This is a genomic window from Azohydromonas caseinilytica (assembly GCF_012927045.1).
GTDB classification, from domain to species: domain Bacteria; phylum Pseudomonadota; class Gammaproteobacteria; order Burkholderiales; family Burkholderiaceae_C; genus Azohydromonas; species Azohydromonas caseinilytica.
Genome location: NZ_JABBFW010000034.1, coordinates 1 through 54,777, shown reverse-complemented (window position 1 = coordinate 54,777; position 54,777 = coordinate 1). Strand labels below are relative to the sequence as shown.

Genomic DNA, 54,777 nt, shown 5'->3' with positions numbered 1-54,777 from the left:
TGGATGCTGGAGGAGCTGGGCCTGGCCTACGAGCTGCGGATGCAGCCGTTCCCGCCGCGCGTCAAGGCCCGGGAGTACCTGGAAGTCAACCCGCTGGGCACCGTGCCGGCGCTGTTCGACGGCGCGGTGCGGATGACGGAATCGGCCGCGATCTGCCAGTACCTGGCGGCCAGGCACTCGCCCGGCAACCTGGACGTCGGCGTCAACGAACCGGACTTCGGCGCCTACCTGAACTTCCTGCACTTCGGCGAGGCGACGCTGACCTTCCCGCAGACGCTGGTGCTGCGCTACAGCCACTTCGAGCCGCCGGAGCGGCGCCAGCCGCAGGTGGTGGAGGACTACGCGCGCTGGTTCCTGGCGCGGCTGCGCACGCTGGAGCCCCGGCTGGCGGCTCAGCCTTACCTGTGCGCGCAGCGCTTCACGGCCGCCGACGTCTCGGTGGGCTACGCGCTGCTGCTGGCGCAGCACCTGGGCCTGAGCGGGTCCTTCACGCCCGCGGTGCAGGCGTATTGGCAAGCGCTGCAGCGCCGGGACGCCTACGCCCGCGCCTTGCGGGCCCAGCACGCCGCGGCCGAGGCGCAGGGCGTGCCGACCCTGCCGGCGCCCGATACCCGCTGAGGCCGGCCGTGGGCCGCTGCCTCGGCAACCAAGGATTCCAAGGAGACAAGCAATGAAGCTGCTGGTGCCCGTGAAAAGGGTGGTGGACTACAACGTGAAGGTGCGGGTGAAGTCCGACGGCTCGGGCATGGACCTCGCCGGCGTGAAGATGAGCATGAATCCCTTCGACGAGATCGCCGTCGAAGAGGCGGTCCGGCTCAAGGAAAAGGGCGTCGCCACGGAGATCATCGCCGTGTCCTGCGGCGTCACGCAGTGCCAGGAGACGCTGCGCACGGCGCTGGCTATCGGCGCGGACCGCGCCATCCTGGTCGAGACCGATGCCGAGCTGCAGCCGCTGGCCGTGGCCAAGCTCCTCAAGGCCCTGGTGGACAAGGAACAGCCGGGCCTGGTGATCCTGGGCAAGCAGGCCATCGATGACGACTGCAACCAGACCGGCCAGATGCTCGCCGCGCTGGCGGACCTGCCGCAGGCCACCTTCGCCTCCAAGGTCGAAGTGGCGGACGGCAAGGCCCAGGTCACGCGTGAAGTGGACGGTGGTCTCGAAACGGTCTCCGTGACGCTGCCGGCGGTGGTGACCACCGACCTGCGCCTGAACGAGCCGCGCTACGTGACGCTGCCCAACATCATGAAGGCCAAGAAGAAGCTGCTGGAGACCGTCAAGCCGGCCGACCTGGGCGTGGACGTGAGCCCGCGCATCAAGACCGTCAAGGTCAGCGAGCCGCCCAAGCGCGGCGCCGGCGTGAAGGTGCCCGACGTGGCCACCCTCGTGGACAAGCTCAAGAACGAAGCCAAGGTGATCTGACATGGCCGCCCTCGTCATTGCCGAACACGACAACGCGACCCTCAAGGCCGCGACCCTCAACACCGTCACCGCCGCGCTGGCTTGCGGCGGCGAAGTGCATGTGCTGGTGGCCGGCGAGAACGCCGCCGCCGTGGCGCAGGCCGCCGCGCAGGTCCAGGGCGTGAGCAAGGTGCTGCACGCCGACTCGCCGGCGCTCGCCACGCAACTGGCCGAGAACGTCGCGGCGCAGGTGCTGGCCGTGGCACCGGCCTACAGCCACATCCTGTTCCCCAGCACCGCCAACGGCCGCAACGCCGCCCCGCGCGTGGCTGCGAAGCTGGACGTGGCGCAACTGAGCGACATCACCAAGGTGGACAGCCCGGACACCTTCGAGCGCCCGATCTACGCCGGCAACGCCATCGCCACGGTGCAGAGCGGCGACGCGGTGAAGGTCATCACCGTGCGCACCACCGGCTTCGACGCCGCGCCGGCCACGGGTGGCAGCGCCGCGGTGGAAACCCTGGCGCCGGTGGCCGACAGCGGCAAGAGCGCCTTCGTCGGCCGCGAGCTGACCAAGTCGGATCGCCCCGAGCTGACGGCGGCCAAGATCATCGTCTCGGGTGGCCGGGCCCTGGGCTCGGCCGAGAAGTTCACGGAAGTGCTCACGCCGCTGGCCGACAAGCTCGGCGCCGCGCTGGGTGCCTCGCGTGCCGCGGTGGATGCCGGCTACGCCCCCAACGACTGGCAGGTGGGCCAGACCGGCAAGATCGTGGCCCCGACGCTCTACATCGCCTGCGGCATCTCGGGTGCGATCCAGCACCTGGCCGGGATGAAGGACTCCAAGGTGATCGTGGCGATCAACAAGGACCCGGAGGCGCCGATCTTCTCGGTGGCCGACTACGGCCTGGAGGCGGATGTCTTCGAGGCCGTGCCGGCGCTGACGGCGGCGCTGGGCTGAACGCGCGGGCGCGGCGCACGGGCCTACCGTCCCTGCGCCGCGCTTTCTCCCTCCGGTGAGGCGTGACGGGTTCAGGCCATCAGCCGCGCCGGTGGCGGCGTCATGGCCAGCGCCTGGCCGAAGTAGCCCTCGGTGTGGATCAGCGGCCCCTGCGCACCCAGCCGCTTGGCTGCCTCCACGCAGTCGGCGACGAAGCCCGGCGCGCCGGCCACGAACACCGAGAAGCCCGACAGGTCCTTGAACAGGTCCGGCAGCAGCTGCGGAATGCGCCCGTGCAGGCCCGGACCGCTGTCCTGCGTCAGCGTCGGCCTGAAGGTGAAACTGCGGTGCTTGGCCTGCCAATACTCCAGCAGCCCGGCGGCGTACAGGTCCTCGCGCGTGCGGGCCGAGAACAGCAGCGTCACCGGCCGCTTGAAGCCGCGGCGCAGGGCCGCTTCGGCCAGCGACAGGATCGGCGCCAGCCCCGAGCCCGCGGCCATGCACAGCACCGGCGTGTCCACCGACGGGTCGCCGATGAAGGTGCCGTAGGGGCCGGCCAGCTTGACGCGGCTGCCCGGCTGCAGTTGCTCGTGCACCCAGCGGCTGGTGGTGCCGGCGTCCACGCGCGTGACCTGCAGCGTGATCTCGCCGTCGGGCCGCGGCGCGTTGGCGATGGAGTAGGGCCGCGGCGGCGCCCCGGCGCGCGCGTCGCCCAGCATCACGTACTGGCCCGGCCAGTAGCGCATGGGCTGGCCCACCGGGCGCAGCCGCAGCTCCACGATGCGCGGCGTGCGCTGCAGGCGGTCGGCCACCACGTAGAGCTGGTGCTCGCGCGGCGGAAACAGCCGCGGCTGCGCGTCCGCCGTGCCCCACTCGATGACGAGCTCCTCGGACAGCGGCTTGGCCATGCACATCAGGCCGAAGCCCTGGGCGCGCTCCTCGGGGGAGAGCGCCATGTCCAGCACCATGCCCTGGTCGAAGCGGCCTTCCCGCACCTTGACCTTGCACTCGCCGCAGGCGCCGGCGCGGCAGTTGTTGGGCAGGGCGTAGCCCGATTTCTCCAGCGCGGCCAGCACGGTGTCGCCGGCCGCGCACTCCACTTCCTTGCCCGAGGGGAACAGGCGGATGCGCGCAGCCATGCTCAGAACACCGGGATGATGCTGGCCATGTCGATGTCGGTCACTTCCTGGCCGCTGATGCCGACTTCGGGAATGGCCGGGAAGGGGATGTCGTAGCGGTCGAGCACGCCCTTGAGGTTGAGCATCGCCTTCTTCCAGTTCTCCTTCTTGGCCTCGTAGTCGGGGATGTGGAAGCCGGCGGCGCGCGCCACTTCCTCGCCCGCGCGCTGGTTGGCGATGAAGTCGTTGGGCAGGTCCCAGAAGTCGGGCGGCGGCTCGAACAGCACGGCCGACAGGAACAGGTAGCCCGCGCGCACCTGCTTGGTGATCAGCGGCTTGTCGGCCAGGTCCATCTTCGGGTAGTCGCGCTCCATCAGCGCCATGCAGATGGCCATGTGGCGGCCCTCGTCGCGCCCGATGTTGCGGAAGGCCTCCTTGAACACCTCCTCGCGGCAGCCCTCGGCCATCTGGTGGAAGATGGTTGCGGCGGCAATCTCGCCCATCAGGAAGGAGCTGAACAGCACCGCCAGGCTGTACTTTGGCACGGCCGACTTGTAGCCGCTCCAGTAGCGCCCGCCGTTGTAGTAGAGCCACTTGGCGTTCTTCTGCAGCTTCTTGCCCAGCTCGGTCTTGGGCTCGTAGCTCAGCGGGTCCGGGTGCTCCAGCAGCCGGGTGATGGCCAGGCCGCACATCTGCTCGTGGTTCTGCTCGTCGCGCGTCACCGAGAAGAAGCAGCGCCGGACCGCGTCTTCCTCATGCGCCTCGTAGGTCTTGATGAAGGCCGAGGCGAACACCGGCGGCGCCGAGGCGTCGAACACCGACAGCAGCGTCCACCAGTAGGCGATGGCCTCGCGCTCCTCCCACGAGTAGGACTCCACGTCGAAGGTGTCCCAGCACAGGTGCTTGGGGTCCCAGTTCTCGCGCTGGGCGGCGTCCCACACCTCTTCGAGCTTGTCGGTCTGGCGCCGCCACGACAGCGGATAGACGTTGGGCTGCGGCGTCTCGGGCGGGAACTCCATCGTTTCCGCAAGGCGTTCGTTGTGCATCGGGTCTCCTGTGAGCTTGTTGAGTCGTGCGCCAGACGCTGTTGGGCGCAGCTCGAAGTTAAGAGCCCGCCCGCCGCGCAATGTTGATGCGCATCAAAAACCGACCGAACGGTCGGTAGGGAATACGCCGATGGCTGGCGCCGGGGTGGTGCCGCACAGGCCGCGGAATGGCACCGACGCCGGCGGCTCGGCGGGTCCAGCAGCGTCAGTGCGGCTTGACGGCTCGCGGCCGGGCCCGGCTTGGCTTGGCTTGGCTTGGCTTGGCTCAGGTCCGCCAGCGCAGCAGCATCGGGCTGCCCCATACCGTCACTGGCCCCGACGTTGAACACCGATACCGCCTGCGCCAGCCGCTGCGCCTGCTGGCGCAAGGACTGGGCCGCGGCGGCGGATTCCTCCACCAGCGCCGCGTTCTGCTGCGTCATGGTGTCGAGGTGGCTCCCCGCGGTGTTGATCCATGATTTCGTCGGCGCAGACCTGGTACTTGAGGACCGGGATAGCCAGGTGCGCTACAGCGACGAGATGCGGCTGTGGGCATGGCCGGAGAAGGCGGGGCGCAGCGACAACCTGCTGTGCGTGGCGCTGGTGCTGGAAGACGCCGTGGTGGTCAAGACCGTGATGCACCACTGGGAGGTGACGCCCAACAGCCATGAAAACGACGACACGCTTGCGATCCGCCTCTCGGACAAGCCCATTCGGAAAACAGGTGACACCACCCCCGGCTGTCCCCGTTTTCGACACGAAGGCGCACGGAAGCCGTTCCAGTCCGGGTCGCAGGCTCTTGCGGGCGAGCGTCCATGGCCGATGACGTGCTGATCAACAAGGCGGCCACCATCGAGCGCTGCGTGGCCCGTGCGCGCGAGGAGTACGCCGCCAATCCGGCCGGGTTCGCCACCGACCCAAGTTGCCACGGTACTGTGACAGATCGACCTGTGGTCAGTGACTGCAGGTTCGGAAGCCTGCGAAGACGTCCTGCCGTCCAGATTCGAAGAAATTCCGGTAGCGCGGGTGGTGCAGACGACCTGCGGTGGCGAACGAGGCGCCGCGCAGCACCGCACGCTGGCCGAACCAAGGCGCCGAATAGTCGCGGTACGGATGTGGCGCGAAACCGGGGTAGGGCTTGAAGGCGCTGGCCGTCCATTCCCAGACACTGCCCCATTCGAAATCACAAGGCCACTCCAAGGCCGCCGCTTCCCACTCCGCCTCGGTGGGCAGGCGCCGCCCCGCCCAGGCACACCAGGCCTGGGCCTCATGGCGGTTGAGGTGGCAGGCGGGCAGTCGAAGATCGAGGGGCTGCCAGCGCCCCCACCGCCACTGCTGCCAACTCCGGCCCTCACGCCGCAGGAAGCGCGGGCCGGCCGGCCGTGTGCTGCGCAGCCAGCGGCGTCCCGGCTCATCCCACCAGCGCTCTTCGCCATAGCCTCCTTCCTCGACGAAGGGCAGGTACTCGTCCCAGCACAGCACGCGGCTGTCGATGTCGCAGGCGGCCAGCGCCACCTCGTGTGCGCCCAGCTCGTTGTCGAACGAGAAGCCGCCCCCGGCCTGTCCCAGGCGCCATGGCCCTGCTTGCAGCAGCAGTGCATGGCGTGACGATGCCAGCGGCGCTGGTTGCCAACGGGGTTCGTCGATGGGCAGCCCCAACGACTGGGCCATGCACAGCGTGGCCTCGTGGTGCATGTCCTCGTGCAGCAGCGCCAGACGGAAGAAGTAAAGGCCCCGGTCGTCCGGCTCGGCCGCGTGCAGCCACTCCAGCGTCGCGGCCAGCTGCGCCTGCAGGTCGCTGCGTGTGGCGTCGGCATCCGGCAGTCGCATGGTCCACCGCGCGTCGTGGGCAACCCGGCTGGAGTCGTACAACGCGTCGGCATTGCTGTGCAGCGGGCGCTGGCGGCGCACTTGCGGGTCGGCCGCCGCACCGAGGTGGCGTTGCGGGTTGCGGCCAACCCAGTATTCCTGGAACCAGCCTACGTGGCCGAGCTCCCACAGCGGCGGGTTCAGATCAGCGGGTGCCCGCACCGTGGGCAACGCCTGCCCCAGCCAGTGCTCCCAGCACTGGAAGGTGGCCAGCGTGTCGCGGCGACTGGCCTGCAGCGCCTGCGCCAGCGTGTCGGGCCCGGCATGGCGGATGTCCTGGCCGGGGTGTCGAAGCATGGCGTTGCGCTGCGGCCCGCCTGCAGCGCAGCAAGGTTGCGGCTCAACGGGAAGCGGCTGCTGCATTCGCCGGTCCGGTTTGCGGTGTAGCGGGGGGCGCCATGGGCCGCGGCTGGCCGGGCATGCCCAGCGCGCACTCCAGGCTGCGGTCCCAGCCTGCCAGCACCGCAGCCGCGGCGTAAGTGCTTTGCAGAAATCCCAGCAGCGCGGCATCGGGGTCGGCCGCCAGGCTCACGGCCTCGTAGGGCAGCAGGAACTCGCCCATGGGCGCATGCCAGAAGGCTTGCGCGGGCTCGACCGCCGCCTGGGCGAAGCCCGGCGGCGTCGGGTAGGCGTAGGCATAGAACGCCGGATGCGGCCAGGCATCACTGCCGGCCCAGAAGCCGGCGCTGCAGACCTCGTGCGAGTAGGCCTCGCGCGTGACAGCGTCCGGCAGCCCCGGGATGCCGCCGGGGTGTGGCGGCGCCAGTCGTCCGGAGAAGCGCGTGACGGCCAGGTCGAAACTGCCCCAGAAGAAGTGCACCGGGCTGGCCTTGCCCACGAAGCCCGTGCGAAAGAGCCGCAGCACCCGGTCCGCCTGCACCAGCGCGCGCCAGAAGCGGTGCACGGCCTGTGCGTCGTAGGACGCATGCACCTCATCATCGGGGAAGGGGATCGGCGCGGGCACCTCGTTGGGCTGGGTGGAAATCTCCACCCTCACGCCCAGCGTCGCGAGCTCGGCCATCAGCCGCCGGTAGAAAGCCGCCACCGACATCGGCACGAGCTCGAAACTGCGCGGCGGCGCCTCGGAACTGCGCAGCACCAGGCGGTGCTCGACGAGATCGAAGTCGATTTCCAGCAAGCCGCCGCCTGCGTGCATGGCCGACGTGCCCAGGCCGCGCGCGTTGACGTACAGCGGCACCTGCCAGCCGTGGTTGAGCCACGGCGAGAGCGCCAGGCGCACCTTGCCCACGACCTGCGTCCACAACTGCAGCGTCGCAGCCGTGTCGCGCCAGGCAAGGTAGTCCAGCGCTGGCCAAGCGCGGCCGGTAGGCGGGGTGGAGGCAGACTGCGCGGGCATGGGGCGTATCGTCGTTTGTGCCAGGGCGGTGTCAAGCCGAAGTCCTGCGTCCGGCGCAACGGCCGGCCCTGCTATTGCCAGTCCAGCCGCCCGCCGTCCACGCGCGCCGTCGCGGGCGGCTTGGCAGGCTCCAGCATCGCGGCCAGCGAGTGCCTGCAGTCGCTGACTGGCGTCGCTATCACCCTTGGAGTAATAGAGCTTATCCATCACTGATAAAGCCGCCGGAAGAGCGCTGACGGGCGTGCACGTTCTGGCTGCCGTCCTCGGGGTGGCGCATACGCTCGGCAGAGCCGCCGCTCCCGCTCCTGGGCAAGCGCTCCATGGGAAGGGCCCCGCGGATGCGTGAGCTCATGCGGGCAACAGCCTTGCTCGCTCGTCGGCACATCCCGGACATCGCTTGGCACGTGGACCTGAAGCACGCCGCTGACAACGCCGCCCACTGGCCCTTTGCCCGTGGCGAGATGGCGCAGCGTGTGCGCGAACACGACTGGGCCCATAGCCCGCTGGGTGCCGTGCAGCACTGGCCGGCTGTCCTGCGCACGACCGTTCAACTTGCGCTGACACACCCCCGCGCCAGCGTCGTGCTGTGGGGACCCCGCCTCGTCCAGATCTACAACGACGCCTACCGCGACCTGATCGGTGCGCGGCACCCGGCGGCGCTGGGCCAGCCCACGCACGAGTGCTGGCCGGAGTTCGAGCACATCAGTGGCCCCATCTACGAGCGGGTCTGGCACGGCGAGTCGCTGGTGTTCGAGGATGCGCTGTACCCGCTGACGCGCTCGGGTGTGCAGCAAGATGCCTGGTTTTCGCTGACCTACAACCCGGTGCACGACGACGCGGGCCGCGTGGCCGGCGTGTTCATCACCATTACCGAGACGACGCCGCGGCGCCGTGCCGAAGCCGCGTTGCGCGAGAGCGAGGCGCAGATGCGCGCCATCGCCAACCTGGTGCCCGATCTGCTCTGGAGCAACCGGCCCGACGGCCATGTCGACTGGTACAACAAGCGCTGGCACGAGTACACCGGGCTGGAACGGTCCGACAGCACGGGCCAGGGTTGGGCGGGCACCATCCACCCCGACGACCTGCCTGCGACACAGGCCCTCTGGGAGCAAGCGTTGGCCGAGCCCGGGTTGGTCATGCACGAGCACCGCATCCGCCGGCACGATGGTCAATACCGTTGGCACCTGCTGCGGGTTGAACCGGTTTTCGATGCACAAGGGCGGGTCGTGCGCTGGTTCGGCTCGGCCACCGACATCCATGAGCAGCGCACCGCGCGCGACGTGCTGGAGCAGCAGGTGCGCCAGCGCACGGCGCAACTGCGGGCCCTGCTCGACAGCGCCGGCAGTGCCATCGTCGCCACCGACCTCGATGGCCGCATCACGCTGTTCAACCCGGCCGCCGAAGCGATGTTTCGCCTGCCCGCGGCACAGGCGCTGGGGCGGCCGGTGACGGACCTGCACGATCCGCAGGAGCTGCGTGCCAAGGCGCACCTCCTTCCAACCGTCATGCGGGAACACGGTCAGCGACTGCCCGACGTGGTGGAGCAGGCGATCCGCGACAGTGCGGCGCCCCAGCTGGCGCAGCCCGAGCAATCTACCGAGTGGAGCTACGTGCGAGCCGACGGCACGCGCTTCCCCGGGCTGTTGAACATGAGCCTGCTGCGCCAGGCATTGGATGCGCCGATAGGCTTCATGGGCGTCATCACTGACCTCACCGAGCGCAGGGCGTTGGAGGAGTCGCTGCGCCAGCGCACGGCCGAGCTTGAGGCCTTGACCGAGCGCGAGAAAGCCATCGTCGCCAGCGCCCGCATCGCCGTCATCTCCACGGACCTGGAAGGCCGCATCACCTCCTTCAACCCGGCCGCCGAGGCCATGTTCCGCTGCCCGGCGCCGCAGGTGCTGGGCCGCCTGGTGACGGACTTCTGCGAGCCCGAGGAGCTGACCTACAAGGCGCAGTTCTTCCCGCCGGACGTGCAGGCCGAGGGCGCGCGCATGCCCGCGGCGCTGATTGCCGGCCTGTTGCCCGAGCGCGCCCGCCCGGGCGAAGGCCCGCGCAACGAGTGGACGTACCTGCGCGATGACGGCACGTCGTTCCCCGGGCTGCTGCACCTGAGCGTGCTGCGCGACGCGCAGGGGCAGGCACTGGGCTTCCTGGTCCTGCTCACCGACCTCACCGAGCGCAAGGCGCTCGAAGAGCAGCTGCGCGAGCGCACGCGCCAGGCCGAGGTGGCCAGCGCGGCCAAGAGCGCATTCCTGGCCAACACGAGCCACGAGATCCGCACGCCGATGAATGCCATCCTCGGGCTCACCCACCTGCTGCTGCGCGACACCCGCGAGCCGTTGCAGCAGCAGCGCCTGGGCCAGGTCCAGGACGCGGCCAGGCACCTGTTGCAGGTTCTCAACGACATCCTGGACCTCTCCAAGATCGAGGCCGGCAAGATGGTGCTGGAGGACAGCGAGTTTGCGATCGACGACGTGCTGGGCCGATCGCTGGCCATCGTCCGGGGCCTGGCGGCAGACAAGGGGCTCGGCCTGGCGCTGGATACCGACCATCTGCCCAAGCGGCTGCGCGGCGACCCCACGCGCCTGTCCCAGGTGCTGCTCAACCTGCTGTCCAACGCGGTGAAGTTCACCGCCAGCGGCTCGGTGTCGCTGCGCGGCGAGCTGCTGCGCGAGGAGGGGCAGCGGCTGCTGGTGCGCTTCGAGGTACAGGACGCCGGGCCGGGCATTCCGCCGGAGCGCCAGCAGGCGGTGTTCGAGGCATTCGAGCAGGCTGACGGCTCGACCACTCGGCGCCATGGCGGCACCGGCCTGGGCCTGGCGCTGGTGCGCCACCTGGCCGCTCTCATGGGAGGTGAAGCCGGGCTGCACAGCGTGCCGGGCAAGGGCAGCACCTTCTGGTTCACTGCCTGGCTGGGCCGGGCGCGGCAAGTCGGTGAACAGTCCGTGCCGGTAACGCTCAAGGGCCGGCGCGCACTGCTCATCAGCGACGCGGCCGAGGCCCTGGGCGAGCTCAGCGAACTGCTCTCCATGCTGGGGCTGGAGCCCGACGCACGGTTGGGCAGCCATCAGGCGCTCACGCGGCTGCAAGCCGGAATGACCACCGCCCAGCCCTACGACGTGGCGCTGATCGATTCGCGCACGCCGGCGGGCGGGGCTGAAATCCTGGGCGAGTTGCGTCGGCTGTGTGGCGCTGCCATGCCGCCGGCGGTACTGGTGACGCCTGTCGCCGACGCAAACCTGCTGCAGCTTGCGCGGCAAGAGGAGGGCAACGCCGTGCTGGTGAAGCCCATCACGGATTCGGTGCTGCGCGACACGCTGGTGCAAGTGCTGCATCGCCGCCGCGGCTTCGAGATCGAGCCGCCCTCCAAGGAAGAGGCCGAGGCCTTGCTGCGCGCGCGCCACAAGGGCCAGCGGGTGCTGCTGGTCGAGGACCACTTCGTCAACCAGGCGGTGGCGGCTGCCGTGCTGCGAGCCGTGTCGCTGGAGGTCGAGACTGCCGACAATGGCCGCACGGCGCTGGAGATGGTGTCGGCCAAGCCCTATGACCTCGTGCTGATGGACATCCAGATGCCCGTGATGGACGGCCTGGAGGCCACGAGGCAGATCCGCCAGCGCGTCGGCACGGGACTACCGATCATCGCCATGACGGCCAATGCTTTTGGGGAGGACCGGCAGGCTTGCCTGGACGCCGGCATGGACGACCATGTCGCCAAGCCCGTGGAGCCCGGGCGGTTGTATGCGACGTTGTTGCGATGGTTGCCGCCGCCCAAGGTTTCTTGAGTTGTCGCCACGCCGGCCAATCTTGTCTGGTTGCCGTCCTGCTTGGGCCTCAAAGGCATGACTTGTTGCCGCGCCCTCGGAGCGCGGCCGAACCGGTAACAGACCGGGCCCGTCGGTGTCGTCGTCACGGCTACGCTACCCGCGTGGACATCACTGGATATGACAACGAAGCCACGGCGTGGCCATTTCACAAGGGCCAGATGGCACAGCGCATCCGCGCTCACGATTGGGCGGCGACGCCGCTGGGGCCGATTGAGCGCTGGCCGCCAAGCCTGCGCGCTCTGGTCGACTTGATGCTGCAAAGCCCGCGCATGATGGCGCTGTCCTGGGGCGAGCAGGCGCTGCTGCTCTACAACGACGCCTACAGCCGCCTGATCGGGCCGCGCAGCGCCATCGCGCTGGGGCGCTCGGCCCATGAGACCTTCGCCGATGTCAGCGCCGTCTTCGAACCCCATCTCAGGCAGGTACTGGCCGGGCAGACGGTCCAGTTGCGTGACCAGTACTATCCGTTCATCCGCACCACCGAGCTGGAAGATGCCTGGTTCGACGAGGTCCACCACCCGGTGCACTCGGACGATGGAACGGTGGTCGGCGTGTTCAGCATCCTGGAGGAAACCACGCCGCGAGTGCTGGGCGAGCGTCAGCGCCTGCAGGCACAAGAGCAGTTGCGCCAGAGCGCGGCACGCGAGGCCTATCTGCTGCGGCTCAGCGACACGTTGCGCGCGTTGAGCGATCCGGGTGCCGTCATGGCCGAGGCCTCGCGCATGCTGGGCCAGCACCTGGAAGCCAGCCACGTGATGTACGGGGAAGTGTCGGCCGACGGGGCGGAACTGCGCATCGAGCGCAGCCATGTGGCCGCAGGCTCGCCTGAGCTGACCGGGCGCTACCGCATCGCTGGGTTCGGACGCTCGTTGCGGGACGCGTTGGTGGCCGGACGCACGGTCATGGTGTCCGACGTTGCCGCGGCGCCCGAGCTGTCCGATGGCGAGCGGGCTGCCTTGGCGGCGCTGGGCATCGCGGCGCTGGTGAGCGTGCCGCTCGTCCAGGACGGGCGTTTCGTCGCGAACCTCAATGTCTGCCAGTCAGCCCCGCGCTTCTGGACACCGGGCGAGGTGTCGCTGGTCAACGCCACCGCGGAGCGAACCTGGGCCGCGATCAAGCAGGCACGCGCGGAGAGCGCACTGCGCGAGAGCGAGGCCAAAGCCAGGCGCGCCGCCGATCTGCTGGAACAGCTCATCGAAAGCGCGGCTGATCCCATCTGGACCAGCGACAGCGAAGGACGCATGGTCGTGCTGAACTCCGCCACCGCCGCTGTGCTGGGCCGCCCACGCGGGGAGCTGATGGGCATGCGCAACAGCGAGGTGCTGCCAGCGGAGGTTGCCGCCCAGGCGCAAAGTGAGGACCGGCGCGTCTTGCAGGAGGGCTGCACCATTCGGGTCGAGCAGACGGTGTTCGATGCCAGACATGGGGAGCCTCGCGTGTTCTTCACCATCAAGGTGCCGTTGCGCTCCCCTGACGGGCAGGTCACGGGCATCGTGGGTATCGCCCGCGACATCACCGAGCACAAGGCGGCCGAGGCACGGCTCGCCGAGCTCAACGCCACGCTCGAGCAGCAGGTGCGCCAGCAAACGGCCAGGCTGCGCGCAGTGCTCGACAGCGCCGGCAGCGCCATCGTCGCCACGGACCTTGCCGGACACATCACGCTTTTCAACCCGGCTGCCGAACAGATGTTCCGTCTCCCGGCCGTACAGGCGGCAGGCAGGCCGATGTTGGACTTCCACGATCCTGAGGAAGTGCAGGCCAAGGCGGACATGATCCCGAAGATCATGCGTGACCATGGCCACGGGCAGCCGGCCTTGCTGGAGCGGGCGATCCGCAACAGCTCGCTATCGGCCTCGGCGCAGCCTGGAATGCAGACGGAGTGGACCTACGTGCGCGCCGACGGCACGCGCTTCCCCGGGCTGCTGAGCATGAGCGTGCTGCGCCAGGAAGCAGACACGCCCGTGGGCTTCATGGGCGTCATTACCGATCTCACCGAGCGCAAGGCGATGGAAGAGGCACTGCGCCAGCGCACGGCCGAGCTCGAAGCAATCACGGCACGTGAGAAAGCCCTTTTCGCCAGCGCCGCCAGCGGCTTCATCATCACGGACTTGGCCAACAACATCAGCGCCCTCAATCCAGCCGCTGAAAGGATGCTTGGCCTGTCGCAGGCGCAGGCACGGGGGCGTCCAGTGCTGAGCTTCCATGACCCTGAGGAGGTGCGCCGGCAGTTGCACCTGCTCCCGCTGGAAGTGCGCACGATGGCCACCGGGCTGTCCGGCGCCTTGTCGGCCGACCAGCAGCAGGCCCAGCCGCAAGACCCGGGGGCCGGCCAGCAAACGGAGTGGACCTACGTGCGCGCCGACGGCACACGTTTTCCCGCGCTGCTCAACATCAGCGTATTGCGTGATGCGCAGGGCGCACCGCTGGGTTTTCTGGGCATCGTGACGGACCTCACCGAGCGCAAGGCGCTGGAAGAGCAACTGCGCCAGCGTACTCGCCAAGCCGAGGCTGCCACCGCGGCCAAGAGTGCCTTCCTGGCCAACATGAGCCACGAGATCCGCACGCCGATGAACGCCATCCTGGGCCTGGCCCACCTGCTCGGGCAGGAAGACGTCACGCCGCAGCAGGCCGAGCGGCTGGGCAAGATCGAAGGCGCGGCGCAGCACTTGCTGTCCATCCTCAACGACATCCTGGACCTCTCCAAGATCGAGGCCGGCAAGCTGCAGTTGGAGGAACACGACTTCGAGCTGCGAGCGCTGCTGCAGCAGGTGGGCTCGCTCGTGGGCGACAGCGCCTCGTCCAAGGGGCTGACCGTGGCCGTCGATGCCGGCTCGGTGCCCGACATGCTGCGCGGCGACGAGACTCGGCTGCGCCAGGCACTGCTGAACTACGCCAGCAACGCCGTGAAGTTCACCGAACGGGGCCACATCGCGCTGCGCGCGCGAGGGCTGCAGGAGCAAGGGCCGCGGCTGCTGGTGCGCTTCGAGGTCGAGGACACCGGCATGGGCATCGCGCCGCAGCAGGTGGCACGGCTCTTCGAGGCCTTCGAGCAGGCCGATGTCTCCACCACCCGCGAGCACGGCGGCACGGGACTGGGACTGGCCATCACGCGCCGCTTGGCCGAGCTCATGGGCGGCAGCGCTGGTGCGCAGCCCAGGCCGGGTGGCGGCAGCGTCTTCTGGATCACGGCCTGGCTCGGGCGTGGGACCGCCATCGCTGCGGCCCTTGCCACGCCGCCCCAGGGCGCCGGCGTCGAGCTGCGCCGGCGCCACGCCGGCGCGCGGGTGCTGGTGGCCGAGGACAACGCCGTCAACCGCGAGGTGGCATTGGCGCTGCTGCGTGGCGTGGGGCTGGAGGTGGACTTTGCCGAGGATGGCCGCATCGCGGTCGAGAAAGCGCAGCAGGCGGCCTACGACCTGGTGCTGATGGACATGCAGATGCCCGTGATGGACGGGCTGCAGGCCACGCGGGCGCTGCGCGCGCTCCCGGGGCTGCGGTCGCTGCCCATCCTGGCCATGACGGCCAATGCCTTCGACGAGGACCGCGCGGCGTGCCTGGCTGCGGGCATGAACGACTTCGTGGGCAAACCGGTGGAGCCCAAGGCGCTGTACGCGGCGCTTCTGAAGTGGCTGGACCGCAAGGCCGGCGCACCTGCCACCGCAGCTGCACCGCCTGGATCGGTCCCAGGTGCCGGTTCGGCCTGACTACAGGGGAGGGCGCTGCATGATGACCAATGGTCCACGCACCCGGTCGGCGTCCCGGTATGGACGCTGCGGGGGCTGCTGGCTTGCTCACCGAGATGCGTGGTGCCGTTGGTGCAACGCAGGTCGCTGGCACAGTTGCTGGACGCATGTGCCGAAACAGTGAGCTTGCGCACCCACTCCGACCTTGGCTGAACTGGCCTCCCGGAAATCGAACAGCCCGACATGCCCGCCGGCAACGACGCATTTGCTTGCACTGCATTACCGACGCGCCACGGCAGACCATCGCACCGGGATCTAAGCTACTTCTGCATTGGCCGACAGGAGGCCCCGCATGCAGACGCAGTTTCGCCTCATGGTGACGTTGGCGGCCTTGGTGGCGGCTGCGGCGCAGGCCGAGGTACCGCTGTATCGTGTCCACGACCTGGGGGTGCTGCCTGGGGGCGTAGACAGCGGCGCCAGGGCCATCAATGACCGGGGTGACGTGGCCGGCGACATGAGGTACGAAAACGGCACGTGGCAAGCCTTCTTGTACCGCAACGGCCAGATGCAGGGACTGGGCACCCTGGGGTGGCGTTCCTCTTTCGCCGCGGACATCAACAACCGCGGCGACGTGGTGGGCCGCATCGATGGTGGCGATCCCGGCTCGCCGGTGCACCGGCCCTTCCTCTACCGTGACGGACGCATGATCGATCTGCAGCCCGTGCTGGATGTCAGCCAGGGTTTTGCCTGGGGCATCAACAATTCAGGCCACATCGTGGGCGTGTCCGACAAGGGCGCGTTCTTCTATGACGGCAGCCGTGCCCGCTTCCTGGAGATCCCCGGCGGCTCGGGCTGGGCCAACGAGATCAACGACCAGGATGCGGTGGTTGGGCGCGCGTACCTGGAAGACTGCAGTTGCGCCAAGAGCTTCGTCTGGCGCGACGGCGTGACCACTGTGCTGCCCGATCCGCCCGGACACTTGCCGGGCTACGATGAGTACGAAGCCAGGGACATCAACAACGCGGGCCAGATCCTGGTTCACAAGGACTTCAGTTACGTGTCGCTCAATAGAGAATTCATCTACAGCGACGGCGTGTACACGGCCATCAACTTTGTCAACGGGAGCGCGCTCGACATCAATGAGCGGGGCTGGGTGGTCGGCTACGACTACTACGAGAGAGCTATGCTGTACCGGGATGGGGAAAGCTACAGACTCAACGATCTCCTCGTGCCCGAGGATGCCGTCCACTGGGACTTGGCCTATGCCAGCGGTATCAACGACAGGGGCGTGATCGCGGGCATCGGGCACCTCGACAACCAATGGCGCGCGTTCATTGCCACGCCCGTACCCGAGCCGGGCACGGCAGCGACGTTGCTGGCCGGGCTTGGGATGGTGGGTTGGGCAGCACGCAGGCGTGCGGCGCGGTCGCACGCGTCTGGTTGCGCCGGCACCACTTGATACTTGTGGGGAAGCAGCGGCGCCGGTCCAGCCAAATCCATAAGCGGTACCGCCCCAAGCCACCGGCCGTTGCCCGATGTCATACCGATTCCACTTTGGTCGTGAAATGACCCGTTCGTACTGAGGTATCGAAGTACGAACCCGACAGGCTGCGATGGCGGCACCGCGGCAGGGGCCGTTCATCCTTCGATACCTCAGGACGAACGGGATTACTTCACTCAGAAGCCAGAAGTGGAATCAGACCAACCACTTCGAGGTTGGGCGGTGGCTCAACGCTTGGCTGGCCGGGGACCAGAACAGGACTCCATCCTGCGTTGGGCTCAACAGTGTCCGGGCCAGCTGTCCTATCGGAAGCGGAAAAGTGCCGTGTGCTCGATGCCATCAGCGAAACGCAAGACCAGTTGGCGGCACTGGCCGCTCCAGGCAGGGTTGGTCTTCCAGACGTACATGTAGCGGTCTGTCGCGTCGACGTAGCGCAGGATGCTCGCGTCCACCGGCATGGTCTGCTCGATCTCGTCGGTGGCGGCATCCGCGGGGCACCACCAAGCCTTGCTGGAGACAGGGAAGCCCTTGGCAAAGATGTCCAAGCCCTTGTTGCCGCCCAGACTGAACCTCACCGGTACGGCCGCACCCGCCTGGAGCGTGTTGACGACGGGCCGCGCGTTCACCGGCCAGAGAAAGCCACCAAAGTGGTAGTCGCTCTTGAGCACCACCGTGTGGAAGGCTCCAGCAGCGATGGCCATGATGCTGCTCAGCCCGGTGGGTATATTCAACTGGCCCTGGTCGTTGCCGCCCCAGCCCTGCACCGTGCCGTCGCGCTTGAGGACAATCGTGTCGAAGAACCCGGCAGAGACGGCACGGACACCGCCGAGTTGGGCAGGCAGGCTCATCTGACCGTGACTGTTCAATCCCCAGGTGACCACCGTGCCATCACGCTTGAGCGCTGCCGTGTGCCAGCCGCCCGCGGCAATGGCACGTACGCCCTGCAACCCGGCGGGGACGTCGTTTTGGCCGACATGATTGTCGCCCCAGGCCACCACCGTCCCATCGCTCTTGACGGCCAGCGTGTTGTTGCCGCCGCTGTCGATGGCAACGACACCGCGCAGCCCGGCTGGAATGGTCGTCTGGCCGGAGGAATTGTCTCCCCAGGCCACCACCGTGCCGTCGCGCTTGAGCGCCACCGTATGGACGATGCCGGCGGCGATGGCAACGACATCGCGCAGCCCGGCGGGAACATTTGTCTGGCCGTCGGCGTTGTAACCCCAGGCGACCACCGTGCCATCGCTCTTGAGCGCTACCGAGTGGTACACCCCGGCGGCCACGGCACGGACTCCAGTGAGCCCGGCCGGTACGTCCGTCTGCCCGAGAGTATTGAGACCCCAGGCCACGACCGTGCCATCGCTCTTGAGCGCCAGCGTGTGATGGTTTTTGGTGGAGATCGCAACAACGCCGCTCAGCCCGGCGGGTACATTCACCTGGCTGTAGGCGTTGTCGCCCCAAGCGAGCACCGTGCCGCCCACGGCGGCATGGGTGGCGTCCGGCATCGCGCCCAGCAACGGGGTGGCCAGCCATGCCGTGGCCAGCGTCAAGGCACGCAGAGAACCCAGCCAAGAGGCAGCTAAGGTGCTCATGAGGCAGCTCCTTGCCTGATATTGCACTCTCACTGTGTTCCTCTCAGGTCGCCCCGCTTTGACCAGCCTCAAGCGACCGATTCGTTTCGGGGTAGTAGTTGGCCGCATCGGGCGGCGCGACCGAGGGCCCGTGGCTGCCTGCAACCGCTATGGCCGACCGCACTCCAGCATGCCCCGGCCCCGGCGATGAACTGTCCATCGTCGTCGAAGATCTTGGCGCCGCCTGCAGTGGCGGCCAGGGCTTTGGCCGCCCCATGGGTCACCCTCCCGCGTCAAGGCACAACGCCTTCACACCCGCGCCGCTCAATTGCGCTGGTACTGAAGCTTCACAGTCGCGCGGCCGCCTCCTGTGAGCGTGCCAACGTTGTATTGCATGGACCCGCCGTAATTTCCCCGCACCTCGCCGTTGACGGCGATGTTCTGTGGATTGCAGCTCGTGTCCACGGGGTTGGACGTGATCTTCGGCATGTAGATCATCGACGAGGGCTCGGCGCGAAGATGGCGAACCAGGATGGCACTTCCCACGCCGGGAGTGTCAAAGGGCGCGTTCCATGCCGTCAAGGAGTCAAGCTCCGAGGTGGCGAAACGGTTGATGACTGTGCCGCCCAGGGTGCGGGCATCGACGTCAAGATCGACCTGGCGGCGAAGGACGACGGGCGAGATGGCATACCCGGCCTGGTTGATGACCGTCATCTCGATGCTGAGCGCGCGGTCTTCCGAACGGCTCTTGATGATGACTTGTCGCAGCCGCATCACGCGATCGCTGGTTATGCGGGTCACGATGCAGGTGTTGCCCCAGCAATTGGCCGTGGTGGGCGGTTCAAAACCAGCTTCGGAGTACGCGAGGTCGTATGCGACCGTGTAGCCGTAGCACAGGACGTAGCCCTCGCTGGCTACGTGCGTGGCGCCCGTGGCACTCACAAAACCCACGATGTTGCCGTGATTCGAGATGGTGACCTGCGGCGCACCCGGGAACTTGTAGAAAGGTGCTGGGGAGGCAACACCGATACCGCCCGGCCCTGCCTTCTGGGCCTGAACATTCAACAGCGCCATGCAGGCAACAGCGGTGCATAGGGTTCTGGAAAACATGCTCTCTCCTCCCGAGTCGGGTTGAGTCCAGCGTTCCCTGTGACTTTCTGCTGTGGAGCCAATACACCCTTGCGCTGTCTATGGCCATGTGCGCGATGGTCGATGGCGACGTGCACAGCGCGGTGCCTGAGGCTGTCCAATCCTGCACCGCACCGGCCGTCAAGCTGCTACTACTTGTGACTGCATGCCTGTGCTGCGACAGGGATGCTGGCGTGTGAGGTGCAGGCATGGCCGCGAGCGTGTTCGAGCGCGCAGCAGGCGAGGTCGATGCCGGCGAGCCTGCGCCAAGAATGAGGCATAAGCTCCTGCCACGGCCCACCACCACGGGGCGTGGGGCTTTGCAGCCTTTCAACGGGAGTGCGCTTATCTGGACTGATTGATCGCAGACGGGGCAGCAAGCCGGCGCGCAGCGCCGCCTACGACGTCCAAGCCGGCCAGCATCAGCACTACCGTGCCCGGTTCGGGTACGGGCGTGACCAGGAAGGAACGCTGGACGCGGCCGTTGTAGGTCCCAAAGCCCACGATATGACCCGCGTCGCTCAGACCAGCGCTCACCGTGGGCGTAGCCGGTGGCCATGCCCGCGTCGTTCACGTCCTGCGCCACTGCCCCGGTCTGCCCTGGCGTTTCGGGGCCAAGCAGCGAAACAGGCCTGTTGTCCCGGTACAGCACGGGCCTGGCGAACGAACTGCCCGCCACCACACCCGACTCGTTGCTGGCGGTTCGTGTTGCAGGGATTGGGGAGTCGTGAACGTCATGACCGTCTCCTCGGGATTTCAGTGAGCGTTGCGGATGCGCTCGAAGCCGGGGTGGTCGAAATGGCTGCCGTACTGGTTGAGGCTTTCAGCCACTTTGACCAGGCCCAGTGCCGGGCGGGTCTTGGCGTCCTTGCCGGCCATCGCGTCGGTGCCCGCGCCGATATCGGCGATCACCAGGTGCAGCATCGCGTCGGCCTTCGGTTCGAGCTTGCAGTTGGCGACGATGCCGCCGACCTCGGTTTCCACCTGCGTTGCCAGCTTGCGGTATTGCGCCGGCGTGAGCTTGCCGGCATGGGCGGCGCCGAGTTGCGGTTCGACCAGGCCGCGGATGCGCTCCATGCCGGCGCGCAAGGGTTCGTCAGTGGCCCACTTGCGGCCCTGGTTCAGCGTGAGCTTGTGCAGTGCGGCAGCACTGTGATCGTGCGTGGCGGTCTGTGCCAGCACCGGGGCGCTGAGCGCTGCGGCCATCGCAGCGGTCGCGACGGCGGTGGTCAACACGGTCCAGTTCGGCGTCTTCACGTGCATCTCCTTCGGATCTGCGGTTGGCGTCCATCGCCTTCCTGCTGGTTCAGATGGGGATGAAAGGCCCGGCGTTCGGCCGATGTTTCAATTCCTTGGGAAATATCAAGACGCGGCCAAGGGCGCATGCACTCACCACTCCATCGGCACGAAGTCGGCCTTGCCGACGTTGCACTCGGGGCAGCGCCAGCTCTCGGGCACATCGGCCCAGGGCGTGCCGGCGGGGATGCCGTGCTCGGGCAGGCCAGCGGTTTCGTCATACACCAGCCCGCAAGCCGGACACACGTAAGTTTTCATGGTGACTCCTTTCGATGACGGCCGAGGTCCATGAGTCAGTCGCCGCCGTCGTGCGACTGTTCGGCATGGCTCACTGAGCCGGGCAGCAGCCCGTTGGGTGAGAGCTGCCACTGCCAGGCACCAAAGCCCAGCACGCCCAGCAGCAGCAGCGCGGCCAGCCAGCGGCGGTTCTTGTGCACCAGGTCGGGCCCCGTGCCGGGAATGCGGCCGGTGAGCATGGGCAACGCCTGGTTCTGGCGCCGCAACACGCTGGAGAGCGCCATCAGCGCCAGGTGCGCGGTCACGGCGGCCAGGAAGGCGTTGGCGAAGAATTCGTGCACCTCCTCCAGCCACTCGCCGCCCCAGTCGCTGTAGGTGGCATAGCCACTGAGGGCCAGCGGCACGACCGTGAGCAGCAACAGGACCACGGCAGCGGCCATCAGCAGGTTGTGCCCCTGGCGCCAGTTGACGCGCGTGGCCGTGCCGCCGCCCCTCAGCGAGCGCAGCCAGGCCGGTGCGCCGACGAGCTTGCGCCACAGCAGCGACAGCCGCGCGTGGCGCGGGCCGATGAGCCCGTACACGATGCGAAAACCCAGCAGTCCGGCCATCGTGTAGCCCAGCGTCACGTGCAGCGCACGCCAGTGCTCGGAATCTCCGGTCAGCCAGCCGCCGGCAAAGCTCAGTGCGAAGAGCCAGTGGAACATGCGGGTCGGCGCATCCGTGACGCGCCGACTGCCAGGCGCCCGGGCAGTCACGGGACGGCCGGCGGCCGTCATCGTCTCGGCTTGGATCATGGTGTCTCCTTGGGGGAATTCAGTCCTGCCACGCACGGCGGTAGCGCTCGTCGAGCCCGGCAGGAAAGCGCAGGCCGTGCTCACTGAAATTGCCGCGCTCGGCCCCGCTGTGGCAGGCGGCGCAGTTGGCGGCGCTCCTGACGCTGGCGTGCTTCCATACCGCGGCATCGATCTCGCGGTGCTCGCGCTTGAACCAGTTGGCTTGCGTGATGCGGTCCTGGGGCGGCTGTTCGGCAACGCGCTTGTAGGTGCCGGCGTGGGCTTGCAGCCAAGTCGCCAGCTGCTGGACCGTCTTCTCGTCCAGCGACGCGTCCGTGCCGTAGTGCTTGTCGAGTCCCGACATCACGCGCTGCCACGAGGGCGCCGGCAGCATGCCGGGCGGGTAGGCCGTGTGGCAGGAAGCGCACTCCTGCGTGTAGGCCTTGGGCGTGTTCGCCGGCAGCAGCTGGCGTTCGTCGGCCTGGGCCGGGAGCGCGGCTGCCAGGGCCAGCAGCAGTGAGGCGGCCCAGGGCAGGGAGCGAGGTGGGGGCAGGGCGTGGAATGGTGCGTTCATCGACGTTCTCCTCGGTGAAGGGTTGAGCCTCAGCGCATGAGGTTGAGCAGGTAGGCCAGCACGTCGGCTTTTTCGGTGGCCGTGCATTCGCGCTGCACGACGTCCTTGCAGTTGCGGCGGAACCACTTGTCGACCTTCGTGGTGTCCGTGAAAGCCTGTGGATTGATGGCGGGTGCCAGCGCCGCGATGGACTTGCCGGTGCCGGCATGCTTGCCGGCACTCGCGGGCGGGTTGCCATGGCACGACGCGCAGGACCACTCGCCGCCATGGCGGCTGGTGAAGAAGATCCGGCCGCGCTCGGCCTGACCCGGGGTGCCGGCCTGGGCGCTGAAGCGTTCCAGTTGCCGGGCCGCCGTGGTGTCGCCAGCCCGGGCTGTGCCGGCTGCCGCGGCAAGACCGGCCGCCAACAGGGCCGCTGGCAGCCAGTGAGGGCGGCGAGGTTTGATCCAGGTCAGCTTGGCGTTCATTGCGGGCCTCTCGGGGCGGTGCCGTTGCAGGCGTTGGAGGCATTCTTCGCAGCGAGGCCTGAACGTTTCCTGAACCGGCCGTTCATCCGTGGTTCAGCCAAGACGCTGAAGACTGGCCGCATGAAAGACCCACCCCGTCTCCTGCACGCCACCGTCCCCGTTACGGCGCGGCCCGCGCGCATCAGCCAGCGTGCGGCACGGCTGCTCGCAGCTTGCGCGCTGGGTACGGCCTTGCTGGCGCACGCTGGCGCGGGTGACCACGAGAGCGCCCGGGACGCCGTGCAGTCAGGCCAGGCGCTGGCGCTGCCCGTGCTGCTGGAGCGGCTGCAGCGCACGTACCCGGGCCAGGTGCTGGAGCTGGAGCTGGAGCGCGACGACGGGCGCTGGGTCTACCAGGTGAAGCTCTTGCAGCCCGGTGGCCAGGTGGTGAAGCTGGCCGTCGATGCCCGAACGGCCGAGGTGTTGAAGCAGCATCCCAAGGGCCCGCCGCCGACGCAGGGGCCGGCCCGGTGAGGGCCTGACGAACACGGGGGAGCCCCGATGAGACTGTTGCTGGTCGAGGACGAAGCCACCTTGCGGGCGCAGTTGCGCACCGGCCTGGAGCATGCCGGCTATGCCGTGGACGAGGCCGACAACGGCCGCGACGCCGAGCACCTGGGACACACCGAGCCGTTCGACGCGGTCGTGCTCGACCTCGGGTTGCCGATCGTCGATGGGCTGACGGTGCTGCAGCGCTGGCGCGTCGCCGGGCGGACCATGCCGGTGCTCATCCTCACCGCACGGGACAGCTGGCACGAAAAGGTCGCGGGCATCGACGCCGGTGCCGACGACTACCTGGCCAAGCCGTTCCACATGGAGGAGTTGCTCGCGCGCGTGCGGGCGCTCATCCGGCGTGCCCAGGGCGTGGCCTCGCCGCTGCTGCAGTGTGGCGCCTTGAGCCTGGACACCCGCAGCGGCCGCGTGAGCGTCGGCGGCCGCCCGGTGAGCCTGACCTCGCACGAGTACCGGCTGCTGTCCTACCTGATGCACCGGCCCGGCCAGGTGGTGTCGCGCACCGAGCTCACCGAGCACCTGTACGCCCAGGACTTCGACCGGGACTCCAACACGGTCGAGGTCTTCATCGCTCGGCTGCGCCGCAAGCTGCCTGCCGACACCATCGAGACGGTGCGCGGCCTGGGTTACCGGCTCGCGCCCGGGGAGTGAGGATGCGCATGGCGTTGCCGTTGCCGTTGCCCAGGTCGCTGCGCTGGCGGCTGCTGGTGGCCACGTTCGTGGCCACGGCCGTAGCCGTCTTGCTCGCGGGCTGGCTGCTGTCCGGACTGTTCCGCGAGCACGTCACGCGCCAGTTCGTGGCGACGCTGACCACCGAGCTCGACCAGGTGACGGCGCGGTTCGAGCTCGATGCCAACGGGCGCCCCCTGCTTGATCCGGCGCGGCTGAGCGATCCGCGCTGGACCCGGCCGTACTCCGGCCTGTACTGGCAGATCGACGAGATGGCGGGTGCAGCACCCCGACGTGGCGTGCTGCGCTCACGTTCGCTGTGGGACACCGAGCTGCGCGCCCCTACGGATGCGCCGGCGGATGGCGAAGTGCACGTGCACGAGGTCGCCGGACCTGGGGGCGCTGAGCTGCTGCTGGTGGAGCGCACGGTGCGCATGGCGCCAGGCCGTGGGGCGGCCTGGCGTCTGCTGGTGGCGGCCGATCGTCGTGACTCGGCTGCGGCGGTCGCCGAGTTCAATCGGCTCCTGGCGGGCTCGCTGGCGGTGCTGCTGGGGTTGCTCATGGTGGCGGCCACGGCGCAGGTAGCCATGGGCCTGGCGCCGCTCAAGGCGCTGCGGCGTGGGCTCAACGCCGTGCGCGAGGGCCGGCAGCAGTTCCTGGAAGGGGAGTTTCCGCAGGAGGTCCAACCGCTGGTCGATGACTTCAACGGCGTGCTGCAGCGAAACACCGAGATCGTGGTTCGCGCACGGACACAGGCCGGGAACCTGGCCCACGCCATCAAGACGCCGCTGGCCGTGATGGCACAGGGTGCGATCTCGGCACAGCAGCATCCCGAGACGCTGGTCGCGCTGCCGGCATTCGTGACCGACCAGGTGGAGGTGGTGCGTCGCCACGTCAACTGGCATCTGGCCCGCTCGCGTGCCGCGGCAGCGCAGGGCATGCCGGGCGTACGCGCAGAGGTGGCCCCCGTCGCGCAAGCGCTCGTGCGCGTCATGTCGCGCGTGCATGCCGAGCGCGGGCTGCAATTCGACATCGCCGTCGTGGAGCCCGGACTGGCCTTTGCCGGGGAGGAGCAGGACCTGCAGGAGATGCTGGGCAACCTGATCGACAACGCCTGCAAGTGGGCGCGCAGTGCAGTGCATATCGCGGCGTCCCGGGTACCCGAGGCAGCGACACCGCAACTGCGCCTGGTGGTCGAGGATGACGGTCCGGGCATCACGGTCGAGCAGCGCAAGCAGGCACTGTCGCGCGGTGTACGCCTGGACGAGGCGACGCCCGGCAGTGGCCTGGGGCTGGCGATCGTGCACGAGCTCGCCGAGCTCTACGGCGGCCACGTGACGCTGGGCAGCGGACGGCTTGGCGGGCTGAAGGCCGAACTGCTGCTGCCGCGCACTCGCTCGGCGATGCCTTCCACAACGGTGGCCAATCGCCTGGTTGATGACGTCGCGGTCACCAATTACCACGCCCAGCCCTGAGCCACGGCGGGCTTCAGCTGGCTGTCTGCCAGAGGCCAAGAAGGGCTTCGTGCCGCTGCCGCGGCGCTGGGTGGGGGCGTCTATCCCATTGCCTGCCTCTGAGTACCGAGGCAAGGCAACTGTCATACAGATCACGCAGTGATATACCGACAGCCAGACAGCTCGACTCTACCAATGCCTCCATGACCAAGAAGACAGCGCCGATGACCAAGGCCGACTACGAGCTGCTGTCGGAGTTCCGATACCAGTTGCGCCGCTTCATGCGTTTCAGCGAAGAAGCAGTGCAGTCCGAAGGACTGACGCCTCTGCAGTACCAGCTTCTGCTGCAGTTGAAGGGCTTTCCGGGGCGGGAGTGGGCCACGATTGGCGAGTTGGCCGAGCGGCTGCAGGCCCGGCACCACGGCGTTGTCGCGCTGGTCACCCGGTGTGAGAACACCGGGCTGGTACAACGGGTGACCGGGTCGGCCGATCGTCGTCAGGTCGAAGTCCACCTCACCAAGAAAGGCAATCAGTGCATCGCGCGGCTCGCTGGGCTGCACCGCACGGAGCTGCGCTCGTTGTCGGACGTGTTCTCGGTCGAGAACATTGGCGCATTCAACGACGGGAGCGTGCCCTGACTCAGCTCGATGGATCTCCAACGTGGTCGAGCCAGTCACCGCTGCCTCGCATGTCCGTCAACCAGTAATGGGCCATCCCGGTTCGGTGCTTGGACTTTTCCGGCGTCACTACCGATTTCGATCATCAGGTCTGGATCGAACAGCGGGTTCTCGTTGATACCACCTTTGGCATAGCCTCGCGGATTGCAGATCACACGTGTCCCGTTGAGTGTGTAGTCGAAGCTGTCATGGGTATGGCCATGGACCCAGAGCTGCACACGGTCGGCGCCCAGGAGGTGCTCAGCCCTGGAGACGAAACACGCGTTCAACAGCGAGCCGGTGAACCGCGGATGGATGCTTTGTGCCGAAGGAGCGTGATGCGTGACGACAACCGTGGGCCCGTCGTGAGGCGCTCTCAGCCGGTTATCGAGCCAGGTGGCGTGCTGCTCGAACAATGCTGCTGCATCTTCAGGCGTGAACGCTGAACTGGCCGACGTGGTTCCCCGGATCCTGCTGAAGTCGCGTATCGACTGTCGCGCCTGTGCCATGGCGGCAGCCTTCTGCTCGCCCTCACCGAACAGCTTGAAGTCGCTCCACAGCGTCGTGCCGAGGAAGCGCACGTTGCCGATCACGAATTCACCGTCATCGAGCACGTGGACCCTTGTGCCGGCACACAGCTGCTTGAGATCTTGCATGACCGCCTCGATGCAGCTGCCGTAGAACTCGTGATTTCCGGGGACGTAGATCACCGGCCGTTCGAAGCGCAAGGCCCAGGCCACGGCCTCACGGTGTCGCGAGATGTCGCCAGCCAGGACGACCACGTCGGCGTCGTTCTCCGGACGGTCCATCGCACCGAAGCCCAGGTGCAGGTCCGAGAGGATGTTGAGCTTCATGCAAGCCTCGCAGCCCATCCCAACCGGTCGGCCGCCTCGGCGGCCAGTCGCTGCACGATGTCACCGGCCGGCTCGATCCCGTCAATCAGATCGACTCCTTCGCCAGCCCACACGACAGCGACGTCGTGGTCTGCGGCCTGTACCGCCGACGCGTACACGTGCTGCTGAATATCCACCTGGGCGGCCAGTTCATCCTCCCGGCCTCTCCAGCGCTTGACGAAGCCGTTGCACAGCGCGCGCCCGTTGTACGGCTCAGGCCATGCCAGCTTGCGTACCACGTCGAATGCCGTTGTCCTGCAGGTGTCCTCGCCATGGGCTTCGACGAGCTTGCGCTTGGCATGCGGGTGGCCGAGCGCCTCTTCGCTGGCATAGAAGCGTGTGCCGACCAATACCCCCTGCGCGCCGAGCATCAGCGCTGCGGCCAATCCGCGTCCATCGGCAATGCCGCCGGCTGCCAACACCGGTGTTGGCGCCACGGCATCGACGACGGCAGGTACCAATGGCAGCGTCGAGCGTCCGGCACCGTGGCCACCGGCTTCCGTGCCTTGCGCCACGATGACGTCGGCGCCTGCCTCAAGGGCCAGGCGTGCGCCGGCCACGTCCTGAACCTGGCAGATCAGGCGGCACCCCGCCGCCTTGACGATCGATCCGTATGGTTCGGGATCACCAAACGACAGCATGACGGCGTACGGCCTGTACCCCAGCACCAGCTCGACAATCGATGCATCGGCCGACCAAGTGATGAGGCCAACGCCCCATGGATGGCTGGTCAGGCTCTTCACCAGCGACAACTCCCTGCTGAGCCATCCGCTGTCCCCGTAGCCACCGCCGACAAGACCAAGCCCGCCGGCGTTGGAAACTGCCGCGGCCAGCCGGCCACCTGACACACCGCCCATGGGTGCGAGAACGATCGGGTGATCGATGCCGAACATTTCGGTAAGGGCAGTACGGAGCATCGTTGTGCTTCGGGGAGAACGACGGGAGTCTTCCGAAAAATATCACGGTATGAGGTATCTTTGTCCAAAGAAACACCGGCCGTGCGCGCATTCGCAGCTGCCACGCGGGCCGACGAGTGGCATGTCTCAGAATCAGGCATGTCGCACGATGGCCTTGCTGCGTTCGGCAGTACGGTCTGCCCGGTGAAGCAGTGACGTTGTCCGAGGAACGCTTCAGGACGCCCGGTCGTTTCCTTTTCCATGCCGACGGCGCGCAATAGCGCCTCGGCACGCCAGACCTCAGGAGGGCACCGATGAATCCCGGAGGCGCCAACGTGGCACCAGCCCTTCGGAGACGGTTCAGGGCGAGCGGGTGTGCAAGCGCCCGGCGTCCGTCTGAAGCTCGTATGTCTGCATTTCTCGACGCACCGGCACATGCACATCCGTCTGAAACGCGCCTATGACCTTCCCGAGCCCGGCGACGGCCTGCGCATCCTCGTGGACCGGCTTTGGCCCAGAGGCGTCAGGAAAGACAAGGCCCACATCGACCTGTGGCTCAAGGACGTGGCGCCCAGCACGGAACTGCGCAAATGGTTCGGGCACGATGAGGAGAAGTGGGCCGAGTTCCAGGCCCGCTACCGCCAGGAACTCAAGCGCAACCCCGAGCCCGTGGCCCGGATCGCCGAGCAGGCCCGCCAGGGCACTGTCACGCTTGTCTATGGCGCGAAGGACTCGGAGCACAACGATGCGGTGGTGCTCAAGACCTACCTCGAAAGTGGACTGGAGTAAGAGGTAGGGCCCCAGTTGAGCACGTTGGAACACTGGCACGTCGTGTTGGTGGGCGGCGGGGCCTTCCTGTACCGCAAGGCGGTGCGCGAGGCCTTTCCGTGGCACCGCATCCAGGAGGTGCGCGAGCCGGTCTTCGCCAACGTGCGCGGCTTCCCGCTCGCGGGCATGAACTTTGTGCTCCAGGCTGCCCGGATCAGGCCTCGGCGATGGCGACGCCAGCACTGACGCGGCGCGTGACCCAGTTGAACAGCGGCGTGGCCATCAGCGTGGTCAGGACTGCCATCAGCACCAGCACCGAGAACAGGCCCGGCAGGATGACCCCAGCGGCCAGGCCGATGTTGATGATGATCAGCTCCATCAACCCGCGCGCGTTCATCAGCGCACCGATGGCCATGGCGTCGCTGTTGGACTCGCCGCTCAGCCGCGCCGCGGCCCAGCAGGCCGCAAGCTTGCCGCCGAACGAAGCCGCCAGGATGGCCAGTGCCGCGACGAAGATCGCCGGCTCGAACAACATGTCCAGCCGCGTGTTCAGGCCCGAGTAGGTGAAGAACATCGGCAGCAGGAACACCACGACGAAAGGCTGCAGCGCCGCACGCAGCTTCTCGGTCAACGGCCCGCGCGGCATGACACAGCCCAGCAGGAAGCCGCCAAACACCGCGTGGATGCCGATGGCATCCATCGCGAATGCGCACAGCGAGAACATCACCAGCACCACGGCCATCAGGCTGGCAGGCAAGGGCTGGTCAGGGCGCACCCAGCGTGCCAGTTGCCGCAGCAACCTGCTGCCCACGAAGATCATGAACAGCGCGAAGCCGATGCCGCCGCCGATGGCCACATAGGCGCCGAACCAGCTGCCGCCGAAGCTCGCCAGCACGATGGCCAGGATGCACCAGGCGGCGGCGTCGTCCACCGCGCCAGCCGTCAGCGCGAGCGTGCCCAGCGAGGTGCCCGCCAACCCACGCTCGTGGATGATGCGCGCCAGCATCGGGAACGCGGTGATCGCGATCGCGGCACCGAGGAAGAGCGCGGCCTCGCTCAGCCGCGTCTTCTCGGCGAACAGCCCGGGCACGGTGTGCAGCCACGGCGTCAGCGCAAACGCCAGGGTGAACGGCAGCGCGATGCCCGCGACCGACACCGACATCGCGCTGCGTGCGCGTGACCTGAAGTGGTCGGCCCGGAACTCCATGCCGACGAGGAACATGTACAAGCCCACGCCGAGCTGGGCCGCGACGTAGAGCATTGCCAGGGTCGGCTTGGGGAAGAGAGCCTGTTGGACGCTGGGCAACAGCAAGCCGAACAACGAGGGGCCGAGCATCACGCCGGCGATCATCTCGCCCACGACCTGCGGCTGGCCCAGGCGTTGAGCCAGGCGCCCCACCAGTTGCGACACCAGGACGATGACGGCCGCCTGTGCAAAGAAGTAGACCGAGTATTGCGAGGTGGGCATTGCAGTGGGCAGGTGACGGTATCGATGTCCGGGCGGCGCGGGATTATGGGCTTTGCCGCACGCACGCATCGGCCTGCCGCCCAGTTCGTCAGACCGGCCCACCGGCAGCGCGGATGCGCCGAGGCGCAGCACGACAGGAAGCGCTCCCCGGCCTTCCCGGCATCCGGAACGGCGTGACAGACTGCGCGCGGTTCGGGCAGAGGGGCAAGGCACAATCGCGCCTCTTCATGTCCACGTCTCGACCGTGGCATTCCGTTTCCTGATTCCGGCCGCTGTCCGCCCGTCCCGCCGAGAGTTCCCATGACCGCTTCTCCCCCCCAAGCGACGCAACACTGCGATGTGCTCGTCATCGGCGGCGGCCCCGCCGGCTCCACCATCGCGACGCTGCTGGCGCAGCAGGGGCGCGATGTGGTGATGCTGGAGAAGTCGCAGCATCCGCGCTTCCACATCGGCGAGTCACTGCTGCCGGCCAACGTGCCGTTGTTCGACAAGCTCGGGCTGCGCGGGGAGGTGGAGCGCATCGGCATGCCCAAGTGGGGCGTGGAGTTCGTCTCGCCGCAGCACGAGCACTCCAGCTTCCTGGAGTTTGGCGACGCCTGGGACAAGTCGCTGCCCTATGCCTGGCAGGTGCGGCGCTCGGAGCTGGACGAGATCCTGTTCCGCCACGCCGCGGCGCAGGGCGCGCGCACGCTGGAGAACTGCCGCGTGCGCGAGGTGGACTTCGATGCCGAGGGCGCCACCGTGCAGGCGCAGCTCGGCGACGGCCAGGAGTGCCGCTGGCGTGCGCGCTTCGTGATCGATGCCTCGGGCCGCGACACCTTCCTGGCCAACAGGATGCGCGCCAAGGAGAAGAACCCCAGGCACAACAGCTCGGCACTGTTCGGCCACTTCCGCGACGCCCAGCGCCTGCCCGGGCAGCTCGAAGGCAACATCACCATCTTCTGGTTCGCGCACGGCTGGTTCTGGTTCATTCCGCTGGCCGACGGCACCACCAGCGTGGGCGCGGTGTGCTGGCCGTATTACCTGAAGTCGCGCAACAAGCCGCTCAAGGACTTCTTCGCCGACACCATCGCCCTGTGTCCCAAGCTCGCCGAGCGGCTCAAGGACGCCACGCTGGTGGACGACGTGGTGCACGCCACGGGCAACTACTCCTACAGCGCCACGCACTGCAGCGGCGAGCGCTACCTGCTGCTGGGCGACGCCTTTGCCTTCATCGACCCGGTGTTCTCCTCGGGCGTGTTCCTGGCCATGCAGAGTGCCTTCGAGGGCGCCGAGGTCGTGGCCACCTGCCTGGACCGTCCGGGCGCGGAGGCTGCGCGCGCGCGGCGGCGCTTCGAGGCCATGATGCGCAAGGGTCCGCGCGAGTTCTCGTGGTTCATTTTCCGCGTCACCAACCCGACCATGCGCGAGTTCTTTATGTACCCGCAGAACATGTTCCGGGTGAAGGAGGCGCTGCTGTCGCTGCTGGCCGGTGACCTCTACCGCGGCACGCCGATCTGGCGCTCGCTGCGCGTCCTCAAGGCGCTGTACTACATGGTGTCGCTGCGCCATGCCCGGCGCACTTTCGGCGCCTGGAAGATGCGCCGGCGCAACATCCGCGACCTCGGGCCGCTGCAGGGCGAGACCATCCAGTCATGACGACGTCGCTCCTTGCCCCAGCGCCGCTGCAGGTCCGGCGCATGGCGCTGGCGGCCTGGCCTCAGTCTCTGCTCGCGACCACGCTGCTCGGTGGCCTGGGCTATGGCGATGGCCCGGACGCGGTGCGCGCGCCGGTGCTGTCGGCCGCCCCGATGGTGGACGCCTGGAGCGGCGTCGGCACGGTGCGGGAGGGCCGCAGCGGCCGGGTGCGCTGGCGCCATGACGGGCGCTGGCTCTGGGGCGCGCTGGAGATCGACGAGGCGGCAGAGGGCATCGGGCTGCAGGCCCTGGTGCGCCAGGCCTATGCCGACATCTTTGCCGCGCTGCAGGCTACCGGGTGCCGCCACCTGCTGCGGCTGTGGAACTACGTGCCGCGCATCAACGAGGCGCAGGACGGGCTGGAGCGCTACCGCCATTTCAACGCCGGGCGCCAGCTCGCCTTCCTGGACGCCGGCCAGGCGGCCTTCGAGGGGGCACCGGCCGCGAGCTGCCTGGGCGTGCAGGGCGGGCCCCTGTGCGTGCGTTTCCTGGCCGGCACGCAGGCCGCCGTGCCGGTGGAGAACCCGCGCCAGGTGCCGGCCTACCACTACCCGTCGGCGTACGGCCCGCGCAGCCCGACCTTCTCGCGCGCGGCGCTGGTGCCGTTGCCGCCGGGACGGGTGGCGCTGCTGGTTTCCGGCACGGCCAGCATTGCCGGCCATCTCAGCCTGCATGCGGGCGATGTCGAGGCGCAGACGCTGGAGACGCTGCTCAACCTGCAGACGGTGATCGCCGCGGCCGAGGCGCGCTGCAGCGCGCGCCTTGCGCTGCGGGACTTCGACTGCGTGATCTACGTGCGCCATGCCGAGCACGCCGCCACGGTGCAGCGCCTGCTGCAGGACCGACTGGGCGCCGATGCGCACGCCGTGCGCTCGGCCGTGATGCTGCAGGCCGATGTCTGCCGTGCCGACCTGCTGGTCGAGATCGAGGCGCATGGCAGCGCCCCAGGGGAACTGGTCACATGAGGAAAAGCATCGTTGCCGCGCCCGTGGCGCTGACCCTGGTGCTGGCCGCGCCGCTGGCGCGGGCGCAGTCGCAGCCGCTGTGGGAGCTGGGCCTCGGCGCCGGGGTGCTGCGGCTGCCGCACTACCGCGGCTCGGACCAGTCGCACACCTGGGTGCTGCCGGTGCCCTACGTCGTGTACCGCGGCGAGATCCTCAAGGCCGACCGCGAGGGCGCGCGCGCCGTGCTCCTGGAAACCGACCGGCTGGACTTCGATCTCAGCCTGGCGGCCAGTCCGCCCACGCGCAGCGACGACAACGAGGCGCGCCGCGGCATGGAGGACCTGCCGCCCATCGTCGAGTTCGGCCCCAACGTCAACTGGACCCTGGGCCGCGGCCAGGGCTGGAAGCTCGACCTGCGGCTGCCCGTGCGTGCCGCGCTGGGCGTGGGCTCCAACGGCGGCTTCAAGGGCTGGGTCGCCACGCCGCAGCTCAACCTCGACCTGACCGACCTGCGCGGCTGGCGCGTCGGGGTGGCGGCGGCGGCCATCGCGCAGGACCGGCGCTACAACGAGCTGTTCTACGGCGTCTCCCCGGCGGAGGCAGCGCCCGGACGCCCGGCCTACCGCCCCGGCGGTGGCGCGGCCGGTGGGTACCTGCTGGGGGCCGTGTCGCGGCGCGTGGACAACTGGTGGTTGGGCGGTTTCCTGCGCTGGGACAGCCTGCGCGGAGCGAGCTTCCTGGACAGCCCGCTGGTGCGCCAGCGCGAGCATTGGTCCGTGGGCGTCGCGGTGTCGTGGGTGTTCGCGACGTCGGATCGACAGGTTGATGAGGACTGAGGCCGGATGAAGTCGTTGCTTGCGCTGCCGCTGACGCTGCTGCTGCATGGCCAGCTGGCGTTGCTGGGGTTGATATCGCTGAGCTGGAACGCGATCGCGATGCTGCTGTACCCGGTGCTGCCGCGCCCGCGCGGGCGGGCCGTCGGGCGCGCGGGCATCGCCTACGGCTACCGGCTGTTCTGGGCCATCGCCCGCTGCAGCGGCATGCTGCGCATCGACAACCGCGTGCTCGACACGCTGCGTGACGAGCCCGGGCTGATCGTGGTGGCCAACCATCCCAGCATGATCGACGCGCTGGCGCTGGTGGCGCGGCTGCCGCGCAGCGCCTGCATCATGAAGGCGCAGCTGATGCGCAACCTGTTCCTGGGCGCCGGCGCCCGCCTGGCGCGCTACATCCGCAACGACTCGCCGCGCAGCATGGTGCGCCTGGCCATCGAGGACCTGCGGGCCGGCGGCCAGCTCGTGATCTTTCCGGAAGGCACGCGCACCACGAAGTACCCGGTCAACCCCTTTCGCCCGGGCGTGACGCTGATCGCCAAGCTGGCCAATGCGCCGATCCAGACGGTGTTCATCGACACCGACTCGCCCTATCTCGGCAAGGGCTGGCCGATCTGGCGCCTGCCGCCGCTGCCCATCGTGTTCACGCTGCGCCTGGGCGAGCGCTTCGCGCCCTCGCCGGACGCCGATGCGCTGCTGCGCCAGCTCGAGGACTATTTCGCCGCGAACGTGAAGCCGCCGGCGTCCCGCAAGCCATGACCTCCAGCACCGTTTCCGCCGCCGTGGCCACGCCGTCGCGCACGCACCTCGTCCTCATCCCCAGCTACAACACCGGTGCCAAGGTCTACGAGACGGTGCGCGAGGCGCGTGCGCAGTGGTGCCCGGTGTGGGTGGTGGTGGACGGCAGCAACGACGGTACCGCCGAGGGGCTGCAGCGCATGGCACAGGACGACGCTGGCCTGCGCGTGTGGGTGCTGCCGCGCAACCAGGGCAAGGGATCGGCCGTGCTGCATGGCCTGAAGGCTGCGCAGGCCGCCGGCTTCACGCACGCGCTGACCATGGACGCCGACGGGCAGCATCCCGCGGCGCTGATCCCGAGCTTCATGCAGGCGTCGATGCGGCGGCCCGAGGCCATGATCCTGGGCAAGCCGGTGTTCGACGCCAGCGCGCCGCTGCTGCGCGTGCGCGGGCGGCGCATCTCCAACGGCTGGACCGATTTGGAGACGCTGGGCGCCGGCGTGGGCGATTCGCTCTACGGCTTCCGCGTCTACCCGGTGGCGGCGCTGGTGGCGGTGATGGCGCGCCAGCCCTGGATGCGGCGCTTCGACTTCGACACCGAGGCCGTGGTGCGCCTGGCCTGGCGCGGCGTCAAGCCCGTCAACATCGACGCGCCGGTGAAGTACCTCAAGCCCGAGGAGGGCGGTGTCTCGCACTTCCGCTATGGCCGCGACAACGTGCTGCTGACCTGGATGCACACGCGGCTGGTGCTGGAGTTCGTGCTGCGGCTGCCGGTACTGCTGCTGCGCCGCGGGCTGCGGCGCCCGCCGTTCCAGCCCTGATCCCGGCCGCGTGGCGCCGGGCGCACCTTCTCAGTTCATCACCGCCAGAGCTCGGGTCTGCGGATCGGCGATGACTTCCCCGACGCGGTTCCTGGCATCGAACACCACCTGGAATTCCTGGGTCCTCGACAGCCAGTAGCGCCAGACCCTGGCGTTCAGATTGGGGTTCTCGCTGGTGATCGGGTAGCCCACGGCCATCAGCACCTGCTCGCGCGTCATGCCCGGCATCACGCGCGCGGATTGGATGGCTTGGCGCACCTTGCGCGGCATCTTCGCAATCGCGGCGGCGGGGTTGTCGGGCACCACGTAGCGCCGGGCAAAGACGCCCATGTCGAGCTCGCGGCTGTAGTCGTTGCCGATGTCCTGCGGGGTGCCCTCGATGGTGACGTGCACCCGGTAGCGCCCGAAACCGGTGGGCGTGACCGGCGTGCCCGCAGGGATCACGCGCGTTCCGCTGGAGGCATAGTTGATGTCGCTGATCCAGTTGCCGCTGGTGCGCATGTTGCAGCACAGGTAGCCCGGATCGGGCAGCGACTGCGCAGTGGCGGCCAGCGGCAGCGCGGCCACCAGGAGGGCCGCGGCGGTGGTACGAATGGCCATGGCGTCCCTCCTGACGATCAGTGCGGGGCGCTCAGCGTTGCGGCTTGCGGATCTCGCCCACCACGTCGTGCGCGATGGCCTGCAGCTGCTTGTCGGTCATGGCCGAGAACACGCCCTGCCAGGCCGTGGAGCTGGTGTTGACGGTCTGCTCGCCGAAGCTGCGGCCGGTCTTGAGGTCGAGGTAGCGCACGTTGGCATTGACGAAGGCGTTGCCCGTCATGATGCCCAGGCCGTAGCGCGCGCCCGTGCTGAGGTAGCGGTAGTCGTTGACCTGCACCGACAGCAGCGTGCCCGCCTCGCCGGTGGGCTTGACCGTGCCGTCGCCCATCGTGAACGCGATGCCGGCGGCCTCGGCCTCATTGGCGAAGGCGTTGCGCAGTTCGCCCCGGAACGGTGCCCAATCGGCCGAGCCGGTCACTGTCGGGGCGCCGCTCACGCTCAGCACGATCTTCTTCGCCGCCTCGGGCGGCACGCGGATGTCGTTGTTGCCGCTCTTGACAACGTTGGCCGCGCAACCGCTCAGCGCAATCACCGCCACCGGCAGCATCCAGCTCAGGGCCTTCTTCTTCATGGGTGTTCTCCTGGGGACAGGGGAGTGAAAGGGACGCGGCAGTGTAGGTGGCCGATGCCGGCGGATGGTGCCCCATCCCCCGCCGTTCACCCTTTCGGGCGCCAGCTTCGTCCCCGCGGTTGCCCGCGTCCGGCGGGAGAGCGCGTCCAGGTGGGCGGCGCCGCCTTCAGGCCGTGTGCACGCTGCGAGGCGCCCCTGTCGTCAGTACATCCCGCCGTTGATGGAGATCACCTGCCCGCTGATGTAGCCGGCCTGCGGGCTGGCCAGGAAGCTCGCCAGTGCCGCCACCTCCTCGGGCGTGCCCGCGCGCTTGGCCGGCACGAGCTGCTCGATCGCCGCCTTGTCGAAGGCCTGCTCGGCCATGGGCGAGGCGATGATGCCCGGCGCGATGGCATTGACCGTGACGCCGCGGCTGGCGACCTCCAGCGAGAGCGCGCGCGTGGCACTGTTGAGCGCGCCCTTGGCCGCGGCGTAGTTGACCTGTCCACGGTTGCCTGCCAGCGCGGCCACCGAGGAGATGTTGAGGATGCGGCCCCAGCGCGTGCGCAGCATGTGCAGCAGCAGCGGCTGCGTGACATGGAAGAAGCCGTGCAGCGAGACGTCGATGACGCGGTGCCACTGCTCGGCACGCATGCCGGGGAACACGGCGTCGTCGTGCACGCCGGCGTTGTTGACGATGACCTGCACCGGGCCGTCGCGCAGCAGCGCCTCGCAGGCGGCGCGCGCGGCCGCGGCGTCGCTGACGTCGAACACCAGCGGCTCGGCGCTGCCGCCGGCGCCGCGGATCTCTTCGGCGAGTTGCGCCACCGCGTCGGGGCGCGAGTGCGCCTGCAGCAGCACGTGCGCACCATCGCGGGCGAGCTGGCGTGCGATGGCGCTGCCCAGCGCGCCGCTGGCACCGGTGACGAGGGCGCGTTTGCCGGCCAGGGTCATGAGGTCTCCTCCGTTCAGGACGGGGGCAGCGGCGTGTCCAGCACCACGGCGGCGCGGCCCTCGGCCACGAGGGCGCCATCGCTGCTCACCCGGAATTGATAGAGCACCTGCGAGCCGGCACCGGCCAGGCGCCGCACCTGGATCTCCAGGTCGCCCGGCAGCAGGTCCAGCCGCGAGGTGTGGAAACGCACGTCGCGCACGCTGGCCAGGAAGCCCGGGCGCGGACCGGCTTCGGGCGGCGCCACCAGCGCGCCGTGCAGCGCCATGGCCTGGGCGGCGTACTCGATGGCGCAGGGGCTCAGCAGGCCGCCGGCGCTGCGCAGGGGATTGTCGGTGTCGCGATGGCTGCCGGTGGTGCAGGTCACGGCCTCCGCGTCCCACGCGCGCACGCGGTCGAGCAGGCACATGCGGCCCTGGTGGGGGATGCGCGCGGCGATGTCGGCGCGCTGCAGCATGGCCGGCGCCGTCACGCCGGCTCCACGCCGACCGTCAGCGACAGGCCGTCCAGGTACTCCAGCACGCAGGGCCGCACCGCGCCCCGTGCCATGCGCTGCAGCAGCGGCAGCGCGCGCGCGGCCGGAATGCCCAGGCGCAGCGACTCCAGCCCGGCATGGGCACAGCTCTCGGGCGCCGCGTCGCCGAGACCGATGTGCAGGCGCAGCAGTGGCGCGTCGCCGGGCACCGTGTCCAGCAGCAGCGCCACGCCCATGGCGTCCGCCAGCGGGCGCACGGCCTGCAGCGGTTGCGGGTAGGGCGCGTCGCTGGCCACCAGCAGCACCGGCCGCTGGTCGGCCAGGCACTGGCTGGCAGCCTCCAGCAGCCCGGCGCCGAAGCTGGCGTCGTGCGCGCACAGGCTGGTGGAGGGTGCGCGCGAGGCGGTGGCGATGTGCCAGTAGCCCGCGGGCGCGTTGTGCACCGAGTTCGTGAAGCGCGTGGGCGACACCGCGCGCTGCGGCGTCGCCAGCGTCTCGCACAGCGCGTGGCAGTTGGGGCCGTCGCCAGTGGAGGCACTGAACACCGTGGCCACGTCCTGCGGGTCAAGCCCGGCCTGCGCGCAGGCCTGGTCGGCCACGGCGATGCCCACCTTGACGATGGTCCCCGCGCGCCGGCGCTCGGCCGGCGGCAACCGCGATGGCGCGGGCACCATCGTGGGTGCCGACACCCAGCGCGCCGGGTCGGCCAGCAGCTCGCGGCCCGTGGCCCAGTCGGGCAGTCCGGGGCCGAGCAGGCCCACGCCGCGCACCCAGCAACTCAGGACACCGCCGCTCATCGCGCCGCTCCCAGCAGGAGGCAGGCGTTGGAGCCGCCGAATCCGAAGGAATTGCTGGCCACCACCGACAGCGCCGCCTCGCGGTTCGCGCCCAGGTAGTGGCACTGCAGGGCCGGGTCGGGTGTGTGCCGGTTCAGGCCGCCGGGCATGAAGCCGTGCCGCAGCGCGAGCATGCAGATCACCGCCTCCAGGCCGCCGGCCGCGCCCAGGGTGTGGCCGGTGGCGCCCTTGGTGGAGCTGCAGGGCAGCCCGGTGCCGAACACCGTGCGCACCGCGGCGTCCTCGGCGGCGTCGTTGTTGGGCGTGGCCGTGCCATGGAGGTTGACGTAGTCCACGCCTTCAGGCTGCAGCCCGGCCTGGGCCAGCGCGGCGCGCATCGCGGCGATGGCGCCCAGCCCTTCGGGGTGCGGGCTGCTCATGTGGTGGCCGTCGCTGCTCTCGCCCGTGCCCAGCAGCCAGGCCGCGGGGGCGGCGGACTCGCGCTCCAGCAGCGCGAAGGCGGCGGCCTCGCCGATCGACAGGCCGTGCCGCCCGGCGTCCCAGGGCCGGCAGGCCTCGCGCGACAGCAGCTCCAGCGAGTTGAAGCCGTGGAGGGTGGTGAGGCACAGGCTGTCCACGCCGCCGACCACGGCCGCGTCGATCAGCCCCAGCGCGATCATGCGCTGCGCGGTGGCGAACACCTTGGCGCTGGAGGAGCAGGCGGTGGAGACCACGAAGCCGGGTCCCTCCAACCCCAGCACCCGGCGCGCGAAGCCCGCCACTGAGGCGGTGCTGTGGGCCTGCGCGTAGCGGAAGCCCGGGGGCAGCGCGCCGGTGTCCGGGTCGCGGTGGCGGTAGGCGATCTCGGTCTCCAGGATGGCCGAGGTGCTGGTGCCCAGGAACAGGCCCACGCGGCGCGCGCCCCAGCGCTGCACGGCCCGCGCCACGCTGTGGTCGAAGCCATCGGCGTGCAGCCCCAGCCACGCCAGGCGGTTGTTGCGGCAGTCCCACTCGGCCAGCTCCGCCGGCAGCGGCCTGTCGTCCAGGCCCTCGACCTGGCCGATCCAGGTTTCCAGCTCGACGGTCTCGAAGCGCCGCGGCGTCAGGCCGCCACGGCCGGCTCGCAGCGTGGACAGCGTTGCGTCGCGGCCCACGCCCAGGGCGCTGGCGGCGGTGTAGTCGCTGATCGGCAGCGGATTCATCGCAGGTCTCCGGCCAGCAGCACGTTGGCGAAGGGGGTGCCCCGGCTCATCGGCACCGGCTGCACGTTGAAGCCCAGGCGCTGCAGCAGCGCGATCCATTCGGACAGCGGGCGGCCCCAGGTGGGCGGCATGCGGTGTCCGCGCACCATGGTGACGACGCGGTCCACCCACTGGCTGACGGCAAAGCCGCGCCGGCTGGACGCGTCGCCCACGCGCAGCAGCAGCCGCCCGTGCGGGCGCAGCGCGTCGCGCACGCGCTCCAGCACGGCCTGCTGCGCGGCATGGTCCACGTAGTGCAGCACGTCCAGGATCACGGCCACGTCGCTGGCGGGCAGCTCGGCGCGGCACATGTCGCCGCAGACGAAGCGCGGCGCCGTGGGCAGCTGCCCCAGCGCGGCCTGGGCGCGCGCCACGTCGCGCGGCATCAGCTCGATGCCGGTGTAGCGGGCGCCCGCCGGCGCGGCCGGCCAGGACGCGGGCCAGGCGCCGCGGGCATGCGCGGCGTCGATGGCCGCCAGCAGGCTGGCCAGCAGGCCCTGCCCGCAGCCGATGTCCAGCACGCGCGCGCGCGGCGGCAGGTCGCCACGCTCGAGCAGGCCGCGGAACACCGGGTCCCGGCCCAGCTTGCCGCGCGCGAAATGCCAGGCGAAGCGACCCGCCGAGCGGTAGGGCGCACAGGCGGCGCGGTGCAGTGCCTGCCAGGCCGCGTCGCCGTCCAGCGGCGCGGAGGAGAGAAGGGATGTGGTCATGAGCCAGCGGAAATCAGGAAGGGCGGGACGCGTCGGCGTGTAGCAGGGGGGCGTTGGCGGAAGGGGGCGCGGGCAGACCGGCACGCAGGGCCTGCGGCAGCGTCACGCAGCGCAGCCCGGCCTGGCGGCAGCGCTCCAGCAGTGGCGGCAGCACCTCCAGCACCACCGGACGGCCCTGCGCGGTGCGCGCGGCGTTGCCGTCATGCAGCAGCAGGATGTCGCCAGCCGCGAGGCCGCGCACGAGGCGCTGCAGCACGCGCGCGGGATCGCGCTCGCGGGTGTCGAAGCCGCGCCGTGTCCAGCTCGCCAGACGCAGCCCCAGCCGGTGCAGCACCGGGTCCAGGAAGGGGTTGCGCAGCCCGGCGGGGGCGCGGAAGCAGGTGGGGCGTTCGCCGCTGAGCTCGGTCAGCGTCTGCTGCGCGCGCTCGATCTCGCGCAGGAAACCGCGCGGGCCCAGCAGCGAGAAGTTGTGGCGGTGCACGTCGCTGTGGTTCTGCACGCTGTGGCCGCGCGCCACGATCTCGCGCACCAGCGCCGGGTGCCGACGCGCATGCTGCGCGATGCAGAAGAAGGTGGCGCGCGCGCCATGGCGCTCCAGCAGGTCCAGCACGGCCGGGGTGACGACCGGGTCGGGGCCGTCGTCGATGGTCAGCGCCACTTCGCCGCGCGCGGCACTGGCCGGCGGCAGCCGCACCAGGTTCGGCCCCAGCCAGCGGCTGCGCGGCCACAGCCCGGCAGCCGTGAGCGCGGCGTGGTTGAGCACCAGCGTGCCGATGGCCCAGCCCGCCCACTCGGGGCGCAGCAGCAGCGCGCCCGCGGCGGCCGCATGCAGGCCGAAGGTGGCGCGCAGCAACGGCGGCATCGACCAGGGCGTGGTGGATGAGAAGGTCATGCGGGGGAGGACAACGAGAGCGGGCGCGCCGGCTGCGGCGGCCACGGGGCGCGGGATTTTCCCATAGGCTTCCCCATGCGCCTCAGCGCCGTGGCGCAAAGGCCGAGCACAGCAGCAGCGCGAGCAGCACGCCCGGCGCCACGACGCGGCCGATGGCCGACAGCGCGGGGATCTGCGACAGCGCGATCAGCCCGAAGCCGCACACCGCGGTCACGTTGGCCAGCAGCAGCGAGGCCAGCGTGTCGGCCTGGCGCTCGTCGGGCGCCGCGCCGGTCGCCGCCATCGGCCACTGCACGAAGAACAGGGCGTAGTTGGAGCCCACTGCCACCACCAGCAAAAGCCCCACGAGATGCAGGATGCCCAGCGGCACCCCGAGCGCGACGAAGCCGCCCAGCGTGATCAGCACCGACAGCGCCAGCGGCAGGCAGGCCGTCCACAGCCGGCGCAGCGAGCGCAGCTGCCACCCCAGCAGCGCCACCACCGCAACCACGCCCAGCAGCGCCTGGATCAGTGCCTCGTGCAGGTAGCGTGCGTACAGGCCGTCGAGCTCCTGCTTGATGTCCAGCACCGCCACCTCGCCCGGCAGCCCCTGCAGCGCGGCCTGCACGCGCGGTGCGTCGATGCCGGCATCGGCCCGGGCGGGCGGCTGCAGCGGCAGCAGCGCAGTCCAGCCGCCGTCGGAGCGTCGGATCACCAGCGCATCCACCACCGCCTTCAGCGGCGTGCCGGCCAGCGCCTCCGGCGTCAGCGGCGGCAGCGCGCGCGCGGCCTGGACTTCCGCCAGGAAAGGTTCCAGCGAGCGCTGCGCCAGCGGCGTGCCGCGCACGGCCTGGGCCAGGCTCTCCCGCAGCGCCTGGGCCTCGGGCAGCGCGGCTTGGCGCTGCTGTTGGGTGGCCAGGCTGGGCAGGACGCGGGTGGGCGCCTCGTAGCCGCCGATGACGCCCTGTTCGACCAGCGTATCCAGCCGCGCCGCGGCGGCCTCGGCGCCGCGCAGCGCGGCCTGCAGGTCGGCGCCGCTGGCCACGACCAGGGTGCGGGCGTCGCTGGCGCCGAGGTCCGCGCGCAGCGAGGCGTCCAGTCGTTGCGCGGCGGCGGGCACCGGGCTGAGCGAGGCCAGGTCGCCGCGCCAGGGCGGCTGGCCCGGCCATGCCAGCAGCAGCGCGGCCACGCCGCCCAGCAGCCAGGCCGGGCGCCGGGCGCGGCCCAACAGGTGCACGGCACGCAGGGTCCAGCGGCCCAGCGGCTGCAGCCGGCCCGCGCCCGTCGCCCCGGCCGGCACCAGCACCGGAAGCACCCAGCGCGTGGTCAGTGCCGCCGCCGCCAGGCCCGCCACGGAGAACACGCCCAGCTGCGCCAGCCCGGGAAAGCCTGAGAACACCAGCGCCGCGAAGCCGCACACCGAGGTGAGCAGGCCCAGGCGCACCGTCGGCCAGGCGTGGTCGCGCCAGCGGCGCCAGCCACCGTCGCGGGCCTGGATCAGGTAGTACAGGGCGTAGTCCACCGCCTCGCCGATGAGCGTGCTGCCGAAGCCCAGGGTGATGCCGTGCACGGTGCCAAAGCCCAGCGCCACCGCCGCGATGCCCGCGGCCACGCCGCTGGCCACCGGCAGCAGCGCCACGGCCAGCGCGCGCAGCGAAGCGAAGGCCGCCAGCAGCAGGCCGCCGATGACCACCAGCCCGGTGACGGCGATGACGACCACCTCGTGCTGGATGCGTGCGCGGCTGTCCACCGCGAACAGCGGCGCGCCGCTGAGCTGCAGCGCCAGCCCGCGCGCGGCCTGCGGAGCGAAGGCCGCGCGCACGGCGTCGATGGCGGCAGCCTGCGCGTCGAGGTCGTCGCCCGCGGCCTGCAAGGTCAGCAGCAGCAGGGCGCGGGGCTCAGTGCGCGATACCCACACGCCGTCCTCCAGGCGCGGCGCCTGCGCCGGGATCAGGGCCTCGGCGATGCGCTGCACCTCGCCGGTCGGGTCGCGCTCCAGCAGCGGCTTCACGGCAGCGCCGGCCGGCGTGCCCAGCAGGGAGAGCGTCTCGTCGATGGCGTCGCGCAGCCCCTCCACCGTGAAGCGTTGGACGCCCACGGCCGGGCTGAGCTGGTAGCGGTGGCGCAGCAGCAGCTCGCCCGCCGCGGCCCAGTCGCCGCGCTCGCCGTTGTGTACCTGGTCGAAGCGGGCATCGGCGCGCAGGCTGGCCGCCAGCGCGCGCGAGGCCTGGGCGCGCTCGGCGGCGCTGCCGCCGATGATGCCCACCAGCAGCGTGCGCGAGGCCACACCGCTGCGCAGCTGGTCGATGAGCACGCGTTGCTGCGCGCTGGGGCTCACCGGCAGGAAGGCCGAGAGGTCGGCCGTGAAGCGCGCGCGCGCGATCAGCAGCACGCACAGCGCCATCAGCAGCAGCCACAGCAGCAGGACCGTGCGGCCGCGGCGCGGCGGCGCGACGGCGGGGCGGGCGGAGCTCACCGGGCCGGCGCGGCGGCCCCGGTGCCGCGCACCGGCTCGATCGTGATCACCGTGCGGTCGCCATCGAGCAATTGCGTCTCGATGCTGCGCACCTCGTCACGCAGGCCGACGATGCGCACGAAACGCAGCTGCCCGGCGGCGTTCGCCGACAGCGGCGTGAGATCCAGCGTCCAGCGCTCCAGGCTGCCCTGCAGGCTGGTGCGGAAATGGCGCTGCAGCGCCTGGACGTTGCCGGTGAGCGTGCCGCGCATGGCCTCCACCGCCACCAGCGCCTCGGGAGCGGCATCCAGGGCCAGCGTGCGCGTGCGCCCGCCGCGGCTGAGCGTGACGGTGTTGCCCTCGACCACCATGGATTCCGCACGCGGCTCCAGCGTGCGGCGCTCGAAGCGCGGCGGCGTGGCCGTGAAGCTCAGCGTGCCGCTGGCCAGCAGCGGCTCGTCGAAGCCCTTGACGAAGCGCTGCTCCGAGAAGCGGGCCTGCCCGCTGGTGTGGCGGCCGAGCAGCGTCATCAGCTCGTTCAGCTCCAGCGCCAACGCGGGCAGGCTGCAGCCGGCCAGCAGCAGCGCGAGCAGGCCGCGCCTAGTCCTCATGCCAGAAGTCATGGAAGTTGAACCAGTTGTAGGGGTGCTCGCGGCACAGCGATTCCAGCCGCGCGACGTAGCTGCACACGGCGCTGCGGATGCGGCGCTCGCGCTCGGCGCTGTCGCAGCGCTGGGTGAAGTCGGCCAGCGGCTCGAAGCGCACCTCGTAGCGGTTGCCGCCCAGGTACAGCCCGGCCATGAAGATGACGCGCCGGCGCAGCAGCGCGGCCAGCCGGAACGGGCCGTCGCTGAACACCGCCTCGCGGCCCAGGAAGGACACGCGCAGCTCCTTGCCCTGCTGCGAGGCATCGTGCAGCACGCGGTCGCCCAGCATGCCGGCCAGGCCGCCGCCATCGAGCCAGTCGCGCACGGCCAGCATCGAGTCCATGCGGCCCAGCGCGATGATCTCGGGCTTGGCGTCGGGAGCGACGGCATTGAGCGCGGCGTTGATCTTGCGGGCGTTGTCCGGGTACATGACCATCGCCACCCGCAGGCCGCCCTGCGCGCTGCCAGCGGTGCGCAACACCTCGAAGCTGCCCAGGTGCGCGCCCAGCAGGAAGGCGCCACCGCCCTCGGCCATGGCCTGGTCGATCGCCCCGGCGCCCTGCAGCCGCAGGTCGAACAGGTCGAGCCGCCCGCGCAGCAGGTAGACGCGGTCCAGGATGGTGGCGGCGAAGCTGTGCACGTGGCGGTAGGCGTCGCTCCAGCGTGCCGGGCGGCCCAGCGCACGGCCCAGGTAGCGCTGCGAATGCCGGCGTGCCGTGGGCGCGAAGAGCAGGAAGTACAGCGCGATGAGGTGCAGCACGGCGCGCGCCACGCGGCGGCCGCAGCGCATGGCGATCCAGCACATGAGCCGCAGCGTCAGCATGTTGCTGCGCTCGGGCGCGCGGGCCCAGGTAGCGGGCGCGGCCACCGGTGCGTCACCGCTCATGGCGCGCTCCAGGCGATCTGGCCGCTGGCGGCGACCTGGTCGCGGCACTGCACCGTGAAGCGGGCGCGCTCGGTCTCGCACTGCAGCTCGATCCGGATCTCGTCGCCAGGGCGCACCGGGCAGAGGAATTTCACGTTGCGCATCTCGTACGCCTGGCCGGGCGGAGCCGGCAGGTCGGCGCCGTGAAGGGCTTCCATCACCTCGGCCAGCAGCAGCACGCCGGGCAGCAGGGGCTGGCCCGGGAAATGGCCGGCAAAGCTCGGGTGGTCCACCGCGATGCGGCGCACCACGCTGCGGGACGTCGTCATGGGGCGGGAGGCGACAGGTGTTCGCGCGCGAGCTGCCGCAGCGACTGCGCGGTGAGCTTGCCGGTGGCCTCGCGCGGCAGCCGGGGCAGGTGCACGACGCGCCGCGGCACGAACACGGCCTCGATGCGCGCACGCAGCGCGGCGGCGATGTCGCGCGCGCCCAGCGTGGGCGCGACCACGAACGCCACCGGGCGCGCCACGCCGTCGGCGACCTCGTCGGGCAGCCAGAAGGCGCCGTCCTCCACGCCCTCGATGCTGTTGAGGTGGAAGTTCAGGTGCCCCAGCGAGCTGCGCTTGCCCGCGACGTGGATCAGGTCGTTGGCGCGGCCCAGCAGCCGGAAGTGCTCGGCGTCCTGCAGCTCCAGGATGTCGGCCAGCAGCGTGGGCTCGGCGACATGGCCGCCCTGCACGCTGTAGCGCTCGCCCTCGTCCTCTTGCTGGCCCGGCAGCGGGGCGATGCGCAGCCCGTCGAAGGTGTGCCAGAGGTCGCTGCGCGCGGTGCAGCGCGTGGCGACCTGGCCGGCCTCGGTGCAGCCGTAGATCTCCACCAGCACGGCGCCGCAGCGGCGCTCGGTTTCCTGGGCAAGCTGCGGCGACAGCGGCGCGGTGGCACTGAGCACCAGGTCCACCGCAGGCAGGTCCACACCCGAGCGCAGCAGCGTCTTGAGGTGGAAAGGCGTGGTGACCAGCGCGCGCGGGCGCGGCAGCCGCCGCAGTGCGGCGGCGATGTCGGCGGGGTAGAAGGGCCGGCCGGCGTCGAAGGCAGCACCGCCCTGCAGTGCCAGCAGCACGCTGGATTCGAAGCCGTAGCTGTGCTGCGGCGGCACGGTGGCGACGATGTTGACGCCGTCCAGGTCCGGGCGCTGCAGCAGCGCCGCGAGCCGTCGGGTCTCCTGGACGGCGTTGCGCACCAGCGTGCCCCAGTGCTTCAGATGCGGTTGCGGAACGCCGGTCGAGCCGGACGTGAGCAGGCAGGCGGCCGGCAGCTCCGGCGCCAGGAAGACGGCTTCGGCGCGGGTGTCCGGCCCCGCGTCGGTGACGGGCAGGATGTCCAGGCCGCTCAGCTCCGGCACGTCACTCGGGTCGGCCAGGGCCCACAGCTGCGGGTGCTGCGGGCGCAGCTGGTCGATGGTCTGTGCCATCGCGTTGGGCGGGAACAGCGAGACATGGCCGCGCAGCAGCGCGGCGCCGAAAGCGACGCTGAAGCGGTAGCGGTCCACGCACAGGTTCAGCGCCGCGCCTTGCGCAGGCAGCCGCTCGGCCTGCTGTGCCACGTCGCGCAGGAACTGGCGTGCGCTGACCGGAACGCCGCCGCGCCAGGCCAGGGGCGCGTCGAGGTCGCGCGCGCAAAGAAGGGGAAGCACGGGAGTTGGAGACGAGGATTGGGGCGGCGGGTTCATCGGTCGGCGGGCACGTTGCGGTAGGCGCGCACCGTGTCGAGCAGCGAGACGCGTTCGAATTCCGGGTGCAGCCGGTAGCGCAACAGGTGTTCGCCCACGAACAGCACAGCGATGGCCACCGGCGTGACCAGGTTGGCCAGCAGCGACCAGGCGTCCCACGGCCCCCACAGGTACAGCGCCACCGAGCCCGTGGCCATGGCAAAGAAGTACAGCGTCCACACCAGCGTGACGTGCCAGGTGTAGCGCGCCATGCCCGGCTGCAGCGTGCCGTGCACCTGCTGCGCCACGCGGCCGATGGCCGACGGGCCCGGACCGGCCAGCGTGAGACCGAAGCTGGCGCCCAGCGCGGCGTGGACGCCGGCATGCTGCACCAGGTACAGCAGCTTCACGTCGCCGACGCCACCGCGCAGGGCCACGACCAGCAGGGCCAGCGCGGCCAGCAGCACGGCCCACATCCCGAGGCGATGCCGGCCGCGCCAGGCCACCGCGCCGACCATGGCCAGCAGCGGGCCCAGCAGCGCGGCCACGGCCCAGGGTTCATGGGCCGCGTGCAGCATCAGGACATGAGACAGCAGCGAGTAAGCGATGACGCCCAGCAGCGCCAGGCCCAGCTGCCAATGCGTCATGACGATCCGCTCAACGCTTGCGGTGCTGCTCGATATGGAGGGCCAGGCTGCGCAGCGAGGCGAAGATCCTGTGGTTGTTCTCGTCGTCGGAGCGAAGCTCGAAGCCGTAGCGCTGCGACACCTCCAGCGCCAGCTCCAGGATGTCGATGGAGTCCAGCCCCAGGGCGTCGCCGTACAGGGGCGCGGTGGGGTCGATATCGGCCGGGCTGATCTCCAGATTCAAGGCCCGGACCAGGAGTTCGGCCAGCTCGGGCTCCAGCACGGAAGGCGGCAGCACATCGCCGGCGGGTTTCACGTCGGTGGCAGACACGATGTGGTGTTCCTCGGAAAACTGCATTCAAAGAAGGGGCGGATTGTAGTCGTGCCCACCGGGCGGGCCTCGTGGCGGAGTGCGCACCGGCCGGGATGTCGTGCTGCCTTGCCGCGGTCCCGCATCGGTTGCCGCTCGCCCGCGTTCTCCGAGGCAGGGTTGTCCGATGGGGGCAAGCCAGGACGGAAAGCCGCCGCGACGGGGCAGTAGCATCAGTGGCCTGCTGCCCGCAGTCCGCCCGAGCCGTCTGCGAAGTTCCCCCATGACACCCGCTCCCTTGCCCGATCCCGAGGTCTCGCCCGTGCGCCTGCCTCACGCGCCGCTGCCCGCGTACTACCCGCCCGACGACACCACGGTGCGTGAGGCGTTCCTGCGCCGCACCTTCGACGACGCGGCGGTGGACTACAACCGGCTGGAGAGGATCGTCGGCCTGGGCACGGGCTCCTGGTACCGCCGCCAGGCGCTGCTGTGCGCCGGGCTCAAGCCGGGGCTGCAGGTGGTGGACGTGGGCATGGGCACCGGGCTGGTATCGCGCGAGATTTTGAAGATCACCGGGGAGCCGCAACGCCTGGTGGGCGTGGACCCGAGCCCGGGAATGATGCGGCAGGCCCGCTTCGAGCAGCCGGTGGAGTGCCGCCTGGGGCGGGCCGAGGACATCCCGGTGCCCGACGCCAGCGCGGACTTCGTGGTCATGGGCTACGCGCTGCGGCACATTGCCGACTTCAGCGCGGCTGCGGCCGAGTTCCGGCGCGTGCTCAAGCCCGGTGGACGGCTGCTGATCCTGGAGTTCTCCCGTCCCGAGGGCCGCCTGGCCCACACCCTGCTCAAGGCCTACATGCGCGGTGTCGTGCCGCTGCTGGCACGGGCCGTGTCGCGTACCAGGGATACGGCCCTGCTCTGGCGCTACTCCTGGGACACGATCGAGGCCTGCGTGGCGCCGGCACAGGTCATGCGAACGCTGGACCACCATGGCCTGCACGGCGTCGAGCGTCACACGGAGCTGGGCATCTTCTCGGAGTACCGGGCCCGGGGCTGACGGGCGGAAGTTCAAGGGCAGCCGGGCCGGGGCGAGGCGGTAGCATCAGCACCCCTTGTCCATGGCCCCGGGCCCGACCTGCCCGCCACGCCGCCTTCATATGCAATCTTCCTCGCCCGACCGCGATGCCTCGCCGGTACGCCTGCCCCACGCGCCGCTGCCCGAGTATTACCAGCCCGACGACGCCGCGATGCGTGAGGCGTTCCTGCGCCGCACCTTCGACGACACGGCGGTGGACTACAACCGGCTGGAGAAGATCCTGGGCCTGGGCACGGGCTCCTGGTACCGCCGCCAGGCGCTGCTGCGCGCCGGGCTCAAGCCGGGGCTGCAGGTGGTGGACGTGGGCATGGGCACCGGGCTGGTATCGCGCGAGATCCTGAAGATCACCGGGGAGCCGCAACGCCTGGTGGGCGTGGACCCGAGCCCGGGAATGATGCGGCAGGCCCGCTTCGAGCAGCCGGTGGAGTGCCGCCTGGGCCGGGCCGAGGACATCCCGGTACCCGACGCCAGCGCGGACTTCGTGGTCATGGGCTACGCGCTGCGGCACATTGCCGACTTCAGCGCGGCCGCGGCCGAGTTCCGGCGCGTGCTCAAGCCCGGCGGTCGGCTGCTGATCCTGGAGATCACCCGCCCCGAGGGCCGCCTGGCCCACACCCTGCTCAAGGCTTACATGCGCGGTGTCGTGCCGCTGCTGGCACGGGCCGTGTCGCGTGCCAAGGACACGCCCATGCTCTGGCGCTACTACTGGGACACGATCGAGGCCTGCGTGCCACCGGCACAGGTCATGCATACGCTGGGCAGTCACGGCCTGCACGGCGTCGAGCGTCACACGGAGCTGGGCATCTTCTCGGAGTACCGGGCCCGCGGCTGAGCGGGCCTGGCGGCCCAGGCCCGATCCCGTCGCCGGAGGCAGGCCGTGTGAGCGGCCGTCCAGGCCTGCGGGGTTGTCGCGGCGGGGGCGAGCCGGCTGGGCGCCGTCGAGGCAGCGCCGCTGCAGAGCAAGGCAGCGTCTGCTCCGCCCGGTTGCGCTTGTTCGGCTCTCGGCCGGCGCTGGAAGCGTTCATGTCGGGTTCCCCGATGCCGCGCATCCGGGCCATGGGTGTCGAGATCGGCCCGGTGGCACCGGCACCGCCAGCGGAGAGCCATGCCGCGGTTCGCCGCGACAGCGCCGCCGACAAGAACAAGCCCTCGCGCATCCAGTGCAGCCTGCGTCTGGGCATGAGCAGGTCGGCTGCGAGCGGGGACAAGGCGGCACGGCCAGGATGAACCTGGTCAGGCGGCAGGCTGCCGGCCGTCCGGTGGGGTGGCCTGACCGGGCAAGTCCGGCCGGTCCAGAAAGGCGGCCCAGTCGTCCATGAGCCGGCGCCGCTTCTCGAACAGGTCGCCACGCCGGTAGGCCGCCTCCACCTTGTCGCCGATGGCATGCGCCAGCGCCATCTCGGCCACCTCGCGCGGGAACTGCGTGCGCGCAGCGGCCCAGTCGCGGAAGGTGGAGCGGAAGCCGTGCGGCACCGCGTCGACCTGCATGCGGCGCAGGACCGCGGCCAGCGTCATGTCCGAGAGCAGGCCGCCGCGGGACGCCGGGAACACCAGCAGGTTGTCCGCGTGGCGGGGCAGGGCGCGCAGCAGCGCCAGCGCCGCGGGCGACAGCGGCACCCGGTGCTTGCGCCCGCCCTTCATGCGCCCGGCCGGCAGGGGTCCACACTGCGCGCCGGCCTCGACGGGCGGCGCAATTGGCACGGTGGGCTTGGGGCGCTGCCGCGGGCCGCGGCCAGCGCCGCTTCAGACGTGGCGGCGGCGCTGCACGACCACGAAGCGGTCGGCGACGAAGGCCAGCGTGGTGTAGCTGGCGTTGGCCGCCGGGTTGCCGCCGCTGCCGTGGTAGTCGGAGAAGGCGGCGGCCTGGTTGACGTAGACGCCCTGCGTCAGGTTCACGGACAGCGCCACGCGGGCGCGGCGGCCCATGCCTTCCATGCGGCCGATGAAGGCCTCGTCGGTGGAGTAGACGCCCAGCGTCAGCGCGCCATGCTCGCGGATCATGTCCTCAGCCAGCTGCGCAGCGGCCTGTGCCGAATCGACGGCCACCACGTACGAGATGGGGCCGAAGCACTCCATGCGGTAGATCGCCGCGTCGGCCTGGTCCAGCGCCACGATCACCGGCGTGCGCGCCTGCGCTTCCGGAAACTCCGGGTGCGGCAGCGGCCGAGAGGCCAGCAGCGTGCGGCCCACGCCCTGCGCCGCGTCCACCCGGTGCCAGACGTCCCTGGAGACGATGGCGCCCAGCACGGACGAGGCGATCTTGGGGTTGGTGGCCAGCTTGTTCACGGCCGCGGCCAGGTCCTGGCCGAACTGCTCGAAGCTCTTGTGTCCTTCGTCGGTGCGGATGCCCTCGCGCGGCACCAGCAGGTTCTGCGTGGTGGTGCACATCTGCCCGCTGTAGAGGCACAGCGAGAAGGCCAGGTTCTGCAGCATCGCGGCGTACTGGTCGGTGGACTCGACCACCACGGTGTTGACGCCCGCCATCTCGGCGTACACCCGCGCCTGGCGGGCGTGCTCCAGCAGCCAGCGGCCGAAGGCGTTGCCGCCGGTGAAGTCGATGGAGGCCACCGCCGGGTGCGTGGCCAGCGCCTGCGTGACCTCAGGGCGCTCGCTCACGGCCAGGGTCACCACGTTGGGGTCCAGCCCCTGCTCGGCCAGCACCTCGCGCAGCACGCTCACCGTCAACGCCGCGGGCAGCACCGACTGCGGATGGGGCTTGACGATGGCGGGATTGCCGGTGGCCAGCGCGGCGAACAGGCCCGGATAGGTGTTCCAGGTCGGGAAGGTGGCGCAGCCGATCACCAGCGCCACGCCGCGGCCCACGATCTCGAACTGCTTCCTCATCACCAGCGACGGGTGCTTGCCCTGCGGCTTGTCCCACAGCGCCTCGGCCGGCACGTCGTCCATCGCCTTCCAGGCGTAGGCGATGGCTTCCAGCGCGCGGTCCTGCGCATGCGGGCCGGCGGACTGGAAGGCCATCAGCGCGCCCTGGCCGGTGGTCAGCATGGCCGCGCGCGCGAGCTCGTGGCTGCGGCGGTGGATGCGCAGCAGCGCCTCCAGCAGCAGGCCGACGCGGCCCTTGGGACCCATCGCCTGCCAGCCGGGCTCGGCTGCCAGCGCGGCGGCCACCAGCGCCTGCGGCTCGCATTCCGGGTAGCGGATGTCGAGCTTCACGCCGTAGGGCGAGCGCTCGGGCGCGACCCGGCCGGTTTCGCCGGGCTGCGCCAGCGGGTAGTCGCGGCCGAACAGCGCGGCCACTGCCGCCTCGCCGTCGGCCTGGGCCGTCTCACCGTAGACCGCCGGCGAAGGCATCTCCGGAAAGGGCGTCCAGTGGCCGCGGGTGCGCGCGGCGTGCAGGGCGGCATCGAGCAGGGGGCGGTGCGTGTCGAACAGGTTCATGGGGGCGGCTTTTCAGGGACGTTCCAGAGAAATCGCGGGCGCGTAGGGCAAAAGGCCGCGCCGCCAGGCTAGGGTTTTCCTCGGGGCGCATCCGGGTTGCGCCGGAAACTCGACGCACCTTAATATCAACCGACCGGTCGGTCAATGAGTGGCATGACGGCCGGTGCCTTTGCGGGCCGGCGCCGTTGCCGTCCCGTTCGCCTTTTCTCCTCTCCCTTGCTTCTTTCGCATCAAACGCATGGATTCCTTTTCCCTGGACGCCACCACCCGCGTGGCCGTGATCGGCGCCGGCAGCATGGGCGCCGGCATCGCGCAGCTGGCCGCGCAGGCCGGCCACACGGTGAGGCTGTTCGATGTGCATCCCGGCGCTGCGGCCCGGGCGCTGGAGCGCATCGCGCGGGACCTCGACGGGGCGGTGCAGCGCGGGCGCATGGCGGCCGGCGAGCGTGACGCGGTGCGGGCCCGTCTGGTGGCGGTGGAGCGGTTGGAGGCGCTCGAAGGCTGCGGCCTGGCGGTGGAGGCCATCGTCGAGAAGCTGGAGCCCAAGCAGGCGCTGTTCCGGCAGCTGGAGGAGGTGCTGGGCGAGCACGCCGTGCTGGCCACCAACACCTCGTCGATTTCCGTCACCGCGGTGGCGCAGGGCCTCAAGCGACCGCAGCGCCTCATCGGCTGGCACTTCTTCAACCCGGCCACGCGCATGAAGCTGGTGGAGATCATTCGCGGGGTGGAGACCGATCCGGCGCTGGTGCCGGCCCTGCATGCCTTGTCCAAGGCCTGGGGCAAGACTGCGGTGGATGCGCCCAACGCGCCCGGTTTCATCGTCAACCGCGTGGCCCGGCCCTACTACGCCGAAGGACTGCGCCTGCTGGCCGAGCGCATCGCCCCGGTGGCGGCCATCGACCGGCTGCTGCGCGAGGCCGGCGGCTTCGCGATGGGGCCGTTCGAGCTGATGGACCTGATCGGCGTGGAAGTGAACCTGTCGGTGACGGAATCCGTGTTCCAGGCCACCGCCTTCGATGCGCGCTTTGCGCCCAGCCTGATCCAGCAGGAGCTGGCGCGCAGCGGCCGCTTCGGCCGCAAGAGCGGGCAGGGCTTCTACCGCTACGGCGCCGATGTGCCGGCGCCGCGAGTCGAGCTGGTGGAACCGGCTGCTGTGGCGCCGTCCGTGGCCTGCGCCGGCCGCCTGGGACTGCTGGCGCCGCTGGTCGAGCGGCTGCGCGCGGCCGGCGTGGCGGTGGCGTACGAGGCTTCGCTGCCCGACGAGACGCTGTTGCTCGACGGTGTGCGCGTCGCGCTCACCGACGGGCGCACCGCCACCGAGCGGGCGGCCACCGAGGTGGACGGTCCGCTGCTGTTGCTGGACCTGGCCCGCGACTTCGCCGCCACGCCGCTGCTGGGTGCCGCCGCCGGCGCGGGTGCGGAAGCCCACTTGTCCACGCTGGCGGCCGTACTGCAGGCCGCGGGCATCGGCCTGCAGGCGCTGGACGACGTGGCCGGCCTGGTGCTGATGCGCACCGTGTGCTGCCTGGCGAACGAGGCGGCCGACGTGATCACCTGGTCGGGCGCCACGGCGCGCGACATCGACACCGCCATGCGGCTGGGCACCGCCTATCCGCTCGGTCCCCTGGCCTGGGCCGATGCCCTGGGCGCGGCGCGCGTCGCCACCGTGCTGCGCCACCTGCAGGCGCATTACGGCGAAGTGCGCTACCGGCGCTCGCCGCTGCTGACGCGGCTGCAGCACGCGCGCGGCACTTTCCATTCCTGAAATCCGTCCGAGCCCGGGCACGCCTTCTGGCTCCCACCGCCCTGGAGGCCGGCCGGCACGGCTGCGCCGGCCAGGCCGCGCCATGCCTGCTCACCCGACCGCACCTACCACGACAACACCCCAGGAGACAAGCCATGCCCGTCAAGCAGCCCGCCCCCGGCGACCTGGAGCCCATCGAGCTCGCCAGCCGCGACGAGATCCAGGCGCTGCAGCTGCAGCGCCTGCGCCGCACGCTGGAGCACGCCTACGAGAACGTGCCGCACTACCGCCGCGCCTTCGACGAGCGCGGCGTGCACCCGAGCGAGCTGAAGTCGCTCGCGGACCTCGCCCGCTTTCCCTTCACCACCAAGAAGGAGCTGCGCGACAACTACCCGTTTGGCATGTTCGCCGTGCCGCGCGAGCAGGTGGTGCGCGTGCACGCGAGCTCGGGCACCACCGGCAAGCCCACCGTCGTGGGTTACACGCGCAACGACATCGACACCTGGGCCAACCTGGTGGCGCGCTCCATCCGCGCCGCCGGCGGGCGCGCGGGCGACATCGTGCACGTGGCCTACGGCTACGGCCTGTTCACCGGCGGGCTGGGCGCGCACTACGGCGCCGAGCGCC

Annotated in this window: 54 protein-coding genes and 1 pseudogene (1 of these 55 only partly in view); 23 read left to right on the top strand and 32 right to left on the bottom strand. The window is 70.1% G+C overall.

The genetic code is table 11. The features are described from left to right. The 3 genes in view from HHL10_RS26740 to HHL10_RS26730 are tightly spaced (at most 52 nt apart) and all read left to right on the top strand, a layout consistent with a single transcriptional unit that may run on beyond the window. A protein-coding gene (locus tag HHL10_RS26740) for a glutathione S-transferase family protein (RefSeq protein WP_169163466.1) crosses the window boundary here: on the top strand, positions 1 to 618 show its 3' portion. Its footprint begins 48 nt before the window's first position; the window shows 618 of its 666 coding nt (coding positions 49-666); the start codon falls outside the window, past its left edge; its stop codon occupies positions 616 to 618. A gap of 52 nt (positions 619 to 670) precedes the next feature. Continuing rightward, a complete protein-coding gene (locus HHL10_RS26735) occupies positions 671 to 1,420 on the top strand; it encodes an electron transfer flavoprotein subunit beta/FixA family protein (protein WP_169163465.1) in 750 nt (249 codons plus the stop codon). 1 nt (position 1,421) lies between these two features. Continuing rightward, a complete protein-coding gene (locus HHL10_RS26730; protein WP_169163464.1) occupies positions 1,422 to 2,357 on the top strand; it encodes an electron transfer flavoprotein subunit alpha/FixB family protein in 936 nt (311 codons plus the stop codon). Positions 2,358 to 2,428: 71 nt separating this feature from the next. Here the strand turns inward: HHL10_RS26730 and HHL10_RS26725 are convergent, their stop codons facing one another. Beyond that, positions 2,429 to 3,475, bottom strand: a complete 1,047-nt coding sequence (locus HHL10_RS26725; RefSeq protein ID WP_169163463.1) for a 2Fe-2S iron-sulfur cluster-binding protein — start codon at positions 3,473 to 3,475, stop codon at positions 2,429 to 2,431. A 2-nt stretch (positions 3,476 to 3,477) separates the two neighbouring features. Further along, positions 3,478 to 4,500 carry a hypothetical protein gene (locus HHL10_RS26720; protein ID WP_169163462.1) on the bottom strand — a complete coding sequence of 341 codons (1,023 nt, stop codon included), beginning with the start codon at positions 4,498 to 4,500 and terminating at the stop codon, positions 3,478 to 3,480. Positions 4,501 to 4,821: 321 nt separating this feature from the next. Between HHL10_RS26720 and HHL10_RS31270 the strand changes: the two genes are divergently transcribed. Further along, positions 4,822 to 5,313, top strand: a complete 492-nt coding sequence (locus tag HHL10_RS31270) for a hypothetical protein (RefSeq protein ID WP_205833235.1) — start codon at positions 4,822 to 4,824, stop codon at positions 5,311 to 5,313. 120 nt (positions 5,314 to 5,433) lie between these two features. Here HHL10_RS31270 and senA read toward each other — a convergent pair whose 3' ends face one another. Continuing rightward, complete coding sequence (gene senA, locus HHL10_RS26710; RefSeq protein WP_169163461.1) at positions 5,434 to 6,645, bottom strand: selenoneine synthase SenA; 1,212 nt, start codon at positions 6,643 to 6,645, stop codon at positions 5,434 to 5,436. A gap of 43 nt (positions 6,646 to 6,688) precedes the next feature. Beyond that, positions 6,689 to 7,705, bottom strand: coding sequence for a DUF5996 family protein (locus HHL10_RS26705; protein WP_169163460.1), 1,017 nt, complete (start codon positions 7,703 to 7,705; stop codon positions 6,689 to 6,691). Between the two features lie 404 nt (positions 7,706 to 8,109). Between HHL10_RS26705 and HHL10_RS26700 the strand changes: the two genes are divergently transcribed. The 3 genes from HHL10_RS26700 (at position 8,110) to HHL10_RS26690 (ending at position 16,671) form a co-directional block, all read left to right on the top strand. Further along, on the top strand, positions 8,110 to 11,487 hold the full coding sequence (locus HHL10_RS26700) for a PAS domain-containing hybrid sensor histidine kinase/response regulator (RefSeq protein ID WP_169163459.1): 3,378 nt from the start codon (positions 8,110 to 8,112) through the stop codon (positions 11,485 to 11,487). A gap of 293 nt (positions 11,488 to 11,780) precedes the next feature. Continuing rightward, positions 11,781 to 15,233, top strand: a complete 3,453-nt coding sequence (locus HHL10_RS26695) for a PAS domain S-box protein (protein WP_169163458.1) — start codon at positions 11,781 to 11,783, stop codon at positions 15,231 to 15,233. A gap of 331 nt (positions 15,234 to 15,564) precedes the next feature. Continuing rightward, positions 15,565 to 16,671: an HAF repeat-containing PEP-CTERM protein gene (locus HHL10_RS26690; RefSeq protein WP_169163457.1), complete on the top strand. Its 1,107-nt coding sequence runs from the start codon at positions 15,565 to 15,567 to the stop codon at positions 16,669 to 16,671. A gap of 344 nt (positions 16,672 to 17,015) precedes the next feature. On the opposite strand, the gene HHL10_RS26685 is transcribed toward HHL10_RS26690, so the two are convergent. The 8 genes from HHL10_RS26685 to HHL10_RS26650 form a co-directional block, all read right to left on the bottom strand. Next, a complete protein-coding gene (locus HHL10_RS26685) occupies positions 17,016 to 18,302 on the bottom strand; it encodes a PxKF domain-containing protein (RefSeq protein ID WP_169163456.1) in 1,287 nt (428 codons plus the stop codon). A gap of 303 nt (positions 18,303 to 18,605) precedes the next feature. Then, positions 18,606 to 19,391, bottom strand: coding sequence for a hypothetical protein (locus tag HHL10_RS26680; RefSeq protein WP_169163455.1), 786 nt, complete (start codon positions 19,389 to 19,391; stop codon positions 18,606 to 18,608). A gap of 363 nt (positions 19,392 to 19,754) precedes the next feature. Beyond that, complete coding sequence (locus HHL10_RS31420; RefSeq protein ID WP_375138989.1) at positions 19,755 to 19,913, bottom strand: PEP-CTERM sorting domain-containing protein; 159 nt, start codon at positions 19,911 to 19,913, stop codon at positions 19,755 to 19,757. Between the two features lie 252 nt (positions 19,914 to 20,165). Continuing rightward, positions 20,166 to 20,666: a hypothetical protein gene (locus tag HHL10_RS26670; RefSeq protein WP_169163453.1), complete on the bottom strand. Its 501-nt coding sequence runs from the start codon at positions 20,664 to 20,666 to the stop codon at positions 20,166 to 20,168. 132 nt (positions 20,667 to 20,798) lie between these two features. After that, on the bottom strand, positions 20,799 to 20,963 hold the full coding sequence (locus HHL10_RS26665; RefSeq protein ID WP_169163452.1) for a rubredoxin: 165 nt from the start codon (positions 20,961 to 20,963) through the stop codon (positions 20,799 to 20,801). 35 nt (positions 20,964 to 20,998) lie between these two features. Continuing rightward, positions 20,999 to 21,736 (bottom strand): cytochrome b/b6 domain-containing protein, encoded by a 738-nt coding sequence (locus HHL10_RS26660; RefSeq protein ID WP_169163451.1) that lies wholly within the window; start codon positions 21,734 to 21,736, stop codon positions 20,999 to 21,001. Between the two features lie 19 nt (positions 21,737 to 21,755). Next, positions 21,756 to 22,289 carry a diheme cytochrome c gene (locus HHL10_RS26655; RefSeq protein ID WP_169163450.1) on the bottom strand — a complete coding sequence of 178 codons (534 nt, stop codon included), beginning with the start codon at positions 22,287 to 22,289 and terminating at the stop codon, positions 21,756 to 21,758. A gap of 29 nt (positions 22,290 to 22,318) precedes the next feature. Next, positions 22,319 to 22,756: a DUF1924 domain-containing protein gene (locus HHL10_RS26650; RefSeq protein WP_169163449.1), complete on the bottom strand. Its 438-nt coding sequence runs from the start codon at positions 22,754 to 22,756 to the stop codon at positions 22,319 to 22,321. 120 nt (positions 22,757 to 22,876) lie between these two features. Between HHL10_RS26650 and HHL10_RS26645 the strand changes: the two genes are divergently transcribed. The 4 genes from HHL10_RS26645 to HHL10_RS26630 all read left to right on the top strand — a co-directional run bounded on the left by HHL10_RS26645 (position 22,877) and on the right by HHL10_RS26630 (position 26,069). Further along, a complete protein-coding gene (locus HHL10_RS26645; protein ID WP_169163448.1) occupies positions 22,877 to 23,269 on the top strand; it encodes a PepSY domain-containing protein in 393 nt (130 codons plus the stop codon). A 27-nt stretch (positions 23,270 to 23,296) separates the two neighbouring features. Next, a complete protein-coding gene (locus HHL10_RS26640; protein ID WP_169163447.1) occupies positions 23,297 to 23,959 on the top strand; it encodes a response regulator in 663 nt (220 codons plus the stop codon). A gap of 8 nt (positions 23,960 to 23,967) precedes the next feature. After that, positions 23,968 to 25,452, top strand: coding sequence for a sensor histidine kinase (locus HHL10_RS26635; RefSeq protein ID WP_169163446.1), 1,485 nt, complete (start codon positions 23,968 to 23,970; stop codon positions 25,450 to 25,452). A gap of 203 nt (positions 25,453 to 25,655) precedes the next feature. Further along, positions 25,656 to 26,069, top strand: coding sequence for a MarR family winged helix-turn-helix transcriptional regulator (locus HHL10_RS26630; RefSeq protein ID WP_375138988.1), 414 nt, complete (start codon positions 25,656 to 25,658; stop codon positions 26,067 to 26,069). A 35-nt stretch (positions 26,070 to 26,104) separates the two neighbouring features. On the opposite strand, the gene HHL10_RS26625 is transcribed toward HHL10_RS26630, so the two are convergent. Together HHL10_RS26625 and HHL10_RS26620 are read right to left on the bottom strand one after the other, a co-directional pair. Continuing rightward, positions 26,105 to 26,941, bottom strand: a complete 837-nt coding sequence (locus HHL10_RS26625) for a metallophosphoesterase (RefSeq protein WP_169163444.1) — start codon at positions 26,939 to 26,941, stop codon at positions 26,105 to 26,107. After that, entirely contained in the window at positions 26,938 to 27,897 is a 960-nt protein-coding gene (locus HHL10_RS26620; protein ID WP_169163443.1) for an NAD(P)H-dependent flavin oxidoreductase, read from the bottom strand. The genes HHL10_RS26625 and HHL10_RS26620 overlap by 4 nt, the downstream gene beginning before the upstream one ends. A gap of 414 nt (positions 27,898 to 28,311) precedes the next feature. Here HHL10_RS26620 and HHL10_RS26615 point away from each other — a divergent pair, with 414 nt between their 5' ends. Beyond that, a complete protein-coding gene (locus HHL10_RS26615; RefSeq protein ID WP_169163442.1) occupies positions 28,312 to 28,665 on the top strand; it encodes a DUF488 domain-containing protein in 354 nt (117 codons plus the stop codon). 15 nt (positions 28,666 to 28,680) lie between these two features. Next, positions 28,681 to 28,890, top strand: coding sequence for a hypothetical protein (locus HHL10_RS26610; protein WP_205833234.1), 210 nt, complete (start codon positions 28,681 to 28,683; stop codon positions 28,888 to 28,890). Here HHL10_RS26610 and HHL10_RS26605 read toward each other — a convergent pair. Further along, entirely contained in the window at positions 28,859 to 30,112 is a 1,254-nt protein-coding gene (locus HHL10_RS26605; protein ID WP_169163441.1) for a cation:proton antiporter, read from the bottom strand. The two genes, HHL10_RS26610 and HHL10_RS26605, sit on opposite strands and share 32 nt — an antisense overlap. A 300-nt stretch (positions 30,113 to 30,412) precedes the next feature. Between HHL10_RS26605 and HHL10_RS26600 the strand changes: the two genes are divergently transcribed. Genes HHL10_RS26600 through HHL10_RS26580 form a run of 5 tightly spaced genes read left to right on the top strand, consistent with a single transcriptional unit; the run spans position 30,413 to position 35,125 of the window. Further along, a complete protein-coding gene (locus tag HHL10_RS26600; protein WP_169163440.1) occupies positions 30,413 to 31,750 on the top strand; it encodes an NAD(P)/FAD-dependent oxidoreductase in 1,338 nt (445 codons plus the stop codon). Continuing rightward, positions 31,747 to 32,754, top strand: coding sequence for a chorismate transformation FkbO/Hyg5 family protein (locus HHL10_RS26595; RefSeq protein ID WP_169163439.1), 1,008 nt, complete (start codon positions 31,747 to 31,749; stop codon positions 32,752 to 32,754). The genes HHL10_RS26600 and HHL10_RS26595 overlap by 4 nt, the downstream gene beginning before the upstream one ends. Then, positions 32,751 to 33,569, top strand: a complete 819-nt coding sequence (locus tag HHL10_RS26590) for a MipA/OmpV family protein (protein WP_169163438.1) — start codon at positions 32,751 to 32,753, stop codon at positions 33,567 to 33,569. The genes HHL10_RS26595 and HHL10_RS26590 overlap by 4 nt, the downstream gene beginning before the upstream one ends. A gap of 6 nt (positions 33,570 to 33,575) precedes the next feature. Next, positions 33,576 to 34,325, top strand: coding sequence for a lysophospholipid acyltransferase family protein (locus tag HHL10_RS26585; protein WP_169163437.1), 750 nt, complete (start codon positions 33,576 to 33,578; stop codon positions 34,323 to 34,325). Continuing rightward, positions 34,322 to 35,125 (top strand): glycosyltransferase family 2 protein, encoded by an 804-nt coding sequence (locus HHL10_RS26580; RefSeq protein WP_205833233.1) that lies wholly within the window; start codon positions 34,322 to 34,324, stop codon positions 35,123 to 35,125. The genes HHL10_RS26585 and HHL10_RS26580 overlap by 4 nt, the downstream gene beginning before the upstream one ends. 30 nt (positions 35,126 to 35,155) lie before the next feature. Here HHL10_RS26580 and bamE read toward each other — a convergent pair whose 3' ends face one another. From bamE to HHL10_RS26510, 15 genes are all read right to left on the bottom strand, one after another. Beyond that, on the bottom strand, positions 35,156 to 35,725 hold the full coding sequence (bamE, locus tag HHL10_RS26575; RefSeq protein WP_169163436.1) for an outer membrane protein assembly factor BamE domain-containing protein: 570 nt from the start codon (positions 35,723 to 35,725) through the stop codon (positions 35,156 to 35,158). 31 nt (positions 35,726 to 35,756) lie between these two features. Continuing rightward, positions 35,757 to 36,296 carry a hypothetical protein gene (locus tag HHL10_RS26570; RefSeq protein ID WP_169163435.1) on the bottom strand — a complete coding sequence of 180 codons (540 nt, stop codon included), beginning with the start codon at positions 36,294 to 36,296 and terminating at the stop codon, positions 35,757 to 35,759. 201 nt (positions 36,297 to 36,497) lie between these two features. Beyond that, positions 36,498 to 37,229 carry a 3-oxoacyl-ACP reductase FabG gene (gene fabG, locus HHL10_RS26565; RefSeq protein ID WP_169163434.1) on the bottom strand — a complete coding sequence of 244 codons (732 nt, stop codon included), beginning with the start codon at positions 37,227 to 37,229 and terminating at the stop codon, positions 36,498 to 36,500. A gap of 14 nt (positions 37,230 to 37,243) precedes the next feature. Next, positions 37,244 to 37,699: a hotdog family protein gene (locus tag HHL10_RS26560; RefSeq protein WP_375138987.1), complete on the bottom strand. Its 456-nt coding sequence runs from the start codon at positions 37,697 to 37,699 to the stop codon at positions 37,244 to 37,246. Next, the gene (locus HHL10_RS26555; RefSeq protein ID WP_169163433.1) at positions 37,696 to 38,499 is read right to left on the bottom strand and encodes a beta-ketoacyl synthase chain length factor; all 804 of its coding nucleotides are present in this window, start codon (positions 38,497 to 38,499) and stop codon (positions 37,696 to 37,698) included. Before HHL10_RS26555 ends, HHL10_RS26560 begins: the two co-directional genes overlap by 4 nt. Next, positions 38,496 to 39,680 carry a beta-ketoacyl-[acyl-carrier-protein] synthase family protein gene (locus HHL10_RS26550; RefSeq protein ID WP_169163432.1) on the bottom strand — a complete coding sequence of 395 codons (1,185 nt, stop codon included), beginning with the start codon at positions 39,678 to 39,680 and terminating at the stop codon, positions 38,496 to 38,498. Before HHL10_RS26550 ends, HHL10_RS26555 begins: the two co-directional genes overlap by 4 nt. Further along, positions 39,677 to 40,429: a class I SAM-dependent methyltransferase gene (locus HHL10_RS26545; RefSeq protein WP_169163431.1), complete on the bottom strand. Its 753-nt coding sequence runs from the start codon at positions 40,427 to 40,429 to the stop codon at positions 39,677 to 39,679. The genes HHL10_RS26550 and HHL10_RS26545 overlap by 4 nt, the downstream gene beginning before the upstream one ends. 13 nt (positions 40,430 to 40,442) lie before the next feature. Next, a complete protein-coding gene (locus tag HHL10_RS26540; RefSeq protein ID WP_169163430.1) occupies positions 40,443 to 41,321 on the bottom strand; it encodes a polysaccharide deacetylase family protein in 879 nt (292 codons plus the stop codon). Positions 41,322 to 41,403: 82 nt separating this feature from the next. Continuing rightward, positions 41,404 to 43,704, bottom strand: a complete 2,301-nt coding sequence (locus HHL10_RS26535; protein ID WP_169163469.1) for an MMPL family transporter — start codon at positions 43,702 to 43,704, stop codon at positions 41,404 to 41,406. Positions 43,705 to 43,772: 68 nt separating this feature from the next. Further along, positions 43,773 to 44,366: a LolA-related protein gene (locus tag HHL10_RS26530; RefSeq protein WP_205833232.1), complete on the bottom strand. Its 594-nt coding sequence runs from the start codon at positions 44,364 to 44,366 to the stop codon at positions 43,773 to 43,775. Beyond that, positions 44,356 to 45,288, bottom strand: coding sequence for a lysophospholipid acyltransferase family protein (locus HHL10_RS26525; protein WP_169163428.1), 933 nt, complete (start codon positions 45,286 to 45,288; stop codon positions 44,356 to 44,358). Before HHL10_RS26525 ends, HHL10_RS26530 begins: the two co-directional genes overlap by 11 nt. Beyond that, complete coding sequence (locus HHL10_RS30790) at positions 45,285 to 45,596, bottom strand: 3-hydroxyacyl-ACP dehydratase FabZ family protein (RefSeq protein WP_235971817.1); 312 nt, start codon at positions 45,594 to 45,596, stop codon at positions 45,285 to 45,287. Before HHL10_RS30790 ends, HHL10_RS26525 begins: the two co-directional genes overlap by 4 nt. Next, entirely contained in the window at positions 45,593 to 46,960 is a 1,368-nt protein-coding gene (locus tag HHL10_RS26520; RefSeq protein WP_310734680.1) for an AMP-binding protein, read from the bottom strand. The genes HHL10_RS30790 and HHL10_RS26520 overlap by 4 nt, the downstream gene beginning before the upstream one ends. 32 nt (positions 46,961 to 46,992) lie before the next feature. Then, positions 46,993 to 47,622, bottom strand: coding sequence for a COG4648 family protein (locus tag HHL10_RS26515; protein WP_169163427.1), 630 nt, complete (start codon positions 47,620 to 47,622; stop codon positions 46,993 to 46,995). A gap of 10 nt (positions 47,623 to 47,632) precedes the next feature. Continuing rightward, the gene (locus HHL10_RS26510) at positions 47,633 to 47,932 is read right to left on the bottom strand and encodes a phosphopantetheine-binding protein (protein WP_310734679.1); all 300 of its coding nucleotides are present in this window, start codon (positions 47,930 to 47,932) and stop codon (positions 47,633 to 47,635) included. A gap of 262 nt (positions 47,933 to 48,194) precedes the next feature. Here HHL10_RS26510 and HHL10_RS26505 point away from each other — a divergent pair, with 262 nt between their 5' ends. From HHL10_RS26505 to HHL10_RS26495, 3 genes are all read left to right on the top strand, one after another. Next, on the top strand, positions 48,195 to 48,968 hold the full coding sequence (locus HHL10_RS26505) for a class I SAM-dependent methyltransferase (protein WP_169163425.1): 774 nt from the start codon (positions 48,195 to 48,197) through the stop codon (positions 48,966 to 48,968). Positions 48,969 to 49,068: 100 nt separating this feature from the next. Continuing rightward, positions 49,069 to 49,839, top strand: coding sequence for a class I SAM-dependent methyltransferase (locus HHL10_RS26500; protein WP_169163424.1), 771 nt, complete (start codon positions 49,069 to 49,071; stop codon positions 49,837 to 49,839). Positions 49,840 to 50,030: 191 nt separating this feature from the next. Then, a complete protein-coding gene (locus tag HHL10_RS26495; protein WP_169163423.1) occupies positions 50,031 to 50,234 on the top strand; it encodes a hypothetical protein in 204 nt (67 codons plus the stop codon). Positions 50,235 to 50,240: 6 nt separating this feature from the next. Here the strand turns inward: HHL10_RS26495 and HHL10_RS26490 are convergent, their stop codons facing one another. Both HHL10_RS26490 and paaN read right to left on the bottom strand, forming a co-directional pair. After that, positions 50,241 to 50,708: a tyrosine-type recombinase/integrase gene (locus tag HHL10_RS26490; RefSeq protein WP_205833231.1), complete on the bottom strand. Its 468-nt coding sequence runs from the start codon at positions 50,706 to 50,708 to the stop codon at positions 50,241 to 50,243. A gap of 42 nt (positions 50,709 to 50,750) precedes the next feature. Further along, on the bottom strand, positions 50,751 to 52,406 hold the full coding sequence (gene paaN, locus HHL10_RS26485; RefSeq protein ID WP_169163422.1) for a phenylacetic acid degradation protein PaaN: 1,656 nt from the start codon (positions 52,404 to 52,406) through the stop codon (positions 50,751 to 50,753). Between the two features lie 238 nt (positions 52,407 to 52,644). Here paaN and HHL10_RS26480 point away from each other — a divergent pair, with 238 nt between their 5' ends. Both HHL10_RS26480 and HHL10_RS26475 read left to right on the top strand, forming a co-directional pair. After that, positions 52,645 to 54,171 (top strand): 3-hydroxyacyl-CoA dehydrogenase, encoded by a 1,527-nt coding sequence (locus tag HHL10_RS26480; protein ID WP_169163421.1) that lies wholly within the window; start codon positions 52,645 to 52,647, stop codon positions 54,169 to 54,171. Positions 54,172 to 54,305: 134 nt separating this feature from the next. Continuing rightward, positions 54,306 to 54,777: pseudogene (locus tag HHL10_RS26475) on the top strand (phenylacetate--CoA ligase); the annotation flags it as partial.

Coding starts and splice junctions, on each gene's coding strand:
- HHL10_RS26640 (WP_169163447.1), top strand. CDS start 23,297: ATGAGACTGTTGCTGGTCGAGGACGAAGCCACCTTGCGGGCGCAGTTG.
- HHL10_RS26690 (WP_169163457.1), top strand. CDS start 15,565: ATGCAGACGCAGTTTCGCCTCATGGTGACGTTGGCGGCCTTGGTGGCG.
- HHL10_RS26635 (WP_169163446.1), top strand. CDS start 23,968: ATGGCGTTGCCGTTGCCGTTGCCCAGGTCGCTGCGCTGGCGGCTGCTG.
- HHL10_RS26480 (WP_169163421.1), top strand. CDS start 52,645: ATGGATTCCTTTTCCCTGGACGCCACCACCCGCGTGGCCGTGATCGGC.
- HHL10_RS26555 (WP_169163433.1), bottom strand. CDS start 38,499: ATGAGCGGCGGTGTCCTGAGTTGCTGGGTGCGCGGCGTGGGCCTGCTC.
- HHL10_RS26660 (WP_169163451.1), bottom strand. CDS start 21,736: ATGATCCAAGCCGAGACGATGACGGCCGCCGGCCGTCCCGTGACTGCC.
- HHL10_RS26595 (WP_169163439.1), top strand. CDS start 31,747: ATGACGACGTCGCTCCTTGCCCCAGCGCCGCTGCAGGTCCGGCGCATG.
- HHL10_RS26500 (WP_169163424.1), top strand. CDS start 49,069: ATGCAATCTTCCTCGCCCGACCGCGATGCCTCGCCGGTACGCCTGCCC.
- fabG (WP_169163434.1), bottom strand. CDS start 37,229: ATGACCCTGGCCGGCAAACGCGCCCTCGTCACCGGTGCCAGCGGCGCG.
- HHL10_RS26495 (WP_169163423.1), top strand. CDS start 50,031: ATGTCGGGTTCCCCGATGCCGCGCATCCGGGCCATGGGTGTCGAGATC.
- HHL10_RS26550 (WP_169163432.1), bottom strand. CDS start 39,680: ATGAATCCGCTGCCGATCAGCGACTACACCGCCGCCAGCGCCCTGGGC.
- HHL10_RS26580 (WP_205833233.1), top strand. CDS start 34,322: ATGACCTCCAGCACCGTTTCCGCCGCCGTGGCCACGCCGTCGCGCACG.
- HHL10_RS26525 (WP_169163428.1), bottom strand. CDS start 45,288: ATGAGCGGTGACGCACCGGTGGCCGCGCCCGCTACCTGGGCCCGCGCG.
- HHL10_RS26730 (WP_169163464.1), top strand. CDS start 1,422: ATGGCCGCCCTCGTCATTGCCGAACACGACAACGCGACCCTCAAGGCC.
- HHL10_RS26720 (WP_169163462.1), bottom strand. CDS start 4,500: ATGCACAACGAACGCCTTGCGGAAACGATGGAGTTCCCGCCCGAGACG.
- HHL10_RS26620 (WP_169163443.1), bottom strand. CDS start 27,897: ATGCTCCGTACTGCCCTTACCGAAATGTTCGGCATCGATCACCCGATC.
- HHL10_RS26680 (WP_169163455.1), bottom strand. CDS start 19,391: ATGTTTTCCAGAACCCTATGCACCGCTGTTGCCTGCATGGCGCTGTTG.
- HHL10_RS26605 (WP_169163441.1), bottom strand. CDS start 30,112: ATGCCCACCTCGCAATACTCGGTCTACTTCTTTGCACAGGCGGCCGTC.
- HHL10_RS26515 (WP_169163427.1), bottom strand. CDS start 47,622: ATGACGCATTGGCAGCTGGGCCTGGCGCTGCTGGGCGTCATCGCTTAC.
- HHL10_RS26545 (WP_169163431.1), bottom strand. CDS start 40,429: ATGACCACATCCCTTCTCTCCTCCGCGCCGCTGGACGGCGACGCGGCC.
- HHL10_RS26625 (WP_169163444.1), bottom strand. CDS start 26,941: ATGAAGCTCAACATCCTCTCGGACCTGCACCTGGGCTTCGGTGCGATG.
- HHL10_RS26590 (WP_169163438.1), top strand. CDS start 32,751: ATGAGGAAAAGCATCGTTGCCGCGCCCGTGGCGCTGACCCTGGTGCTG.
- HHL10_RS26665 (WP_169163452.1), bottom strand. CDS start 20,963: ATGAAAACTTACGTGTGTCCGGCTTGCGGGCTGGTGTATGACGAAACC.
- HHL10_RS30790 (WP_235971817.1), bottom strand. CDS start 45,596: ATGACGACGTCCCGCAGCGTGGTGCGCCGCATCGCGGTGGACCACCCG.
- HHL10_RS26695 (WP_169163458.1), top strand. CDS start 11,781: ATGCTGCAAAGCCCGCGCATGATGGCGCTGTCCTGGGGCGAGCAGGCG.
- HHL10_RS26600 (WP_169163440.1), top strand. CDS start 30,413: ATGACCGCTTCTCCCCCCCAAGCGACGCAACACTGCGATGTGCTCGTC.
- HHL10_RS26655 (WP_169163450.1), bottom strand. CDS start 22,289: ATGAACGCACCATTCCACGCCCTGCCCCCACCTCGCTCCCTGCCCTGG.
- HHL10_RS26585 (WP_169163437.1), top strand. CDS start 33,576: ATGAAGTCGTTGCTTGCGCTGCCGCTGACGCTGCTGCTGCATGGCCAG.
- HHL10_RS26645 (WP_169163448.1), top strand. CDS start 22,877: ATGAAAGACCCACCCCGTCTCCTGCACGCCACCGTCCCCGTTACGGCG.
- HHL10_RS26725 (WP_169163463.1), bottom strand. CDS start 3,475: ATGGCTGCGCGCATCCGCCTGTTCCCCTCGGGCAAGGAAGTGGAGTGC.
- HHL10_RS26530 (WP_205833232.1), bottom strand. CDS start 44,366: ATGAGGACTAGGCGCGGCCTGCTCGCGCTGCTGCTGGCCGGCTGCAGC.
- HHL10_RS26505 (WP_169163425.1), top strand. CDS start 48,195: ATGACACCCGCTCCCTTGCCCGATCCCGAGGTCTCGCCCGTGCGCCTG.
- bamE (WP_169163436.1), bottom strand. CDS start 35,725: ATGGCCATTCGTACCACCGCCGCGGCCCTCCTGGTGGCCGCGCTGCCG.
- HHL10_RS26735 (WP_169163465.1), top strand. CDS start 671: ATGAAGCTGCTGGTGCCCGTGAAAAGGGTGGTGGACTACAACGTGAAG.
- HHL10_RS26540 (WP_169163430.1), bottom strand. CDS start 41,321: ATGACCTTCTCATCCACCACGCCCTGGTCGATGCCGCCGTTGCTGCGC.
- senA (WP_169163461.1), bottom strand. CDS start 6,645: ATGCTTCGACACCCCGGCCAGGACATCCGCCATGCCGGGCCCGACACG.
- HHL10_RS26705 (WP_169163460.1), bottom strand. CDS start 7,705: ATGCCCGCGCAGTCTGCCTCCACCCCGCCTACCGGCCGCGCTTGGCCA.
- HHL10_RS26570 (WP_169163435.1), bottom strand. CDS start 36,296: ATGAAGAAGAAGGCCCTGAGCTGGATGCTGCCGGTGGCGGTGATTGCG.
- HHL10_RS26535 (WP_169163469.1), bottom strand. CDS start 43,704: ATGGCGCTGTGCGTGCTGCTGATCGCGCGCGCGCGCTTCACGGCCGAC.
- HHL10_RS26650 (WP_169163449.1), bottom strand. CDS start 22,756: ATGAACGCCAAGCTGACCTGGATCAAACCTCGCCGCCCTCACTGGCTG.
- HHL10_RS26685 (WP_169163456.1), bottom strand. CDS start 18,302: ATGAGCACCTTAGCTGCCTCTTGGCTGGGTTCTCTGCGTGCCTTGACG.
- HHL10_RS26615 (WP_169163442.1), top strand. CDS start 28,312: ATGCACATCCGTCTGAAACGCGCCTATGACCTTCCCGAGCCCGGCGAC.
- HHL10_RS26630 (WP_375138988.1), top strand. CDS start 25,656: ATGACCAAGGCCGACTACGAGCTGCTGTCGGAGTTCCGATACCAGTTG.
- paaN (WP_169163422.1), bottom strand. CDS start 52,406: ATGAACCTGTTCGACACGCACCGCCCCCTGCTCGATGCCGCCCTGCAC.